This window comes from Azospirillum sp. TSH100 (assembly GCF_004923295.1).
Classification (GTDB): Bacteria; Pseudomonadota; Alphaproteobacteria; order Azospirillales; family Azospirillaceae; genus Azospirillum.
Genome location: NZ_CP039639.1, coordinates 172,501 through 228,895, shown reverse-complemented (window position 1 = coordinate 228,895; position 56,395 = coordinate 172,501). Strand labels below are relative to the sequence as shown.

Genomic DNA, 56,395 nt, shown 5'->3' with positions numbered 1-56,395 from the left:
CCCTGACCTTTCCGCGTTCCATCGCCGCGACCAGTTCGCGCTCCAGCGTCTCGGCCCGGTGCGCTGCGGTGTGCGCCGCCAGGATCCGCCGCCGCGCCTGCTCGCCGATCTCGCCCTCCGCCGCCGGGCGCTTCAGCACCTCCAGCACCTCGTCTGCGCTTTCCGCCAGGATGATCTCGCGCCCCGGCTCCAGCAGGGTGTCGATGCCATCCCAGATGTCGGAGATGATCGGCGTGGCGCAGGCCGCCGCCTCGAACAGGCGGACGCTGGGGCTGTAGCCGGCGCGGATCATATCCTCCCGCGTCACGTTCAGAGTGAAGCGGCTCGCAGCGTAGAAGGCGGGGTGGTCGGCCGGCGGCACATGGTGCAGCCGCTCGACATTCGCCGGCCAGGCGATGTCGTCCGGATATTGCGGCCCGGCGACGACGAAGCGCAGCTCCGGCGCGCGGCGCGCCGGCTCCAGCAGCAGGCGGTCGAGCGTCGGCTGGCGGTCGATGCTGTAGGTGCCGAGATAGCTGAGATCCCAGCGCTTGGGCACCGGCAGCGGCGCATAGGCCTCCGCATCGACCGAGCAATAGAGCGCGCGGGCCGCCGGCGAGCCGTACCTCTCCATCAGCCGGTCGAGCGTCGGCCCGCCGGTGAAGGAGAAATACACATCGAAGCCGGGGATGACCTCGGGGGCGAGATACTCGTAATCGCCACGCTCCAGCTTCGCCAGCGTCACCGGCGTGTCGATGTCGTAAAAGGCCACCACCCCCCGCGCCGTCTCCTGCGCCCAGCGCCCGACCGCGACCCCTTCCGGCACGTAGGAGCCGACCAGCACCGCATCCGCCGCGGCGACGGCGGCGGTGAAGCGCTTCAGATCCTCAAGGTCGGTGTAGAAGGCCAACTCGCACCAGCCCGGGTTTGGCAGGTCCCGGTGGTTCGCGTACCAGGGGACGTCCCGCTCCAGGAACAGGATGTCATGCCCACGCGCGGCGAAGGATTTCAGCAGCGCCCTGAAGGTGGTGGCATGCCCATTCCCCCAGGAGGAGGACAGGCTGAGTCCCAAAACGACCAGCTTCATGCCGCGCTCCGTTCCCGGCGGGCGGCCAGGGCACCACGCAAAAGCTGGTCCACCTCGACCGCCCGGCGGGCATAGGTGTGGCCGGCCAGGATGCGCCGCCGCGCCGCTTCGCCGATGGCGCGGGAGCGGTCCGGCGTCAGTGCCTGCAGATGCTCAGTCACGTCCTGGCCGTCGCGGGCCACCAGCACCTCCTCGTCCGGGGCCAGGAACAGCTCCACCCCCTCCCAGGCGTCGGTGATCAGGCAGGCGCCGGCACCGGCCGCCTCGAACACGCGGGTGGCGGGGGAGAAGCCGACCTCCGCCATGCTGTCGCGGGCAATGTTCAGCACCGCCTTGGCCGACGTGTTGAAGGCATTGTGGTCGGCGGTGCCGACATGGCCGATGTGGGTGACGTTGCCCGGCAGCCCCTTGGTCTCCCAGCCGCTGCCACCGATGATGTAGCGCGCCTGCGGGGTGCGCGCCGCCGGTTCCAGGAAGAAGCGCTCCACCCGCGCCTCGCGGTCGGGCAGCCGGTTGCCGAGGAAATTCAGGTCGGCGCGGAAGCGGTCCTGCGGTGACACCGGATGGTGGGTGGACGGGTCCAGCGCGTTGTAGACCGGCCGGCAGACCCGCGCGCCCATCGCCTCATAGGCCGACACCACCGGCGGCCCGCCGCCATAGGTCAGCACGAAGTCTAGTTCCGGCAGGCGGCGGCGCAGCACATGGTCGGGCGCCTGTCGCAGTTCCGCCAGCGTCGCCGGGGCGTCCACGTCCCAATAGAGGCGCAGGGCCTGTGGGGCGGCGGCATCCATCACCCCGTCCAGAAGTTCGTCGTCGAAGACGCCGACGCCATTCGCCTTCACCACCACGTCGGCCTTCGCGGCTTCCGCGGTCACCGTACGGCAGGCCTCGGGCGTCGCGTCATAGACGACGACCCTGGCATAGTCCGGCGGCTCGATGTCGCGGTGCTTCTGGCGGTCGAAGGCGTCGGGCTCATAGAAGGTGATGTCCCAGCCATGCTTGGCCAGCTCGCTCAGCATGCCGCGGTAATAGGTGGCGGCGCCATTCCAGTAGGAGGACAGCAGGCTGGACCCGTAAAAGGCCATCTTCATCAGGCGGACTCCTCAAGAACCGGTGCTTTTTCGCTGCCGCGCAGGCTGCCGACAATGGACAGAAGCTCATCGACGCGGTGGGCGCAGGTGTGGCGGGCGCGGATCGTCTCCAACCCATTGCGGACCAGTTCGGTGCGCAACTCCTTGTCTTGATCGATTGCGCGCAGATGGTGGGCCATCTCCGTGCCATCGCGGGCGAACAGGAAATCCTGGCCGGGACGGAACAGCCCCTCCGCATCGCTCCACGGCGCGCTGACCAGCGGGATGCCACAGGCCAGCGCCTCGAACACGCGGATGGTCGGGATGCCCGGCAGCAGATCGACATAGAAGCGGCGCGGCACATGGACGGTGACGCGGTGGCGGGCGAAGATCTCCGGCGCCCGTGCGTTCGGCAGCCAGCCCTTGTAGGCGATGCCATAACGCTTCAGCGTCGCCAGGGCGTCCGCCGGATAGCGCACGCCGTAGATCTCCAGCGGCAGCCCTGCGTCCCGGGCCGGCGCGAAAAGGAAGCGTTCAAGCTCCTCCGTCCGCTCCCCGTCGCCCCAATTGCCGATCCACACCGCGCCCGTGCGCGGAGTTTCCTCGGCCGGCGGGTGGAACAGCCGGATGTCGGCGGCCTCGTGCCAGACGAAGACGCGGCCTTCCCAGCCCCAGCGGCGATAAACCGCCGCCAGTGCCTCGCCGAAGGCCAGCACCCCGTCATAGCCGGACAGGTCGAAGGCGTTGATCGCCTTAGGATCGCTGACCGCGCGGTGATGGGTGTCGTGGAACAGCAGGGTGAAGCGCCCGCCGCGCTTGCGGGCATCGCCCACCGCCGCGACCAGCGCCCGGTCGTTCCATTCATGGACGATCACCAGATCGGCACCATCGCAAGCCGCCTCGACATCGAAGCCCTTCGGCATCGTCCGCGACGACAGCTCCGGATAGGCACTGCGGTAGGCGTCCAGCCCGGCCTCGCCATGGTCGGCCAGCAGGTTCTGCACGCTCCAGGCGCCTTCCGGTTCCAGCACCTGCACGTCATGGCCGCGGGCGATCAGGTCGCGCAGTACCCCACGCAGGAAATGGGCGTTGCCATGATTCCAGCAGGAGGCCAGCGAATGGGTGAAATAGACGATCCTCATGCGATCACCCCTCATGCGATCACCTCCGAACGCACCGGGTGCGTCACCGACCGGTAGACGTCGAGCATTCCGGCGGTGAGCCGGTCCATGTCGTAGCGGCTGGAGCGGCGACAGGCGGCGGTGCCGAGCCTGCGCGCCTCCAGCGGGTCGTCGAGCAGCCGGCGCAGCGTCCCGGCCAGCGCACCGGCATCACCCGGATCGGCGAAGATGGCGGCGCCGTCCCATAACTCGCGGAAGCTGGCGATGTCCGACAGCACCAGCCCGCAGCCGGCCTGCGCCGCCTCCAGCACCGTCAGCCCGAACGGCTCGTACAAGGGCAATGAGGCAAAGACCGGCGCCCGCGCCATCCAGTCCGCGACCGACGCGCCGTCCAGCCGCCCGAGCGCCCGGGCATGGGCCAAGCCGACACGGTGCCCGGTCGGGCTTTCCAGCGGTCCGGCGGCGAACACCGGCACGTCCAGAAGCTTCGCCGCAGCGTCCAGCAATTCGACATTCTTGCCCGAATCCCACAGCCGCCCGGCGGTGAAGACGAAGCGCTCCCGCCCCATCGCAGCCCGCCGCGGCCCGGCCTTGCGGGCATAGCGCCCGTTGCGCACCACCACCGGCGATGCCACGTCATACAGATCCGCGGTCGCCGCGGCGAAGGCGGCACTCGGCGCCACCAGCACGTCGCAGGCCCGATAGCCACGGCGCAGCAGCTCGGTCCGCCAGCGGAAATCCTCCGGCATCCCGCCGCCGCGCACCGCCACCCACCAGCTCGCCATGCAGGAATGGCAGACGCCCACGACCGGCATGGTGAAGCCGGCGTCGGCGGCCAGCGCCGGACTGTTCAGATGCACCACATCGGGACCGAGCCTTGCCGCCAGATCGCCCAGCGCCTCCGCCGTGCGGCGCACCGCCGCCTCGTCGGGAGCGGTCCAGTCGAGCGAAAGGCCGGTGTCGATCAGCTCCAGCCCTTCCACCGCGGCGGCGGCGGTAACCTGATCGGGGTGGGGCGACGGTCCCAGCACCGCCAGCGTCACCCGCGTCCCCTGCCCCGCCAGTTCGCGGGCCAGATCCAGCGCATAGGTCCACACCCCGCCGACGCTGTCGGCCGTCATCAGCACATAAGGTGGTTCTGCAGGCGGCGGCTTTTTCTGGGCACTCGTCAGCGGCAGGAGCATGCCGCCTCCAACTCCGTCAGAGGCAAGGGCTCGTCCTCCTGGATATCGCTCAGCCGTGCGAACTGGCCGAGATAATGCTCGTGCGCCCGCTCCCACGCCCGGTCGTCCGGCTCGCCCCACAGGCGGCGGTAGTCGGGTGAGGCAGGATACGGATAGAGCGGTACCGGGTCGTTGGCCCACACCCCGGCAGCCAGCAGCTTCTCGCGCCACGCCTTGACCATCCCAGCATCGTCGCCGGCCACGGCGATCAGGTTGGCCTGGACGAAGGGCACGCTGCGCCGGGCATGGATCAGCCGGCCGGCCAGATCGTCGGTGCTCATCCGGCATTTCTTGTCGAGCGAGGCTCGGCCTTCCTCGGTCAGGCTTTCCACCCCGGCTTCGATCGACACGCAGCCGGCGGCGCCCAGCAGATCGAGCATCTCCGGCTTCCACAGATCGATGCGCGTCTGCACACCGAACTCGACCGGCCGGTCCACCAGCGCTTCCAGCAGGTCACGCCGGGGCAGGAAGATCTCGTCGATGAAATAGACGTAGCGCACGCCGGCCGCGATCAGCCCATCGATCTCCTCCAGGATGATCGCGGTGTCGCGCCGCCGGTACTGGTCACGGAAGTCGATCTTGGCGCAGAAGCTGCAACTGTAGGGGCAGCCGCGCGACGCCTCGACCTCCGCCCCCGGCCCGGCCGGCTCGGTGCCGTAGCGGTGGTGGTGGTGCGGATGGCGATGCAGCCAGTCCACCGGCCAGGACAGCGCCGGCAGATCGGTGAAGCGCGCGGCATGGGGACCGCCGGTGACCACCAGACCGCCCTCGCGATAGAAGGCCAGCGCGGGAGTCTCGTCCAGCGCCGTGCCTTCTGCCAGCCTGGCGACGATTTCTTCGCACTCGCCGCGCACCACCAGATCGACGCCGAGCTTGCTCAGAGTCGGCGCCGGGGTTGTGGAGCCGTGAGGCCCGACCGCGACGGTACGCCCGCCCCGGCCGTCCAGCGCCGCCAGGAACTCCTTCGGCACCCGCAGCTCCGGCTGGGCGCAGCGCCAGAACAGATAGGTCGGCGCCGTGGTCAGTACGGTCATCCCGACGGCGAAGGCGGCGACCCGCTCCGCCATTTCCGCGTTCGACAGCCCGTCCAGCGCGCCGTCCAGCAGCAGCACCTCATGCCCGGCCCGCTCCAGCAACGCTTTGCTGTATCCCAGCTCCAGCGGCAGATGCGCCTCGCGGCATCCGAAATAGATGCTGTGGTCGAAGCTCCAGGCCGGATTGACCAGCGCAACCCTCATCAGGCCGCCTCCACCGATGGTGACGGCGCGGGCACCGGCACGCCGCCCTTCTCCGCCCGCAACCACTCCGCCAGGAGGGCCACACCGCGCTTCCAGTCGGTCGGCTCGGCAAGCCCCAGCGCCTGACGCGCCGCACGGGTGTCCGACACGTAATAGCGCTGGTCGCCGGCCCGCCAGTCGCCGTGGCTGACCTCCACCTTGCGGCCCATCAGGTATTCAATGTGCGCGATCAGCTGGCGCAGGCTGATGGCGTTGGCCGCCCCGCCGCCGAGGTTGAAGGCGCGGCCCTTCACCTGCTCGATCCGTTCCCAGGCGGAGACATAGGCCTGCACCGCATCGGCGGCGAACAGCACGTCGCGCACCTGCCGGCCGTCGCCGTAGAGGGTGATCGGCTCGCCGTTCAGGGCGCGGATCAGGAAATGGGCGACCCAGCCCTGATCCTCGGTTCCCATCTGGCGCGGGCCATAGATGCAGCTCATCCGCAGCACGGCGGTCGGCAGGTCGAAGCTGCGGGCGTAATCCAGCACATACTGGTCCGCCGCCCCCTTCGAGCAGCCATAGGGGGTGTGGAAATCGAGCGGCCGGGCTTCCGACACGCCATGCGCCCGGATCGCCGGATCGACCGGCGCGTAGGCGTCGTCCACCAGCTCCAGATCGACGTCGCCGAGGTCGCCATAGACCTTGTTGGTGCTGGCGAAGATCACCGGCGTGCGCCGGCCCCGATGGTGGTTGTGATGGCGCACCGCCTCCAGCAGGGAGAGCGTGCCGCGGATGTTCACCTCGAAATCGTCGATGGGATCGACCATGCTGGTGGTCACCGCGACCTGGGCGGCCAGATGGAACACCGCCTTGGCGTCCTTGGCGGCATCCGCCAGCGCCTGCTCGTCGCGCAGGTCGGCGGTGACGGAACTGATGCGCGACGGGTGGCGGGATTGCAGCCAGCGCAGATTGCGCTCCACCCCCGGACGGCGCAGCGCATCGTAGATCAGCACGTCATGCCCCTCCGACGCCAGCCGGTCGGCAAGGTTCGATCCGATGAATCCGGCGCCACCGGTGACCAGAACAGGAGTCTTCGCGCCGCTCATGCCACCAGACCCCGCTCTTCCAGTTCGCGGCGGGCATCGGCGACGCGGTCCTGCGCCTCCTGCCGGGCGACCCACTCGGCCAGTTCGGCCAGCCCTTCCGAGAAGCTTTCCTGCCGTTCGTAACCCAGCACGGTGCGGGCCTTGGTCAGGTCGGGGATGTTGTGGCGGATGTCGCCGGCCCGCGCCTTGCCGGTGATCTCCGGCGCCAGGTCCGCCCGGCCCATCGAGGCGGCCTGCATCAGTGCCACCTCATCCACCGTGCGTTCCTCGCCGGAGCCGATGTTGAAGACCTCGCCATTGGCCGCCGGGTTGTCGAGCGCCAGCAGGAAGGCGCGGGCGACGTCGCGGACATGGACGAAATCACGGCGCTGCTGGCCGTCCTCGAAGATCATCGGGCGCTGGCCGTTGGCGATGCGCGAAGCGAAGATCGCCAGCACGCCGGTATAGGGATTCGACAGCGCCTGTCCCGGCCCATAGGCGTTCCACAGGCGAAGGGCCGAGCCCTCCATCCCATATTGCGCGGTCAGCGTCAGGGTCAGCCGCTCCTGCACATATTTGCCGATGGCGTAGACCGACTTCAGCGCCGGGCGCTTGCTTTCAGGGGTGCGCACCGGCACCAGCGGTCGGCCCTGCCGGTCGAGCGGATCCCAGCTGCCGTCGGGATTGCGGGGGCCGCGGACGACATCCTCCATCAGCGTGCCGTCGGCGGTCCGGTAAAGCCCCTCGCCATAGATGCTCATCGACGACGCGACGACGACCCGGCGCACCGGCTTCTCGATCAGGCGCTGGAACAGCACGGCGGTGCCGTACTCGTTCACCGAGGTGTAGCGGTCGACCGCATACATGCTCTGGCCGACGCCGACCTCCGCGGCGAGGTGGATCACCGAATCGACCCCCTCCAGCGCACGGGCGACCATCTCGTCGTCGCGCACGTCGCCGGCCAGCAACTCCACATCCGCATCCAGTTCTTCGGGACGCTGCCGCGCCGGGTGCACCTGTTCGATCAGGCTGTCCAAAATCCGGACGCGGTCGCCACGGGCAAGCAGGGCCTTGGCGACGTGGCGGCCGATGAAGCCGGCACCACCGGTGACGAGAACGGTCTCTCCCACAAGTCCCTCCGAGGAGTTTGAAGATTTTGACGTTGACGTGCGGAAGACATGCGACTGCGCCGTCGCGGCCATCCGAAGCCGCGAACTGCCCACTCATCTCCGCAAGCTGCCCAGAGCACCCTCGTGCGGTTTTATTCTTGAATCGAATCACAACCAAACGGAACGGTTACGATAAATACACCGTCGACGTTAACACCGCCATTGATAATTTCGCACCTTGCCCAAAAGGTAAGTACCTTAAGACAGATCTTCCGATGAATCACTTTAACGTCTACAAATATAACTGCTCGGTTAATCGACGTGCATTTATGGATGGGAGATCTCGGTGACTGGGAAAAAGCTCCGGGTAGCGATCGCTGGCGTCGGGAATTGCGCATCATCTTTTGTGCAGGGTATATGCTATTACGCCGGCGCTAAAGCCAATGAACCACCCCCTGGGCTTATGACAGTCGATCTCGGCGGCTATCACGTAGGGGACATCGAAATTTCGGCTGCCTTCGATGTTGCCGCATCGAAAGTGGGGACCGACGTCGGGGAAGCTATTTTTGCTCCTCCCAACAATACTTTTCGCTTTGCAAAGCCGCCGAGCTTCGGCGTGCGGGTAGAGCGCGGCCCGACCCTGGATGGCATCGGCAAATACCTCGCCGGCGACATCGCCGAATCGGAGCGACGCCCGGTGAATGTGGCGGAAACCCTGCGCCGCACCGGCACCGACATCCTGGTGTCCTACCTGCCGGTCGGCTCGCAGCAGGCCACCGAATTCTACGCCGAACAGGCGCTGGAGGCCGGCTGCGCCTTCGTCAACTGCATCCCGGTCTTCATCGCCTCCAACCCGGTCTGGGCGCAGCGCTTCGCCGAACGCGGACTGCCGATCATCGGCGACGACATCAAGAGCCAGGTCGGCGCCACCATCGTCCACCGCATGCTGGCCAACCTGTTCCGCGAGCGCGGCGTGCGGCTCGACCGCACCTACCAGCTGAATTTTGGCGGCAACACCGACTTCAAGAACATGCTTGAGCGCGAGCGGCTGGAATCGAAGAAGATCTCCAAGACCCAGGCCGTCACCAGCCAGCTCGACGTGCCGCTCGACCCCGACGACGTCCATGTCGGCCCCAGCGATCATGTGCCGTGGCTGACCGACCGCAAATGGGCGCATATCCGGCTGGAAGGCACCACCTTCGGCGGCGTGCCGCTGAATGTGGAGCTGAAGCTGGAGGTCTGGGACAGCCCGAATTCGGCCGGCATCGTCATCGACGCGGTGCGCTGCGCCAAGCTGGCGCTCGACCGCGGCATCGCCGGCCCGCTGGTCGGCCCGTCCAGCTATTTCATGAAGTCGCCGCCGGAGCAGTTCACCGACCACGAGGCACGGGACCGCACGCTGCGCTTCATCGCCGGCGACCCTCTCGGGACAAAGCCGCCCCGCCTGATGTGAGCGGTGGCATGGAAACCATCTTCATCCTGATCCGCCACGGCTCGCACGACCGGCTCGGCTCGGTCCTGTGCGGCCGTATGGCCGGCGTGACGCTGAGCGCCCAGGGCCGGGCGGAGGCAGAGGCTTTGGCCGACCACCTGTCGTCCCAGCGCCTGACGGCGGTTCTGTCCAGCCCGCTGGAGCGCGCCATCGAGACCGCCACCCCCATCGCCGAGCGGCAGGGCCTGGCCCCGGCCATCGAGCCGGCGCTGAACGAACTCGACCTCGGCGCCTGGAGCGGCAAGCGGTTCGACGAGCTGCATGGCGACCCCGCCTGGGACCTGTGGAACCGGGCACGCAGCCATGGCCGCCCCACTCCGGGGGAAACCCCCGGCGAGTCGATGGCGGAGGCGCAGGTCCGCATCGCCGCCTTGCTCGACCGGCTGCGCCGCGCCCATCCCGGCGGAACGCTGGCCCTGGTCAGCCATGGCGACATCATCAAGGCGGCGCTGGCCCACGCCCTGGGCCTGCCGCTGGATTTCCATGGGCGATTCGACATCGGCCCGGCCTCCCGCAGCGTCCTGATCGCCGGCGATTGGGGGCTGAAGGTCCACAGCATCAACGAGGGTGCGGCATGACGAGCCTGACGGCCGACCAGATCCGCGACCGGGTGGCAGAACTCGGCGACTGGTTCCACAACATCGACCTCAACGGCGTGCGCACGGCGCCCGACCATTTCCTCAACGACTATCCCAACGTCAAATGGAAGCGGTTCGAGCATGCGGTGCCGAAGGATCTGACCGGCCGCACCGTTCTCGACATCGGCTGCAACGGCGGCTTCTACTCCATCGAGATGAAGCGCCGCGGTGCAGACCGGGTGGTCGCCATCGACTTCGACGACCGCTATCTGGCCCAGGCCAAATTCGCCGCCGAGGTGACCGGCCAGGACATCGAGTTCCACAGGATGTCGGTCTATGACGTCGCCAAGCTCGGCGAGAGCTTCGACGTCGTGCTGTTCATGGGCGTGCTCTACCACCTGCGCCACCCGCTGCTGGCGCTCGACCTGATCCACGACCATGTCGCCGGGGATCTGATGATTTTCCAGTCGATGCAGCGCGGCTCGGCCGAGGTGGCGCCGGTGCGCGCCGATTACGACTTCTTCGAGCAGGACCATTTCGACGATCCCGGCTATCCGAAGCTGCATTTCATCGAACACGAATACGCCCGCGACTGGACCAACTGGTGGGCGCCCAATGCCGCCTGCGCCGAGGCCATGCTGCGCAGTGCCGGCTTCGCCATCGCCGAGCATCCGGAACGCGAGGTCTATGTCTGCCGCCGGGTCGACCGCCCGACCGGGGCCGGGGCCGTCTATCCCGCCAAGCCGAAAGAAGACGCCGTGACGAAAGGGACCGAGGGATGATCGAAGCCGCCAAGATCTGGAACGAGCCCAACAACAAGTCGCACTGGGATCCCAACCTCGACCCCGAATGGGACCTGTTCGCCCGCATGACCCTCCTGGCCGGACAGGCGATCCGGGCGGAGAATTCCACCATCACCCGCGTGCTGGGCGGCATGTCGCCCATCGACCCGTCCTTCATCCGCCGGCTGGAGGAGCGCGGCGTGCTGGACGAGATCGACGTGGTGGCCGTCCACGGCTTCCCGCTCGACTGGAATCTCTGGCAGATCCACGAGTGGCCGAACAAGATCGACGAGATCCGCGCCGTGACGGACAAGCCGATCTGGGTGACGGAGGCCGGCGTGTCCTCCTTCGGCGCCGAGGAGGTGCAGGCCTGGGGCGTCACGCGCACCGCCGAGCTGCTGATCGGCAAGGTGCCGCGCATCCACTGGTACAGCCTGTACGACCTGCCCAGCCATTGGGAGGCCACCACCCGCCACAAGGAGGCGGAGGGATCATCCTACTACCGTCATTTCCACATGGGGCTGCTGCGCGCCGACGGCACGCCGAAGCCGGCGGTGGAGGCCTTCGCCCCCTATGCCGGCCGGATGGGCATCTGCCAGTGGTTCCATTACGAGGACCACCGGCTGGATGAGGCGGTGGCGTGGCTGAAGCGGTTGGGCGTGCGCCATCTTCGCACCGGCCTGTCCTGGGCCGACAGCTTCCGTCCCAACGCGCTGGACTGGTTCGACCGCCAGATGGAGGCGCTGGCCGATTTCGAGGTGACCGTCACCTTCTGCTTCACCCCCGAACATCGCGGCGTCGAACCCCACCACACCAGCCCGCCCCAGGTGGCCGAGGAGTTCGCCGAGTTCTGTGCCGCGATGATCCGCCGCTACGGCACCACGCGGACGGCCGGTTCGGCGGCGTCGATGGCGGCGGTGGGGTAAGGCCGCGCGCAGAACCGGCAAAAGCGGTTCGGAACGAGCAATCACGCCAACGGGCATCTCCCTAGGATCGGTGCAGCCCAGCGCCCTTACGGAGATGCCCCATGACGGTCCGCCTTCGTGCGGCAGCGGTCGCCCTGTTGCTGTGGATCGGCCCGGCACATGCGGCCCAATCGCCAAATCAGCCGCCGCCGCTGACCAACACCCGCTTCGACGAGGATTACCGCTACCTGCTGTCACCCGAGGCCGGGTCCGGCGCTTATTGGGAACGGTTCAAGGCCATCCCGGTCACTCCGGACGGCTTCGCCTCGCTCTCCACCGGGCTGGAGCTGCGGCTGCGCGGCGAGGCGGTCCGCAACAGCGGCTGGGGCCAGGACGAGCCGCGCAACGACGCCTATGGCCTGTGGCGCGCCCTGCCCTATGCCGACCTGCGCGTGGGTGAGAGCCTGCGCCTGTTCGGCCAGCTGATCATGGCCGACACGGTGGGCAAACTGGACCCGCTGGCCCCGCCCGATTCCGACCGCATCGACCTGATGCAGGGCTTCGCCGACCTGAATGCCCCGCTGGGCGAGGCCCAGGGCACGCTGCGGGTGGGCCGCCAGATGCTGGCCTACGGTTCGGAACGGCTGATCTCCATCCGCTACGGCGCCAACGTGCCGCGCTCCTTCGACGCGGTGAAGGGCATCGTCACCGCCGGTCCCTGGCGGGTCGACGCCTTCTACGGCCGGCCGATCCAGCCGACGCCGGATCTGCTCGACGACGGCCGCGACGCCAAGCGCACCGCCTGGGCGCTCTACGCCACCCGCCCGCTCGATCTGGGTTGGGGCGGCAGCGCCGGGCTGGACGCCTATTACATCGGTTACCGCAACCGCCGCGCCAGCTTCGAAGCCGGACGGGGCAACGAGCTGCGTCACACCGTCGGCCTGCGCAGCTTCGGCAAGGCCGCCGGCTGGGACTGGAACTGGGAGGCGATGGGCCAGTTCGGACGCTTCGGCAGCGGGTCGATCCGGGCATGGTCGCTCGCCACCGACAGCGGCTACCGCTTCACCGACCTGCCGCTGCAGCCGCGCCTCGGCCTGAAGGCCAACATCGCCAGCGGCGACAGCAACCCGCGCGACGACCGGCTGGAGACCTTCAACCCGCTGTTCCCGCGTGCGAAATACTTCGGCGAACTGACGCCCATCGGCCCCTTCAACCTGATGAACCTGCACCCGTCGGTGGACTTCGCCCTGTCCGACGAGTTCAGCCTGTCAGCCTCCGCCATCGCCTTCTGGCGCGAGAGCCTGGACGACGGCGTGTACAATCTGACCGGCGGTCTGCTGCGCTCCGGTGCGGCGTCAAAAGCACGCTATGTCGGCACCCAGGGCGAGCTGGTGCTGTCCTACAGCTCCGGCCGGTCCTTCGAGGGGCTGATCTCCTATTCCCTGTTCCGCCCCGGCCCCTTCCTGAACGACAGCGGCCCGGCCAAGACCATCCACTTCGCCGGGATGGAGGGGGTTTTCAAATTCTGAACCCCGCCTCCGCCCCCCATTCCATCACCCCCTGTAGTGCCGGCCGAAGCGGTTGTTCAGGAAGGCGTCCAGCGGCACCTGCTCCTGCCGGATGAAGCCGGCCTGCGGAATGGACCCTTCGCGCAGCAGATCCAGCACGGCGCAGATGCCGGCGGCGGTGGTGACCTGGATGGCGCTCCAGGTGCGGCCGGCGATGGGCTTGCTGTAGATCTTGGTGGCGAAGGTCTCCTGCCGCAGTTCGCCGTCCTGCATGCCGGTGGCGGTCGCCAGCACCAGAACCACGTCCTGCAGGGTCAGCGGCACCGCGGTCTCCAGCACATCCTTCAGCAGGTGGCGCCGCTCGCCCAGCCGCAGGTCGCGGATCAGCAGGCGGACGATGTCGCGGTGGCCGGGATAGCGCACGGTTTTGTAATCGAGGTTCCGCACCTTGCCGGCCAGCGTCTCGCACAGCGAGCCCAGCCCGCCCGAGGTGTTGAACGCCTCGTAATCGACGCCGTCCAGCGCGAAGCGCTCGTCGCCCTCCAGCGGCATCACCTCGTGCGGACGGCCGTCGACGATGGCCTCGCACGGGTTGCAGTATTCGTTGATGAGCCCGTCGGTGCTCCAGGTCAGATTGTATTTCAGGGCGTTGGTCGGGTATTGCGGCAGGGCGCCCACCCTAAGGTGCAGGTTGTGCAGCTCGTCGAAGCGCCGGGCGAGGTCATGACCGACGATGGAGATGAAGCCCGGCGCCAGACCGCATTGCGGGATCAGCGCGGTGTTGGCGGTCTCCGCCAGCATCTTCACCTTGCGGGTGGCGGCGACATCCTCGGTCAGGTCCAGGTAATGGGCGCCGGCCGCGACGGCGGCGCTGGCGATGGCCGGGGTCAGGGTGAAGGGGCAGGCGCTCAGCACCGCATGCTGGCCCGCCATGGCGGCACGCAGAGACGCCGGGTCCTCGACGTCGACGCGCATCACCCGCAGCCCGGCATGTTCGGCGCGGTACAGCAGCGCCTCGTCCCGGTCACCGATGGTGACGGCGAAATCGTCGGTCTCGGACAGCAGCGTGCCGATCATCGACCCGATCTTGCCCGCCCCCAGAACCAGAACCTTCATCGTTGCCATCTCTCCCGCTCCTCTGTTCAGCCCTGTGTGTTGGCGATTTGGCTCGCACACAAAAGGTGTCGGTTGAAACGGCCGGGCAGAACCGGGCAAAGCGCCGGCCACGCCGGAGTTTCCCGGCGGATCGACGGAAATCCCGTTGAAATGACGGGCACGCTTTATCCCTCGCGTGGCGTCGACACCGGCGCTAAGGTCGCAGCCGGTTTCCCCAATTCCGGCCCACCGCCATGACCACCCGCCAACTGACCGCCCCGCACGCCGTCCTGCTGGAAGAGCCGCAAAACGGCATCCCCCAGACCAGCGAAATGATCCGCGGCGAACGCTTCCGCATTCTGGAGGAGCGTGATGGCTGGCTGCGGGCGGAGAATGGTTTCGACGGCCATGTCGGCTGGCTGCCGCCGGGCACCGCGCACCGGGAGCCTGTCGCCGCCACCCACCGCGTGCGGGCCCTGCGTGCCGACCTGCACCCCGGCCCGACACATCGGGCGCCGCCGGTGGCCACGCTCAGCTTCGGGTCGTCGGTGACGCTGGACGGCCGGGCCGAGAATGGCTGGGTCGGCACCGACGATGGGCTGTGGCTGTTCGCGGGCTGGCTGGAGCCGGTGGATACGGCCCCCGCGACCGACCACATCGCCACCGCCCTGCGCTTTCTGGAGACGCCCTATGTCTGGGGCGGGCGCAGCAGCTTCGGCATCGACTGTTCCGGGCTGGTGCTGACCGCCATGGCCGCGGCCGGCGTGGTCTCCCACCACAGCAGCGGCATGCAGCGCAAGGACGGGCGGCTGGGAGAATGGCTGTCCGAAGATGGACGCGGCGTCGAGTATCGGCGCGGCGACATCGTCTTCTTTCCCGGCCATGTCGGGCTGATGGTGGACGGGGCGAACCTGCTGCACGCCACCGTCTTCACCATGTCAGTCGTGGTCGAACCCTTGAGCGAAGTCGCCAAACGCGCAGAGATCAACGGCGTCCGCCGTCCCGGCCAGGGCGTCCGCCGCCCCAACGTTACGCGGGCGTAGCGCTTCCCCCACCAGCAGCAGGGTCGGCCCCTTGCCGGCGGCCACGCCCTGCTCGGCCATCTCGCCGAGCGTCGTCCAATAGCGCCGCTCGTCGGGCCGGCAGCCATTCTCCACCGCCAGCACCGGCGTGTCGCTGGGCAGCCCGGCCGCGGTCAGCCCCTGGCCGACCGCGCGGGCCTGTTCGCGCCCCATATAGATCGCCAACGTGCCCTGCGGGTCGGCCAGCCGCGCCCAGTCGGGCTCGAACCGCTCGCCGTCGCGGCCATGGGCGGTGACGAAGGTGACGGCGCGCGACACCCCGCGCTTGGTCAGCGACAGCCCCGCCGAGGCGGCACAGCCGAGCGCCGCCGTGATGCCGGGGATGACGCGCACCGCAATGCCAAGGCTGTCGAGATGCTCGATCTCCTCACCGGCGCGGCCGAACACCATCGGGTCGCCGCCCTTCAGGCGGACGACGCGCTTGCCACGTTGCGCATGGAAGGCGATCAGCGCGTTGATCTCCCCCTGCGGCAGCGAATGCCGGCCGGAGCGTTTACCGACGCAGATGCGCTCCGCCTTCGGATGAGCCAGGTCGAGGATGCCGTCGCCGACCAGCGCGTCGTAGAGCACGACCTCGGCGGCGGCGAGCGCCTTGACGGCGGCGACGGTGAGCAGGTCGGGATCGCCGGGACCGGCGCCGACGAGGGTGACCTGCCCGCACTCTTTTGGCCGAGCGGAACCAGATCCCCTCTCCCCCCCGGGGAGAGGGTTAGGGTGAGGGGGACGCGTGGCGGCCCTTTCCCAAGGAACAGGGGGAAGGGACAAAGCACCGCCGCCAACGCCCGCAAACCGCGGCACCAAGAGGCGCACCAAAGCCGCGAGACCATCAAGCCACTTCGCGCTGGTGAGCATGACGAAGCACCTCCTTGAGTTCGGGCACGCAGGAACCACAATTCGTGCCGGCTTTCAATGCCGCGCCGATCTCCGCCACGCTGGTCAGCCGGCGGTCGCGGATGGCACCGACCAGCCGGTTGACGCCGACGCTGAAGCAGGCGCAGACGATCCGCCCTTCATCCGCGGCAGCACCCGGCGCCCGCCCGGCGAGCAGCCCGGCCCGCGCGCCGTCGTCCAGCCCGTCGGCCTCCAACAGTCCGGCGAGCCAGCCGCGCGGCGGCAGACGCCCATCGGCGGCGACGAACAGGCAGGCCTCCAGCCGGTCCCCGTCCATCCAGGCCATCCGCAGACCGCCGCGCGCATGGTCGCGGAACTCCACCACTGCTTCGGCGGGGTCGAGGCCGGGCAGCCACTCCGCCACCGCCGGGATCGCCCCCGTTCCCGCCATCTCCACCAGATGGCCGCCCGCCACCGCACGGCGGGCCCAATAGCCGCCACGGACAGGCTCCACCGGCCGGCGGGTCAGCAGGAAGGCGGTCCAATGCGGCCGCCAGGGCTCCACCGTCGCCGGCATCCGCTTCAGGTCCGGCTGGCCGGAGACCGGGTCCACCGCCTCGTCGTCGATCAGCCGGCCGATGACGCAGCCGCCGGTGAAGCGGTCGGTCCAATGCATCGGCAGGAAGATGGTGCCTTCGCCTTGGGCATCGGTGACGCGCACCCGCGCCAGCGCTTCACCTGCCGAAGTGGCAATACGGGCGAGTCCGCCATCGGTCAGCCCGCGCGCCGCCGCGTCCGCCGGATGGATGTCCAACCGGGGCTCCGGCACATGGGCCGACAGCCGCGCCGACAGGCCGGTGCGGGTCATCGTGTGCCACTGGTCGCGCAATCGCCCGGTGTTCAGCAGCAGCGCCCCGTCCGGCACCTCGCGCGGCAGCGGCTTCGCCGAGACCGGCAGCATCCGGGCGCGCCCGTCGGCGGTGAAGAAGCGGCCGTCGCCGAACAGCCGCTTCTGCGGCTCGCTGCCTGCGCGCCAGGGCCAGGGGAAGGGCACCAGCGCGTCATACCCAACCTCATCCAGCCCGCCCAGCGCCCCGATGTCGAAGGCGCGCGAGCCGCCATTCTCGAAGGCGGACAGCGCCGCATGCTCGCGGAACACCGCGGCGGCGCTCTCATACGGAAAAGCCTCGGCGAAATCCATCCGCCGCGCGATCTGCGTCACGATCCACCAGTCCGCCCGTGCCTCCCCTTCCCCGTCCCTGAAGGCGCGCTGGCGCGAGATGGTGCGATCGGAGTTGGTGACGGTGCCGTCCTTTTCGCTCCAGCCCTTGGCCGGCAGGCGGATATGGGCGAAGCGGCCGGTGTCGGTGTCGCGGATGCAGTCGGAGACCACCACCGTCTCGCAGCGTTCCAGCGCCCGGCGCACCCGGCCGGCGTCCGGCATGCTGACCGCGGGATTGGTCGCCATGATCCACACCGCCCTGACCGTGCCGGCCTCGATGGCACGGAACAGGTCCACCGCCTTCAGCCCCGGCTTGTCCGCCATGCGTGGCGCCTGCCAGAAGCGACCGACCCGGTCCACCTCTTCCGCCGAGAAGCCCATATGCGCGGCCAACTGGTTCGCCAGCCCACCGACCTCTCGCCCGCCCATGGCGTTGGGCTGCCCGGTGACGGAGAAGGGACCGCAGCCCGGCCGGCCGATGCGCCCGGTCAGGAAATGGACGTTCAGGATGGTGTTGACGGTGTCGCTGCCCTGGGAGGACTGGTTGACCCCCTGGGAATAGACCGTCACCACCCGCCCGGTCGCCGCGAATTCGGCGTAGAAGGCGGCGACCTCCGCCTCCTCCAGCCCGCAGCGGCGGGCGACCGTCGCGATGTCCGGCGCGTCGGCGCGGGCGGCGGCCAGCGCCTCCTCAGTCCCTTCGGCATGAGAGTCGACGAAGCCTTCGTCGCGATGGCCGTACTCATCCAGATAGGCCAGCAGGCCATTGAACAGCAGCGCGTCGGTGCCGGCCTTCAGCGCCAGATGGCGGTCGGCGGCATCGACGCAGTCGGTCCGCCGCGGATCGACGACAACGATCCGCGTGCCGCGTTCAGCCCGGGCCGCCAGCAGCCGCTGGTTCAGCACCGGGTGGCACCAGGCGAGGTTCGACCCCACCAGCACCACCAGATCGGCGCAGTCGAAATCCTCGTAAGCCCCCGGCACCGCGTCGGCGCCCAGGCCCCGCTTGTGTCCGACCACCGACGAGGCCATGCAGAGCCGCGAGTTGGTGTCGATGTTCGCCGAACCGATGAAGCCCTTCATCAGCTTGTTGGCGACGTAGTAATCCTCGGTCAGCAGCTGGCCGGAGACGTAGAAGGCCACCGAGTCTGGCCCATGCTTGGCGATGGTGTCGGAAAAGCGCCGGGCCACCGCGTCCAGCGCCGCGTCCCACGACACGCGCCGATAGCCATCTTCCGGATTGCCGATTTCCGGATGGAGCAGCCGCCCGTCCGCCACCAGCGTGTCGGCCAGCGCCGATCCCTTGGAGCAGAGCCGTCCCCGGTTCGCCGGGTGGTCGGCATCGCCGCGCACGGTCACGGCACCATCGGCTGCCACCGTCGCGATCACCCCGCACCCGACCCCGCAATAGGGACAGGTGGTCTTCACCTCCCGTTTCGGCCCGGAAGACGGCCCCCCGCTTGGGTCAGGCCCGTCAAACATGGCCGCAGGCCTTGCGGCAGCCGCCGCGCGACAGCTTGGCCTCGCCGAGCGCGATGGCGACGCTGCGCCCCTCCACCCGCACCGGAACATGGCCGGTGCGGCCCTCGTCGGGGGCGACGGCCTCGCCGGTCGCAAGCTCGATCACCCAGTTGTGCAGCGGGCAGGTGACGCGGCGGCCATGGACGATGCCTTGGGAGAGCGGCCCCTGCTTGTGCGGGCAGGCATCCTCCAGCGCGAAAACCTCGTCGGCGGCCGTGCGGAACAGGGCGATGTCGCCGTCGGGGGTACGGACGACGCGGGAGCCCAGCACGGGGATGTCGTCGATGCTGCCGACCTGGGTCCAGACAGTCTCAGAGATGGCGGTTTCCATGATGATGCTGTCCATGATCGGTTACCCCACTTCGGCGAGCAGATTGAATTCGTGACGGTCGACACCCTTGGCGGCGCGTTCCGCCCAAGGGTCGTCCTGCGAGAAGGTCTGCGAGAACAGGAAGCGCGCGTTCAACGCCCGGCGCCGCTCCGGATCCTCGACCAGCGCCGCTTTGATGTGGTCGAGACCGACCCGCTCGACCCACGGCGCGGTGCGCTCCAGATAGCGGGCCTCCTCGCGGTAGAGCTGCATGAAGGCGCCGGTGTATTCCAGCACCTCCTCCTCCGTCGCCACCCGGACCAGCAGGTCGCAGGCGCGGACATGCAGGCCGCCGTTGCCGCCGACATGCAGCTCGTATCCGCTGTCGATGCAGACGACGCCCAGGTCCTTGATGGTGGCTTCGGCGCAGTTGCGCGGGCAGCCGGATACCGCCAGCTTGACCTTGTGCGGGGTCCAGGTGCCCCAGGTCATCCGCTCCAGCTTGACGCCCAGCCCGGTCGAGTCCTGCGTGCCGAAACGGCACCATTCCGAGCCGACGCAGGTCTTCACCGTGCGCAGCCCCTTTGCATAGGCATGGCCGGACACCATCCCGGCGGCGTTCAGATCGGCCCAGACCGCCGGCAGATCCTCTTTCTTCACGCCGAACAGGTCGATGCGCTGGCCGCCGGTGACCTTCACGGTCGGAATGTTGAACTTGTCGACCACGTCGGCGATGGCGCGCAGTTCCGCCGCATTGGTCAGGCCGCCCCACATGCGCGGGACGACCGAATAGGTGCCGTCCTTCTGGATGTTGGCGTGGGCGCGTTCGTTGATGAAGCGCGACTGGTAGTCGTCCCGGTACTCGCCCGGCCACGCGCAGAGCAGGTAATAGTTCAGCGCCGGCCGGCAGGAGGCGCAGCCGTCGGGCGTCGTCCATTCCATGGCCTGGAACACCTCGGCCATGGTCTTCAGCCCGCGGTCGACGATGGCCGCCCGCACCTCGTCATGGGTGTGGTGGGTGCATTTGCACATCGGCTTGACCTTCGGCGCGGCGGTGAAGCCGTCGCCCAGCGTCACCGCCAACAGACGCTCCACCGTGCCGGAGCAGCCGCCGCAGGAAGCCGACGCCTTGGTGTGCGCCTTCACCTCGTCCAGGCTGGTCAGGCCCTTCTCGGTGATCGCCTTGACGATGGTGCCCTTGCAGACGCCGTTGCAGCCGCAGATCTCGGCGCTGTCGGGCAGGGCGGCGATGGCCGCGTTCGGGTCGCCGGCGTCGGCGCTGCCGAAGCCCTGTCCGAAGATCATGGTGTCGCGCTCGGCCGAGACGTCGGCGCCGTCCTTCAGCAGCGAGAAGTACCAGGCACCGTCCTTGGTATCGCCATACAGCACGGCCCCCAGCAGCTTGCCGTCCTTCAGCACCAGACGCTTGTAGACGCCGCGCGCTGCGTCGCGGAACACGATGTCCTCGGTTCCCTCGCCGCCCGAGAAATCGCCGGCGGAGAACACGTCGACGCCGGTGACCTTCAGCTTGGTCGAGGTGACGGAGCCGGTGTAGGCCGCACCCTCGCCGCCCGCGAGGTCGTGGGCCAGCACCTTCGCCATCTCGAACAGCGGGGCGACGAGGCCCCAGGTGACGCCGCGATGCTCGACGCATTCGCCGACCGCGTAGATCGACGGGTCGCTGGTGCGCATCTGGTCGTCGACGCGGATGCCGCGCCCGCAGTCCAGCCCGGCCGCCTTGCCCAGCGCCATGTTGGGACGGATGCCCACGGCCATGACGACGATGTCGGCCGGCAGTTCGCGCCCGTCCTTCAGCCGCACCGCACTGACCCATTCGTCGCCGACGATTTCCGCCGTGTCGGCGCCGGTCAGCACCTCGATGCCGCGGCGCTCCAGCTCGCGTTGCAGCAGCATGCCGGCCGACGGGTCGAGCTGGCGTTCCATCAGCGTCGGCATCAGGTGGACGACGGTGACGTCCATCCCCTTGACCCGCAGCCCGTTCGCCGCTTCCAGACCCAGCAGGCCGCCGCCGATCACCACGGCGCGGCCGCCCTTCGCCGCCGCCGCCAGCATGGCGTCCACGTCGGCAAGGTCGCGGAAGCCGATGACGCCCGGCAGGGTCGAACCCGGCACAGGGATGATGAAGGGCATCGAGCCGGTGGCGATCAGCAGCCGGTCATAGGGAACGACACGGCCGGACTGCGAGATCACCGTCTTGCCCTCGCGGTCGATGCCCTCCACCGGCTCGCTGGTCAGGAGCGTGATGCCGTTGGCGTCGTACCACTCGCGGCTGTTCAGCACGATCTGGTCGAAGGTCTTCTCCCCCGCCAGCACCGGCGACAGCATGATGCGGTTGTAGTTCGGATGCGGCTCGGCCCCGAAGACGGTGATGTCGAAGCGGCCGGGCGCCTTGGCCAGCAGCTCTTCCACCGTCTTCATGCCGGCCATGCCGTTGCCGACCACCACCAGCCGCTCCCTGGCCGGGCCGGCGTTGCGCAGTTCGGCCTCGTTAAGTTCGACGGCGGGCCCGTTGTTCGATGAGAGATGCATGTCCATGGCGCGTCTGCCTCGTCTATCGTGTCCGGCCTGCTGCAAAGTCAGGCACGGGGCCAAAAAGAAAGGCGTCCGAACGGGCCGCACTCCGGCCCCGCGACTGGATCGCGAAGGCGGGTGCACACCTGTTCGGACGCCGTTGTCCGGGCGGTTCGTCGTCGAACCAGAGCCAAATCCGCGCGTCGTCGCGTGGGCTTCGGCGGTGTCGCGGGCACTGGCGACGTTGCTGGCGCCCGCTGTTGTCTCGCCACTCCCTTCGCAATCCGCGTGCCAATCACTCCGGCCATGGATCGGCGCCGGAAAACTCCAGCGATTCCGCGGGGTCCCGCCCAGATTCGCACCCAAGACCTAGGTGCCTATTTTCCAATCATTCTTAGGTACTGCACAAAGGATGACCACGCAGGCTTGTGTGCGCCGCAAAAATCGGCAGGCACCGCAGCAATCCCGTCAGGCGGCTCATACCTTCCGCCGGGTCATAACCAGCAAAACCAACCGCTTCGGCCGAATTTCCAGCAAAAGCCATCCTTTGGCATGAGGCTTGCGAAGAGGGAGGCCAGAGACGCGCCAACGACGGTGCGTGCATCCCAAGCGTCCAATGATGGGCCAGCCCCGGCAGTGTTGCCGACCCCGGTATCGACAGGCCTTCCAACAAGGCTTTTCCGGTCGATCCCGCTGGACGCGTTCGACGGTCACGGTGCCCCACCACCACATGCCCGAAAAACAGCCAGCCCGGGACTTGCCCAGAAAAACGTCACCGGTGTCGCGCACCCGACCGCTGGTCCGGATTTCAGAGATGGAGCAACCGACGTGGCCCATACCTCCCGCACCACCTCCCGCACTCTGCGCCACCTTCTCGCGTCCGCCGCTGCGGTCGTCGCGCTGACCGCAGGCGTCTCTGCCCATGCTGCCGCGCTCGACGTCGAGAAGGACCAGCTGAAGCTCGGCTTCATCAAGCTGACCGACATGGCACCGCTCGCCATCGCCGTGGAGAAGGGCTTCTTCGAGGATGAAGGCCTTTCCGTCACGCTGGAGCCGCAGGCGAACTGGAAGGTCCTGCTCGACCGCGTGATCTCCGGCGAACTGGACGGCGCCCACATGCTGGCCGGCCAACCGCTTGGCGCCACCATCGGCTTCGGCACCAAGGCGCACATCGTCACCGCCTTCTCGATGGACCTGAACGGCAACGGCATCACGCTGTCGAACGACGTCTGGCAGAAGATGAAGGCCAACGTGCCGAAGGGTGCGGACGGCAAGCCGGTCCACCCGATCAAGGCCGACGCACTGAAGCCGGTGATCGCCCAGTACAAGGCCGAGGGCAAGCCCTTCAACATGGGCATGGTCTTCCCGGTCTCGACCCACAATTACGAGCTGCGCTACTGGCTGGCGTCGGGCGGGATCAACCCCGGCTTCTACAGCCCGACCGACGTATCGGGCCAGATCGGCGCAGACGCACTGCTGTCCGTCACCCCACCGCCGCAGATGCCGGCGACGCTGGAGGCAGGCACCATCTACGGCTACAGCGTCGGCGAGCCGTGGAACCAGCAGGCGGTGGTCAAGGGCATCGGCGTGCCGGTGATCACCGATACCGAGATCTGGAAGAACAACCCCGAGAAGGTCTTCGGCGTCACCGACGACTGGGCCAGGAAGAATCCCAAGACCCACCTGGCCGTCGTCAAGGCGCTGATCCGCGCCACCCAGTGGCTGGACGAGAACAACAACGCCAACCGCGCCGAAGCGGTGAAGATCCTGGCCAAGCCCGAATATGTCGGCGCCGATGCCAAGGTGATCGCCAACTCCATGACCGGCACCTTCGAGTATGAGAAGGGCGACAAGCGCGACGTTCCCGACTTCAACGTCTTCTTCCGCTACAACGCCAACTATCCCTTCTATTCCGACGCCGTCTGGTACCTGACCCAGATGCGCCGCTGGGGCCAGATCGCCGAGGCCAAGCCCGACAGCTGGTACGACCAGACCGCGCGCAGCGTCTACAAGCCGGAGATCTTCCTGCAGGCGGCCAAGCTGCTGGTCGAGGAAGGCAAGGCCAAGGACGCCGACTTCCCGTGGAAGAGCGACGGCTACAAGCCGGTCGACAACGGCTTCATCGACGGCATCCCGTACGACGGCCACAAGCCGAACGACTACCTCGCCAAGCAGCCCATCGGTCTGAAGGGCGACCAGAAGATCGAGGGCGGTCAGGTGGTGGGCGGGTAAGCGCCCCCACGTTCCCCCACCACCGACAGCCAGGAATTTCCGCCATGACCAGCCTGACCGACACCGCCTCCGACCTAGCCCGCGCCCAGCGCAAGGCCCGTCGCGCCCACGCCCTCAACCGCGTCGCCTCCGTCCTGACCACCGTCGGCCTCGGCTGGCTGGCGCCGCTGCTGCGGCTCGCCGCCGGCGAGAACCCGCGCCAGCAGGGCATCGAGCTGTGGCGCCAGATGGGCATCCCGCTGACCGCCATCCTGCTGTTCCTCGCCGCCTGGGGCTGGGCCGCCCCGCAGGTCCAGACCAGCCTCGGCGCCATCCCCGGCCCGGCCCAGGTGTGGGAGCAGGCGACCAACCTCTACGCCGACCACAAGGCCGAACGCGCCAAGGAAGCCGCCTTCTACGAGCGGCAAAGCAAGCGCAACGCCGAGATCCTGGCGAAGGACCCGAAGGCGGAGGTGAAGACCCGCCCCTATGCCGGCAAGCCGACCTATATCGACCAGATCGTCACCAGCCTGAAGACCGTCTTCACCGGCTTCCTGCTCGGCGCCCTGGTGGCGGTTCCGCTGGGTGTCGCCAGCGGCCTGTCGCCGACGGTCAACGCCGCCATCAACCCGCTGATCCAGATCTTCAAGCCGGTGTCGCCGCTGGCCTGGCTGCCGCTGGTCACCATGGTGGTCAGCGCCACCGTGTCGGGCAGCGACCCGCTGTTCGAGAAGTCCTTCCTGACCTCCGCCATCACCGTCACGCTGTGCTCGCTGTGGCCGACCCTCATCAACACGGCGGTCGGCGTCTCCTCGATCGACCGCGACCTGATGAATGTCGGCAAGGTGCTTCAGCTGTCCGGCTTCACCATGGTGCGCCGCCTCGTGCTGCCGTCCGCCCTGCCCTACATCTTCACCGGCCTGCGGCTGTCGCTGGGCGTGGGCTGGATGGTGCTGATCGCGGCGGAAATGCTGGCCCAGAACCCCGGCCTCGGCAAGTTCGTGTGGGATGAGTTCCAGAACGGCTCCTCCAACTCGCTGGCCAAGATCATGGTGGCGGTCTTCACCATCGGCCTGATCGGCTTCCTGCTCGACCGCGTGATGCTGGCGCTCCAGTCCGCCGTCAGCCACAGCCCCGCCCGCTAAGCCCTTCCGAGACGGAGACGACGACCATGGCGATCCTGGACCTGAAGGGTGTGTCGAAGTCCTATGGCGGCACCACCATCCTGCGCGACATCGACCTGTCGATCGAAGAGGGCGAGTTCGTCGCCATCGTCGGCTTCTCCGGCTCCGGCAAGTCGACGCTGATCAACCTGATCGCCGGGCTGGCGATGCCCGATGCCGGCGAGGTGCTTTACCGAGGCAAGCCGGTCACCGGCCCCGGCCCGGAGCGCGGTCTGGTCTTCCAGTCCTATTCGCTGATGCCCTGGCTCAGCGTGAAGGAGAATGTCGCCCTGGCGGTGGATGCCGTCCACAAGGCCAAGCCCTCGTCGGAGCGCGGCGTGCTGACCCGCCGGGCGGTGGAGACGGTGGGTCTCGGCCACGCCACCGACCGCCGGCCGAAGGAGCTGTCGGGCGGCATGCGCCAGCGCGTCGGCTTTGCCCGCGCGCTCGCCATGAGCCCGGAGATGCTGCTGCTGGACGAACCGCTGTCGGCGCTCGACGCCCTGACCCGCGCCAAGCTTCAGGACGAGATCGAGGCGATCTGGCGCAAGGACCGCAAGACCGTCATCCTCATCACCAACGATGTGGACGAGGCGATCCTGCTGGCCGACCGCATCATCCCGCTGACCCCCGGCCCCAACGCCACGCTCGGCCCGGCCTTCACCGTCGATCTGCCGCGCCCGCGCGACCGCACCGCCGTCAACCATGACGAGGATTTCAAGCGCCTGCGCGCCGAGGTCACCGCCTACCTGATGGAGGTCGGCGTCGCCCGCGGCACCGGCGGCGATGACGGCCTCGTCCTGCCCGACGTGAAGCCGACCACCGCCTCGCCCCCGCCCAAGGCCTACATCGAGGCGATGGGCGGGCGCGGGATGGAGGACCGCTATCTAGAATTCACCCGCCTGACCAAGACCTTCGCCACGCCGAAGGGTCCGCTGACCGTGGTGGACGGCTTCGACCTGAAGATGCGCAAGGGCGAGTTCGTCTCGCTGATCGGCCATTCCGGCTGCGGCAAGTCCACCGTGCTGTCGATGGTCGCCGGCCTCGCCGACGTCACCAGCGGCGGCATCGTGCTGGACGGCAAGGAGGTGGACGGCGCCGGTCCCGACCGCGCCGTGGTGTTCCAGGCCCCCAGCCTGTTCCCCTGGCTGACCGCCTACGAGAACGTCATGCTCGGCGTCGACCGCGTCTTCCCCCATGCGAGCAAGGGCGAGCGCGCCGACATCGCCCGCTATTACCTCGCCCGTGTGGGCTTGGGCGACAGCATGGACCGGAAGGCGTCGGAGCTGTCCAACGGCATGAAGCAGCGGGTCGGCATCGCCCGCGCCTTCGCCCTGTCGCCCAAGCTGCTGCTGCTCGACGAGCCCTTCGGCATGCTCGACAGCCTGACCCGCTGGGAGTTGCAGGAGGTGCTGATGGAGGTGTGGGCGCGCACCAAGGTCACCGCGGTCTGCGTCACCCACGACGTGGACGAGGCGCTGCTGCTGGCCGACCGGGTGGTGATGATGACCAATGGCCCGAACGCCAAGATCGGCCACATCCTGAATGTCGACATCCCCCACCCGCGCACCCGGCAGGCCCTGCTGGAGCACCCGCGCTATTACGAATACCGGGAAGAGCTGCTGAACTTCCTCGAAGGCGGCCATGCCGGAGCGCCGAAAAAGGCGGCCTGACCGGGTTCCCACTCCCCGGAAAGCCCACCGAAGACCCATCGACAAGCTGGTCCCGCAGGGCCAGCTTGTTGTCCTTCGGGACGACAGACGGGAGTGAGGGAGATGAAGCGCGTGACCCTGCCGGACGGCACCGAGGTCCCGGCCCTCGGCCAGGGCACCTGGATGATGGCGGAGGGGCGCGGCGACCGCGCCGCCGAGATCGCCGCACTGCGGACCGGCATCGACCGGGGCATGACCCTGATCGACACGGCGGAGATGTATGGCGACGGCGCCTCGGAAGAGCTGGTGGGGGAAGCCATCGCCGGCCGGCGCGACGGCCTGTTCATCGTCACCAAGGTTCTGCCCAGCAACGCGTCGCGCATCGGCACGGTGAAGGCCTGCGAACGCAGCCTGAAGCGGCTCAAGATCGACCGCATCGACCTCTACCTGCTGCACTGGCGCGGCGGCGTGCCGCTGGAGGAGACGGTCGAGGCGTTCGAGACGCTGCGCGCCGCCGGCAAGATCGCCCGCTGGGGCGTCTCGAACTTCGACGTCGACGATCTGGAGGAGTTGGCGGAGACAACCGACCTGCACGGCTGCGCCGCCAATCAGGTGCTCTACAACCCCGAACACCGCGGCATCGAATACGACCTGCTTCCGTTCCAGCACACCGCACGGATGCCGGTGATGGCCTATTCCCCCATCGGCCAGGGCGGCCGCCTGCTGCGCTCGCCCGCCCTGCTGGCGGTGGCGAAGCGCCATGACGCCACCCCGGCGCAGGTGGCGATCGCCTGGGCGCTCCGCCAGCAGGGGGTGATCGCGATTCCCAAGGCGGGCACCACGGCACACGCCATCGAGAATGCCGACGCCGTCAAACTGACCCTGACCGCCGAGGACATCGCGGAGATCGACAAGGCCTTCCCCCCGCCCAGGCGCAAGCAACCGCTTGCAATGATCTGAGGGAGACGAACGCCCCAATCATAGCGCCCATCACAGCGCCACGTCGGACGACAGAGGCTCGTCCAACCCGAGCCAGGCATCGGCCAGCGGACCAACGGTCAAAGCGCCCTCGATCCGGCAGTCGGCCAGGGCGGCACGGAAGCTCTCGTGCAGGTCGGCCAGGGCGGCGGACGGCAGGCCCATCGCCAGACGCAGGGTCACGTCCAGCCGGCGGCCGGCCAGCGTCGCCATCAGCTGGACCGGACCCAACCGCTGCGGCCGGGCCTGGAGCACCAGCGTGACGCGGTCGGACAGGCCGTCCTCGATCCCGACCGCACAGAGCAGGCTGTCGTCGCCGTCCAGCAGGGGCACGCGCGACAGCCGCCACTGCCGTCCGTCCACCGGCTGGAACCGCGAAGCCAGCGCCCGATCGCAGTCGTCGATCAGCAGCCCGTCGTCCAGATCCGCCAGCCGGGCTGCGGCGTCCGCCCCGAGCCAGCCGCGGCAGCCACCGGCGGTCGCCGCCAGGAACAGGGCGAGCGCCGCTCCGAAAGTCGAATCGCAGCGCGGCAGGCAGCCGCGCGCCAGCGCCGCGTCGGTCGGCGACAGCGAGTCCAGCAGGTCGAGCAGGTGCCGCACCAGCGATCCGGCCTCGTCCCCGTCATCCGGGACTCGGGCGGCGGGTAACGGCATCGCGGCGAAGTGACCCGCCAGACGGTCCGGTGGCGGCACGGGACGGGGGACGAGGTCGCGCCCCGCCATTCAAACGACCTCCATTCGGCAACCCTCCGCTCAATAAACGACGGTGTCGGCGTCGTCGGACTGCGGGATGATGATGGTGCCGTCCTCCGCCATCGCCTTGGCGACACGGACGATCTCGGCCTGGGCGTCGTTGACGTCGCGCATGCGCAGGGGGCCCATGTTCTCGATCTCGTCCAGCAGGATCAGGCGGGCGCGTTCCGACAGCACCGACAGGAAATGGTCGCGCTGGGGTGCCGGCGCGCCCTTCAGCGCGATGGCGAGCTGGCCGGTGTCGCAGCGGCGGATCACCGCCTGCAACGAGACGCGGTCCAGCCGCATCAGATCCTCGAAGGTGAACATCAGCTGCTTGATGCGCTGGGTCGGCTCCGGCATCACCGTTTCCAGATCGTCGAAGATCTCGGTCAGCGTCTCGCGGTCGATGCGGTTGAAGATGTCGGCCATCCGCTCCAGCGAATCATTGCCATGGGTGCGGGCGTAATTGGCCATGAACTCGTTGTGCAGGATCGATTCGATGTCCAGCAGCACCTCGCGCTGCACCGATTCGATCTGGATCATGCGCTCGATCACCTCGGTGCGGATGGTGGGCGGCAGCAGAACCAGCACCTTGGCGGCATGGTCCGCCCGCATCTTGGACAGGATGACCGCCGCGGTCTGGGGATATTCGCCGGCCAGATAGCTGGCGAGCACCCCCTCATTCACGTTGGACATCTTCTCCCACATGGTGCGGCCGGCCGGGCCGCGGATCTCGCCCATGATCTCGGTCACGCGGTCGGCGGGCAGGAAGCGGTTCAGCATCCGCTCCGTGCTGTCGTAGGAGCCGACGACCGACCCGGCATTGGCGAAGCGTTCGGTGAAGATGCGCATCAGCGTCTCCACCAGATTGGAGGTCACATTGCCAAGCGTCGCCATCGCCCGGCTGACGAGGCGGATCTCGTCCTCGTCCAGCCGTTCCATCAGCCGCGAGCCGCGCTCCTCGCCCAGCGCCAGAAAGATGACGGCGCTTTTTTCGATGCCGGTCAGGCTCTTGTAGTTCTCACGGATCTTGATCGGCGATCCCATGGCGTCACCTCAGAAGGAGTAATCGGCGGAGGGGGCGGAGGGCAGGGTGGTACCGGAGGCGTCGGCCGGCAGCAGGGCTAGAGCGCGGTCGTGTCGGAAGGCGACCGCCATCACCGCACCGGCCACCAGCAGCAGCGGATGCGGGATCAGCGGGTTGGGGTCGAGAGCGGCCAGCAGGCCGGCGACCGAGCCGTCCTCGGGCACCGCAACTCCGCGGCGGCGGGCCTGTGCCAGCAGGCTGTCGGCCAAGCTGGCGGAAGGGCCGGGGTGGGGGCTTGCCGGTTCTTCTTCCATCGGCTCACACTCCGTAGGAGCGGATCAGGCTGCCGGCGATCAGGAACCAGCCGTCGGTCAGCACGAAGAAGATGATCTTGAAGGGCAGCGCGATCATCACCGGCGGCAGCATCATCATGCCCATCGCCATCAGGATCGCCGCCACCACCATGTCGATCACCAGGAAGGGCAGGAACAGCAGGAAGCCGATCTCGAAGGCGCGGCGCAGCTCCGACAGCAGGAAGGCCGGCATCAGCAACCGCAGGTCGACGCTCTCCGCCGTCACCGGACGCTCGTCCTTTGCCGGTTCCGTGCTCTCGCCGGCCGGCTTCGGCTTGGCGGTGAAGGCGGCGAAGGCGGCCAGATCGCGTTCGCGGACATGGGAAGCCATGAAGCCGCGGAACGGTTCGATCATGCGCTCCAGCCCCTGTTCCTGGGTGACCTGCTCGTTCAGCAGCGGGCGCAGGCCGTCCTGCCAGGCGCTGTCGATCACCGGCCCCATGATGTGGAAGGTCAGGAACATGGCGAGGCTGACCAGCACCATGTTCGGCGGCGATTGCTGCAAGCCCAGCGCGGAGCGCAGCAGCGACAGCACGACGATGATGCGGGTGAAGCAGGTGACCATGATCAGCAGGCCCGGCGCGACGCTGAGCACCGTCAGCAGCACGATGCCCTGGACGATCCGCCCCGATAGGCTGGCCCCGTCCGCCAGCGAGCCCAGCGCCCCGAGATTGAGGTCGAGCGGCGCCGCCGCGGCCGGACCGGCGGCGAGGATCAGGGCGAGGAGGAGAAGTGGACGCATGCGGAGGCTTTCGGGGTGCCCCCTCTCCCCCCTGGGGAGAGGGTCGGGGTGAAGGGGATGCACAATGTGGATAGGCAAGGATGCGAGGTGCCGCTCCGCCGACTAAGGCACGCTATGCGTCCCCCTCAATCGATCTCCAGCTCGGTACGCACGATCTCGGTCAGGGTGACACCCAGCCGCTGGTCCTCGACGATCACCACCTCGCCGCGGGCGACGAGGCGGTGGTTGACCAGCACCTCGACCGGTTCGTCCACCTTGCGCTCAAGCTCCAGTACGGCGCCGCGGCCGAGCTTCAGCAGTTGCGCCACCAGCATGCTGGTGCGGCCGAGCACGACCTGCACGTCGACCGGCACGTTGTAGATGGCGTTCATCGGCCCGTCGTAGGGCTTGTCGCCGCTCCTGTCCGGGGCCTTCTCCGCCTGCTTGGGATCGTCGTCGAGGATGTCGAGGTTCAAGGGGGGCATGAGGGTTCTCGCTTCGGATCGTTAAGGGTCGGGCGACAGCGCCGGCTGCAAGGCGGCAACGGCACGGTCGGTGAGGTCGGCGACGGCGGCCTCGATGGATGCCTGGATGGTGGCGGGATCGCGGCGGACGGAGCCGGCGCCCCAATTCGCCTCCAGGGCACCGATGGGCAGCGCCGGGTCGCCCTGAATGTCGAGCCGGCCCCGGAAGACGCCCTGTCCGGCCAGCCGCTCTTCCAGCGGACGGCAGAGCGACGGGTGCAGACGCAGCGTCAGCATCGGGGCCTGCCCGGCGGCACGCAGGGCGTCGGCGGCGAGCCGCTCGACTTCGGCGCGGGCGACCTGATCGAGCAGGCGCGGTGCCATGCGGCGGACCAGCGCCAGCAGCACGAAGGCGCCCTCGGCCTCCAGCCGCTCCATCAGGGCGGCATGATCGGCGTCGAGCGCCGCCATCCGCTGCGCCAACTGGTCGAGGGTGGCGGACAGCTCGGCCTCGATGCGGCGGGCGGCGGACAGCTCGCCCTCGCGGCGGCCTTGGACCAGCCCCTCGGCCAGTGTGGTTTCTCGGATCCTGCCCAGCGCCGCGCGATGCTCGCGTTCGGACAGGGTCGGCAGGTCGAGGGGATCGACGGCCTCCGCCGCCTCCGGTTCCGCCACCGCGGCGGGGGCGCCGAAGCTGTGGTCGAAGCGGTAGCGCGGATAGGCGGCCATCACGCCACCTCCTCATAGAGCCAGGAGCGCAGGATATCGATGGCCTCGTCCGGATACTGGTCGACCAGCTCGCCCAGCCGGCGGATCGAGGATGCGCGGACGCGGCCCTCCACCGTGCGCAGCTCGATCAGCTGGTCCATCGTCTCTTCGATGCCCAGCTGCGGCACCATCGGCGCGGCGGCCAGGGTGGCCTCTCCCTCCGCGCCGTCGGGCAGCGCCGCACCGGCGGCGGCGGTGCCGGCGGCGGCCGGGCCGGTCAGCTGCGGCATGGCGCCGCCGGCCGGAGCGGCCAGCGCCGGGGCGGGCGCCTCGGCCACCATGGGTTCCGGCGCCGGGAAGACGCGGCGGATCAGCGGACGCAGGCCGACCAGGATCACCAGGGCCGACAGCACCAGCAGGATCACCCACTGGATCAGCGTCATGATGTTGCGGGTCAGCGTCTCGGCGATCTCGTCGCCCAGCGGGCGCGGCGCAAGATCGGGGGCCAGATCGACGAATTCCAGATTGTCCACCGTCACCCGGTCGCCGCGCGCCTCGCTGAAGCCCATGGCGGAGCGGACCAGCTCGCCCAGGCGCTGAAGCTCCTCCGCCGTGCGCGGCTCGTACTGGCGGGTGCCGTCGGCGGCGGTCCTCCAGGTGCCGTTGACCAGCACGGCGACGCTGAGGCGGCGGACGTCGCCCGGCTCGATCACCGTTTCGCGGCTGACGTTGGAGATCTCGTAATTGACCGTCTCCTCCTGCCGCTTGCTGTCGTTGGAGGATTGCGGTCCCTGCGACTGGGCGCGCACGTCGCGCTGCGGCAGGTTCTGTTCGGCGGTGACCGGCGGCTCGCCGTTGCTGTCCTGGCTGCGGTCCTGCTCCTGCACCGTCTGGGTGGAGCGGACGACCTGGCTGTTGGGGTCGAAGGTCTGGCTGCGCACCACCTCGCGCTTGGTCTCCACCTCGGCGGCGACCTGGACGCGGACATTGCCGGCGCCGAGACGGGCGGTCAGCATCTGCTCCACCGCGCGGGCGACGCGGGTTTCCGCCGCGACGCGCAGCCCGTCGGTGCGGGCCGAAGCCAGACCCGGCCCGTCATCCTCGGTCAGCAGAAGCTCGCCGGAGGAATCCATCACCGTCACGGCGCTGGGCTTCAGGTTGGGCACGGCGGCGGAGACGAGGTGGCGGATCGACAGCGCCTGCTTGCGGTCCATCGACCCCCGGCCGCGCATGCGCACCACCACCGACGCGGTCGGCTTGGGCGCGCTGCGCGAGAACTCCTCGCGCTCCGGCAGGACGATGTGGACGCGGGCGGCCTCGACGCCGGACAGCGTCTCGATGGTGCGTCCGAGTTCGCCCTCCATGGCGCGCAGGCGGTTGATGCGCTGCATGAAGCTGGTGATGCCGAGCGGCTTGTCGGTGTCGAACAGCTCGTAACCGACGCCGCCGTGCGCGGGCAGGCCCTTCTCCGCCAACGCCATGCGGACACGGGAGACGTCGGCCTGCGGCACGCTGATCGTGGTGCCGTCGAAACCGGCATTCACCGGCACGCCCATCTCCTGCACCGCCTTGGCGATGCGGCCGGCCTCCGCCGGTTCCAGCCCGCTGTAAAGGGCGGTCATGTGCGGCTGCGACAGCAGCAGCGCCATGCCGGCGACGGCCAGGACAATGCCGAGCCCGGTGCCCGCCAGCACGAGCAGCCGACCGCGACCCAAGGACCGCAAGGTGTCGATCAGACTGTCCACGGTTCCCCGCACCTTTAAAGTTTCTGAAAATCGGCGGGCCTAGTCTTCGCCCTGCGCACCCCGTCACGCTAACGGTGCGACTTTTAAGCGGAGTAAAAAACGGCACTGCCACCGAAGACAAAGCCCCTAAAACTTTAAAGAAACCCCGGTTGACTAAAATTTTCGGCAATCGCCGGTGGGATGGAGCGATGATTACACGGCTAGGCCTAGTGAAAGCAGGGGCAGGAACGGCAACGGCACGGGACGAAGTCCTGAACCGGCTGCGTGGATCGGGACGGCTTCTGGTGATCGCCCTGCCGGTCGCCCGGCTGCTGGCCGGCGTCGCGGCGCTGGTCGCGGTGGCGGCGGCCGGGCTCGGCGGCTATTGGCTGGCGGCCGGCACGCCGGCGGTGGAACGGTTGTGGATGCCTTCGGCGGAGACCGCTCCGGCCGATGGCGTGGTCGACATGCCGGAACTGGTCGTCAATCTCCGCCGCGACACGCCGTCCCGCTTCCTGAAGATCGGCCTGTCGCTGACCGTCCCCCCCGCGACCGCCAGCGGGTCGAGCAGGCGATGCCGCAGCTGACCGACAGCTTGCAGGAGTTCCTGCGCAACCTCGACCAGGATGACCTGGAGGGGTCGGCAGGGCTGCACCGTCTGCGCAGCGAGATCAAGCGTCGCTTCAACCTGATCCTGTCCGACCCCGCCGGCCGGCGCGACGTCGTCACCGACGTCCTGCTGCGCAGCCTGCTCACGCAATAGCGACCTTCCAGAGGCACCGGATGACCGACACCCCCACCCCGCCCGCCCCGTCCATGCCCCCATCCACCCTCGTTGCCGAGGAGGATGCGGACTGGTCCGACGCCGCGTGGGAACTGGCCGCGGCCCAGCAGACCGCCCCGCCAACTCCGCCTGCCGCCGAAGAAGCGGAGGCGATGCAGCAGGCGCTGGCCGGCCTGACCGGCGAGGCGAAAACGCTGAGCCAGGAAGAGATCGACCGGTTGCTGAACTTCGCCGCACCGGAAGGCGGCGGCCCGGCGATGAGCGCCATCCAGCGGCTGGTCAGCTCGACCACGGTCAACAAGGACCGGCTGCCGATGCTGGACGTGGTGTTCGACCGCATGGTGCGGATGCTGAACACCTCGCTGCGCCAGTTCGCCTCGACCAACGTCGAGGCGTCGCTGTCGAAGATCGAATGGCTGCGCTACACCGACTTCCAGGACGCCATCGAGCTGCCGGCGCTGATCGGCGTCGCCCGCGCCGAGCCGTGGGACAACCAGATGCTGGTGACCATCGACAGCGCGCTGATCTACTGCATGATGGACGTGCTGCTGGGCGGGCGGCGGTCCAGGCCGGGGCGGATCGACGGGCGGGCCTACACCTCGATCGAACGCAAGATGACCGAGCGGATGATGAAGGTGGTGCTCCAGGATCTGGGGCAGTCCTTCGACCCGCTGGCGCAGGTCGATTTCGTCTTCGACCGGCTGGAGGTGAACCCGCAGTTCGCCACCATCACGCGCGCCACCAACGCCATCATCCGCGTGCGCATCGCCGTGGAGGTGGAACGCCGCACCGGCCACATCGACATCGTCATCCCCTATGCCACGCTGGAGCCGATCCGCGGCAAGCTGGTGCAGATGTTCATGGGGGAGAAGTTCGGCCATGACACGGTGTGGGAAAGCCACCTGAAGAACGAGCTGATGCGCTCCAAGCTGGAGCTGGTCGCCGTGCTGGCGGAGACCAAGGTGCCGCTGGGCGAGGTTCTCGCTTGGCAGAAGGGCCAGTCGCTGAAGCTGCGCATCAGCCCGGATCAGACCGTCCTGGTCTTCAGCAAGACCATCCCGCTGTTCGCCGGCCACATGGGACAGCGCAACGACAACATCGCGGTGAAGATCGACACCGATCTCGACACCAAGCAGGAGCTGATCGATGGTCTCCTTTCTCATTGATGCGGCCCTGGCGGTGATGCTGGTCACGGCGACCGCCTATCTGGTCATCGTCAACAAGCGGCTGAAGCTGCTGCGCACCGGCCAGTCCGAGATCAACGCCCTGGTGTCGACCTTCTCCAAGTCGATCGACGACACCGACGCCTCGATGAAGCGCATGGTCGTGTCGGCGACGGAGATCGCCGCCCGCCTGTCCGACGAGCTGGACCGCGCCAAGGGCATGAAGGAGGACATGACGCTGATCCTCGGGTCCTGCGAGCGGACCACCGCCCGCATGGAAGAGTCGGTCCAGCATGCCCGCGCCCTGCTGCGCCGCCTCGATGAAGGCGCCATGCGGGCGACCCGCAACCGGACACGGCCGGACGCGGCCGACGATGCCAGGACCGTGGCGAAGCCACTGGATGCGGAATCGGCAGCGTCCTCTCCGCTGCTGTCGGCGCTGAAAATGGCTGAAGCCGACAAGGGTGAGTTCCAGGCGCTGGAAACGGCCCTGCGCGCAGTGGCCGGACAGAAGGTGGCCGAACAGAAGGCTGAGGGACAGCCGGCGGAAACCGCCGCACCCGTCCCGTCCGCCCCGCCCGCTGGGTCCTCCTCCGGCCCGGCGAAGGCCGCCGCCAGCGCCTTCTATGCCCGGCTGCGCACCGTCGGATCGGAGGTGTCGGCATGATCCCGCGCATCCTGCCCATCACCCTGGTCGCCGTGCTGATGGTGCTGCCGCTGAAGCTCGGCGCCCTGGTCGACGGCTTCCCGGTCATCGCCCAGCAGTTCGACCGCGAGTTCGGCGGCCATGAACGGCCCTGGGCGACCGATCTGAAGGCTGCCGACGGCAAGGAGGCAGCCTCCGCCCCGGCACCGGTTCCGCTGCCGGTCTCCACCCCGGTGGCCTCCCCCGTGGCGGAGGTGCCGCCGCCGGTGGCCCTGGCACCGCCCAACTGCACGGACCCACTGCTGCGCGCCGCCATCGACGAGCAGAAGGCCGACACGTCCGGCCGCCAGAACCGCCTGCGCGAGGCCGAAGCGGTGCTGGCAGCCACCGAGGCGCGGGTCGGGACGCAGATCCAGCGGTTGAACGGGGTGAAGCGCGAGGTCGAGGCGCTGATGACCCAACGCTCCAATCTGGCGCAGGAGGATTTGAAGCGGATGGTCGCGATCTATGAGGCAATGAAGCCGCGCGACGCCGCCCGCATCCTGACCGACATGGAAACGGATATGGTCGTCGATGTGCTGGACCGCATTTCCGAGCGGCGCGCCGCCCCGATCCTGGCCGAGATGGCCGACGCCAAGGCGCGCGAGGTGACGCGGTTGATCCTTCAGCGCCGCGCCCTGCCCGGCGACCGCAAGGCCGCACCGGCGATGATCGGCGCTTCGGTGCCCGTCACCGCCATGCCGCGCCCCACCCTGACGAATTGAGCGCCATGACCAGCATGCCCGACGCCGTTGCGGCCCCGCAGCGCCCGGCCCCGACCCAACGTGGCGGTTCGTCCGGCGACGACGCGCGCGACGAGGATTTCGCCAGTCTGGTGGATGAAGTCGCGGAGGAGGAACCCGACGATGCAAGCCGCTCCGACCGGCTGCGCAAGGGCAAGGACCCAAAGCCGGACGATCCCGTCGCCGCACGCGGCGCAATCACCCAGGCAGTGGTGCAGGCCAGCGGAACCGATGGCCCACTGATGCCCTGGATGGTGGCCGCAGCTCCCGTGGTTCCCCAGACGATGCCAACATCCGGACCGAGGGCGGAGACAGTGGCGCCCCCCGAAGCGACGACGGGTTCCACCGCTCCCAAAGCCGGACAAGCCGCCGCCATCGGCCAGCAGCTGGCCGGGCCGGCTGCAGCGACGACTGCACCGGCGGCCGCTCCGCAGCCGGCAGCGGAACCGTCATTGGCCGATGGACCGGTCAAGCAAGGCGGACCGGGACACCTGGCGCCGGCCGAAACGGCGGCACAGGACAACGCCGGGCAGCCAGCGGATGCTCCGGCGCCGCTCCAGACCGTGCAGGTCGCGCAGGCCGCCTTGCCGGCCCCCGGATCCGCGATGCCGGTCGCCACCGCGGAGGCGCCCCCCTCTCCGGATGGGCGTGAGAACCGGCGTGACGAGAGTAACGATCCCCGCACCGCGGTCCACGCCACACGCGGCGCCGGCCGTCAGGGGGCAGTTGCCGACAAGGCCGACCCACCGACCGCTGCCGCCGCAACACTGAAAGCGGGCCAACCAGTCCCCGAAGCCGCTTCCGCCCCTGCCGGCCGGTCCCCAGCCCCGCCCTTCACCGCTCCGCCCGGCACGGGAAGTGGCGAGACGGCGGCCACCGGTTTCGAGGCGGTGCCGACCCTGCCTGCCCAGGCGGCAACGCATTATGCCGCCGCCGCCGCGTCCGGCCGGGCCGCAACCGCGCACAGCCCGGCGATGACGCAACTGGCGGCCCCTCTGGTCCGCGTGGCCGAGTCCGGCGGCGGCGAGTTCCATATCGACCTCGCCCCGGCGGAACTTGGCCGCATCCGCGTCGTCGCCGATGTCAGCGACGGCAAGGTCGCGCTGACCGTCCAGGCCGAACAGGCCGACACGCTGGCCCTGCTGCGGCGCGACCTGACCCAGCTGGAACGGGCACTCGGCGATGCCGGCCTGTCGCTCGACGGGTCCAACCTTCAGTTCTCGCTTCAGGGCGACGGGCAGTCGCGTGGCTTCGCCGCTCCCGACCAGGGCGGCAGTTCCGGCGGCTGGCGCGTCCAGGCCGAGGCCATCCCCGAACCCGTTGCCGAATCCGTTACCAACCGGCCGCTGCGCCCGATCGACGGGCTGGTCGACGTCACCGTCTGAACAGGAAAGACAGTCCCGCCATGACCACCACGCCCAGCACCGGCCTGATGACCGCCGCAAAGACGAACGCGGCGGCCACGACAGACCAGACCAAGACCGACCAGACAATGACCGGCGAGCCCAAGAAGGCCACGGTCGATTACGAATCCTTCCTGAAGCTGCTGACCGCCCAGCTGCGCAACCAGGATCCGCTGGCACCGATGGATGCCACCCAGTTCATGACCCAGCTGGCGCAGCTGTCGACGGTGGAGCAGTCGATGCGCTCCAACGACACGCTGGGCAAGGTGCTGGACACGCTGAAGAGCAGCGGCATGCGCATGGACATGGCCCTGCTCGGCCGCAAGGTGGAAGTGGCGTCGGACCAGCTGGCGCTGGCCGGCGGCAAGGCGGAAGCCGCCTACACCGTCGACGGCACGCCGGCTTCCGTGAAGCTGGAGGTGCTGAATGGCGCCGGCAGCGTCGTCTACAGCACCCCCGGTTCGCTGAAGACCGGCCGGCAGCTCTTCGACTGGACCGGCAAGACCGCCAGTGGCGGCACCGCGCCCGATGGCGTCTATACGCTGCGGGTGACGGCGAAGGACAAGGACGGCAAGGCGCTGAAGAGCGCCACCGTCGTCAGCGACACGGTGGCCGAGGTGCGCAGCGTCGACGGCGCCAGCAAGTTCGTGCTGAAGAACGGCGCCACGGTGGATTCGAGCGCGGTGCTGTCGGCGTCGTAAGGTGAACAGATCCTCTCCCGCCCCGGGAGAGGGCTTCTTTACAGCCGCGTGTTGTCCTGACGCAGCAGGCGGTCGATCAGCACCGCACGGACCGGCTGGGCATTGTCCCGGCCGCCAAGGGAGACGCCGAGAGAGCCGTTGGCGCCGGCCAGCAGCGCGGTGGCGACGCCCTGCGGATCGACCGCCGGACCGTTGAAGCGGCCATGACCGGCAAGGTCGAACAGCGCCTCCAGCATGGCGCTGCGGGCATGCGGCAGGCGGCGGCGGACCAGGAGCGCGTCATCGGCACTGGATGCCTCCAACGTGATCTGGGTCAGGATGAAGGCGATGGTCCGCCCGCGATCCAGCATCGGCACCACCAGCTGGCCGGCCTCCACGTAATAGGGACCGCCGGCGACCGTCTCGGCGGCAGCGGCGGGGGCCGCATCCTGCGGGGCCTCGATGCGGCCGAAGCCGTAGCCGCCGCCGAAGGCGAGGGCAGCGGCCACGGCGAAGAGCAGGACAGCTTTCATGGCGCGGGTTCCCGAACAGGCCGGATCATCGGAAGGGCCTGACCATCAGAAGGGCAGAATCACGTCCAGCACCTGCTGGCCGTAGCGCGGCTGCTGAACGTCGGTGATCTGGCCGCGACCGCCATAGGTGATGCGCGCCTCGGCGATCTTGTCGTATTCGATGGTGTTGGCGTTGCTGATGTCTTCCGGCCGGATGACGCCGGCGATGCGCATCTCGCGCAGCTCGTAGTTCACCCGCACCTCCTGCCGGCCGGCGATGACGAAATTGCCGTTGGGCAGCACCTGGGTCACCACGGCGGCGACCCGCATGGCGATGCGTTCGTTGCGCTGGATGGTGCCGTTGCCGGCCGAGCTGCTGGTGCTGTCCAGATTGACCAGATTCGACGGATCCACCGCGTCGGGCAGCACTGCCGGCAGGCGGCTTTCCAGACCGAAGAAGTTGGGCAGCCCCTCCTTTTCGCTGTTGGTGCGGCCGCGCTGGGTGCTGTTGCGCATCTGCGCCTGGTCGGAAATGTCGATGACCACGGTCAGCAGGTCGCCCACCAGCTTCGCGCGGGGATCGCGGAAGAAGTCGCGCGACCCGGTGCGCCACAACGAGCTTGGGATCTGCTCGGCCGTCGAGGGCTGCGGCATCGGCAGCGAGATCACGCGGGCCTCCGGCTGCAAGGCCGGGTTTGAGATCTCCGACAGGGTGGGAGCGCTGCCGATGTCGGCCAGCCGGGCGCAGCCGCTCGTGCCAAGCGACAGCAGCAGGATGGGGACGAGCGCGGTGCGCATGACGGAAGCTCCCTTGATAAAAGGATTTAGGGCTTTGCTGCCTGCGGAATCCGCGGGCCGCTGACCGACACGGTCTCGGACCCGGTGACGGTGCCGGTGACCACGGTGCTGCTGGCGATGTTCATGACGCGGACGGTGTCGCCGACTCCGCCCTCCTGCAACGCCCGCCCGCGTGCGGCCAGCATCAGCGCGCCATCCTCGTAAACGAGAGTCACCGGCCGGTTGCGCTGGACGACGATGGGGGCGCCGACCGATCCGACCTGGACCAGCCGCCCGGCGGAGATCTGCCGCCGAGGCGACTGGCCGATCAGCGCGTCGGCCGAGGCGATGAAGCCCGCCCCGGCGCGGTCGAGCGACAGGCGGATGGTGGTCAGATCGGACGGCTCGATGATCTCGCCCGGCCGGATGCGGCGGACCGGCACCGGCATCGTCACCTCGACGTCGGCCCGGCCGCTAAGCTCGACGGCATGGCCGTTGCTGAGGATGCGGGCGGTGAAGATGCCGGTGCGGGGGTCGAGCCCGATGTCGCGCACGGCATCAACCGGCCCGTCGAAGGGACGGCCCAGCGTCAGCGCCACCTGGGCGTCCGGCGGGATTGAAGGGCCGAGGGAGGCCAGAAGCTCCTCCGCCAGCCGCGTCTCGACGGGACCGGTGGCGGGACCGGCGGCAGCCGGAAAGGGAAGCGCCAGCATGGTCCCGAGCAGGAGAACGGACAGCGGCCGGCGGAGGGTTCGCTGCACGGTCGTCACCGCATGTTGGTCATGGTGGAGGCCATCTGGTCGCCGGCCTCGATCACCTTGGCGTTCATCTCGTAGGCCCGCTGGGCGGAGATCAGCTCGGTGATCTCCTGCACGACGTTGACGTTGGAAGATTCCAGATATTTCTGGCGGATGGTGCCGAAGCCGGCCTGACCGGCCAGCCCCTCCTGCGGTTCGCCGGATGCCGGGGTGGCGCGGAACAGATTGTCGCCCAGCGCCTCCAGACCGCTGTCGTTGACGAACACCGTCATCGCCAGCTGGCCCTGGTTGACCGGCTGGGTCTTGCCGTCGACATAGGCCAGCACCTCGCCGGAGCGGTTGATCACCACCTCGCGCGTGCCCTGCGGCACGGTGATGCCGGGGGCGACGGTGAAGCCGTCGGCGGTGACGATGGTGCCCTCCGGCGACAGCTTGAAACTGCCGGCGCGGGTATAGACGGTCTCGCCGCCGGGCTGGGTCACGTTGAAATAGCCGCGCCCCTCGATCGCCAGATCCAGTTCGTTGCCGGTGGAGGTCAGGTTGCCGGTGGTGTTGATGCGGTTGACCGAGGTCGGCCGCACGCCCAGCCCCACCTCGACACCGGTCGGCACGATGGTGCCGCTGTCGGTCGACTGGCTGCCCTGGCGCTTTTCCGCCTGGTACATCAGGTCCTGGAATTCGGCGCGCGAGCGCTTGAAGGCCGTGGTGTTGATGTTGGCGATGTTGTTGGAGATGACCTCGACGTTCATCTGCTGGGCCATCATGCCGGTGGACGCGATGCTGAGCACGCGCATGGACGGACTCTCCCTGTTTGGAGCTTTTACGAGGATTTGCCGAGGCGGTTGATGGCGGAGCGCAGAAGATCCTGCCCGTCGTCCACCATCTTGGTCACCGCCTGATAATCGCGGGTCAGGTCCATCATCCGGCCGATCTCGACGATGCCCTGCACGTTGGAGCGCTCGACCTTGCCTTCCACCAGACGGGTGTCGGGGGCGGGGAGCGCCTCCATGCCCTGGGCCGGCTCGAACAGCAGGTCGCCGGTCTGCTTCAGCGCCTGGGGATTGGCGAAGCGCGACACGGCGATGCGGGAGACCACGGCGCCATCGGCCGACAGCAGCCCGTCGGACCCGATGGTGATCCTGGACGCATCGGACGGGATGACGATGGGCCGGCGGCCGTCATCCAGTACGGGATAGCCGTTGGGGCCGACCAGCGTGCCGTCGGCATCGCGGCGCAGCCGTCCGTCGCGGGTGTAGCGCACGCCGTCCGGCGTCTGCACCGACAGGAACCCGTCGCCGTCCAGCGCCACGTCATAGGGATTGCCAGTCTCGGTGAAGGCGCCGGCGCGCAGGTCGGTGTAGGTGGAGCGGTCGATGGTAAAGGCGATGCGGTCGGTCGGCTTGCGCCCGCCGGCCTCCATCGCCGCTTCGAACAGGGTGCGCTCACCACGGAAGCCGACCGTATTCATATTGGCGACGTTGTTGGCAACGACGTCCAGCTGCCGCCGCAGCGCCATCTGGCGCGACAGTCCGATGTAAAGCTGGTTCTCCATCGCCGAACACTCCGGTTTTGAACTCTGCCTTAATCTGGACGAGGCAGTTTAAAGCCGGGTTTCAACCTGGGCCGTTCCGGCGGATGCCTTACCGGACTTGGCGCGGCTTTGGCAATCATTTCGATAAAATGCGAGACGACTGTGATGAAACGGCGCCCGAATACCGCAGTGACGCTTGGTTCGACGCTGGTTCTTGCCCTGCTGTCGCTGCCGGGGCCGGCACAGGCCGCCGTCCGCGCACAGCTGGGCGACCATGGCGACTATTCCCGGCTGGTGCTGTCGGTGCCGAAGGGGGTGGAGCCGGTGGCGGTCGTCGACGGCTGCGTCCTGCGCGTCAGCGTGCCCGAACCGGTGCGCTGGCCGCTGGCCAGCCTGCGCGACAGCTTCTCGCGCCGGCTGGCGGACTTCGTGACGGCGGACGGCGGGCGCAGCCTGACCGCGACGGTGCCCTGCGGCGCGCGGGTGGCGAGCTTCATGGAACGGCAGAACCTGATCGTCGATGTCGGCGGGCCGCCGGTTCCGGGGGTCAAGCCGGGGGGACGGGGGATGGGGCGGTGGAAGGGACGCCGGATGCGGTGGTCGCCGCTGCGCCGCCGAAGGCTGGCGCCATCGGTGTCGCCGAAGTCGTTGAAGCGCTGAACCCTATCGGCACTGCCAACGCGGCAGTTATGGATTCCCCAATCCCGGCAGTGTTCCCTCTCCCCGGGGGGGAGAGGGAGAACGCGCCCCTCCCAGTTGTTGCCAGCTTGGAAGGCGAAGTCCGCGACAGCATCCAACAGACCCTGCGCCAGCTGGAGCGCATGCCGGAACGCACCCCCAAGCCAGTCCCGCAGGCCGCCGAACCGCCCAAGCCACCGGCTCCGCCGCCCATCGGGGCGATGGATCTCGCCGGCTGGGCCGGTGACGACTTCAACCGCACGCGCGAGGCGCTGCAAGCCGCCCTCGACAAGGCACAGGGCCGCGCGCGGGTCGAGGCGCAGATCGCGCTGGTCCGCTTCCTGCTCGCCCGCGCCATGGACGAGGAAGGGCGGGCGGCGCTGGAAACGGCGGCCAGCCTGTCGCCAGCCCCCGACCAGCGCTATGCCCTGCGCATCCTGGGCGACGCCTTCCGCACGCTCGATCGCGAGGACGCGCCCGACGACAACCTGTTCGTCCAGCTGCCGGCCGGGACCATGGCCGACCACCATGTCTGGCGCAGCGTCGCCCTCGCACCGAGTCGCTGGGCGGCGGCGAAGGAGGGGTTGCCCATCGCGCTGCGCCGGCTGCTCGACTATCCGGCCGACCTGCGCAGCCGGCTGCTGACCACGCTCGCCGCCGCAGCGGACGAAGCGGGGGACAGCGCGGCGCTGAACCTGATCGTGCTGGAGATGATCACCGTCGATTCGAAGGGCATGGCCGATGGCCGGCTCGACTATTTCCGCGGCCGGCTGGCGGAGTTGAAGGCGACGCCGGACGCGGCGCTGGAACGCTATGACGCCGCGGCGGCCTTGCGCCGCGGTCCCTTCGCCCGCCGGGCGGAGGTGCGCGCCATCGAACTGCGCCGCGGCCTGGGACGGCTGGACGAGGACGGCGCCATCAAGGCGCTGGAGGCCCTGCGCTTCGCCTGGCGCGGCGACGACATCGAGACCGATGCGCTGGCGGCACTCGGCGGCGCCTATGCCCGCAGCGGCCGGACCGAGGCGGCGCTGGACATCTTCGGTCTGCTGGGGCGGCGCTTCGGCGCCACCGCGCGCGGACGCGACGCGCTGGCGGCCGGACGGACCCTGCTGTCCGCCGTGCTCGACCGGCTGGAGCAGTCTCCGCCGGGCGGACTCTATGCGCTGGCCTTGCAGGCCCGGCACGGGCGGCTGGTCACTCTGGCCGACGGGGCGGACGGCGGGCTGCGCCTGCGCCTCGCCACCCTGCTGTTGCGCGACGGCTATGGGCTGGAGGCGACCCGCATCCTGCACGCGCTGACCGAAGGGGCGAGCGGTCCGCGCCGGGCGGAGCTTGGCGCCACGCTCGCCCGCGCCCTGATCGACGGTGGGCGCGAGGGAGAGGCGCTGGATGTGCTCGCCCGCACCGGCGGGTCCGGGCTGGAACCGGCCCTGGCCGAACGCCGCGCCCTGCTGCGCGCAGATGCGTTGCTCGGCGATGGCGACACGGTGCGGGCGCTCGACGCCCTGCGCGGCCTGACCGGGGCGGAGGCGGCGCGGCTGCGGGCGCAGGGGCTGTTCGCCGCCGGTGAATGGCAGGCGGCGCGTAGCGCCTTTGCCGAACTGGCCGCCACCGGGGCGGAACCGACGGCCGACGACCTCGCCTTGCAGGGGCTGTCGGCCTATCTGGCCGGCGATGCCGAAGGCCTGCGCACGTTCGGCGAGGCGCAACGCGCGCGGCTGGCCGGCACCCGCTGGGCCGGACTGGTCGATGCGCTGGCGCCGCCGCCGGCCGACGGGCCGCTGCGCGCGGAAGCGGTCGAGCGCGACCTTGCCACGGCGACCGCGCTCGACCGGCTGGCGCGCGGGTGGCGGGGGAAGCCCTGACCTCGGGTCCTGATCCGTAAAGCCGCTTTAAACGGCCGGCGGTAGCGTCGGCGGAAGTTGCCCCCCTTTCGCGACGGCCTTTGCACATCCGGAGAAGAAAACATGCGCTTGATGTTCGGGTTGATCGCGGTGTTCGCCAGCGTCCTCGGCGGCTTCTATGCCATGGGCGGGCGGATGGCGGTGCTGTGGCAGCCGGTGGAGATCGTCATCATCATCGGCGCCGGCATCGGCGGCTTCGCCATCGCCAACAGCCCGGCGGTGCTGCGCGAGACGCTGCGCGCCGTCGGCGCCATCGCCCGCGGCCGGGCGACGCCCAAGAACGACTATCTCGACATGATCGCGCTGGTCTATGGCCTGCTGCGCGTCGCCAAATCCAAGGGCATGTCGCAGATCGAGGCGGACATCGACAAGCCGGCCGAGAGCCCACTGTTCACACAGTATCCCAACGTTTTGCGCTATGACCGCTGCATCACCTTCCTGTGCGATTACCTGCGCCTGGTCGCTCTCGGTCAGGACAACCCGCACGATCTGGAATCGCTGATGGCGGAGGAGCTGGACACGCTGGGCCGCGAGCTGAACCAGGTGCCCAAGGCGTTGCAGAACCTCGCCGACGCGCTGCCGGCGCTGGGCATCGTCGCCGCGGTGCTGGGCGTCATCAACGCCATGGGCGCCATCAGCGAGGCGCCGGAGGTGCTGGGCCGGATGATCGGCGGAGCGCTGACCGGCACCTTCCTCGGCGTGCTGCTGTCCTACGGCATGGTGGGCCCGATCGCCAGCGCCGCCCGCCAGCGCCGCGAATCGGAACTGAACATGTATTTCTGCATCAAGGCGGCGCTCTGCGCCTATCTCCGCGGCAGCCCACCGCAGGTCTGCGCCGAATATGCCCGCAAGGTGCTGTACACCGACATCCAGCCCAGTCTGGCCGAGGTGGAGGTCGCCACCGCGCTGTCGTCGCAGGCCAAGGGCCGCGACAGCCGTCAGGCGGCGTGACCGGCCATGCCGCGCAAGACCGCCCTCCCCCCGATCATCGTCAAGCGCCACCTCGGCGGCCATCTGGGCGGCCATGACGAGGAAGAGCACAACGGCACCTGGAAGCTGGCCTACGCCGACTTCGTGACGGCGATGATGACCTTCTTCCTGGTGATGTGGCTGATGAACATCACCACCACCGAACAACGCAAGGGGATCGCCGACTATTTCAACCCGGTCGCGGTGTCGCAGAGCAATTCCGGCGCCGACGGCATGCTGGCCGGCCGTTCGGTCGACAAGATGGGGTCGCTGACCACCCCGAACGCCGCCGGCGATCAGGCGAGCCCGGTCGCCTCCCCGCCCGTCGTCGCCTCGGTCGGCGACAGCGACCGCCAGCCGGCCGGTCGCAAGGATCCGATGCCCCATCCGCCCGGGGGCAATGTTCAGCCGGTGGATCTGCTGCGCCCCGCAACGGAGAGCGCGCCACCGACACCTGCGGCCGCAGCGCCAGCCCCCCAGGCCACCCGTGCGGAGCTGGAGGCGTTGCTCGACCGCCAGTCATCCGAACTGACGGAGAAGGTGGCGCTGGAGTCGCTGGAACGGGATCTCCGCCAGCGCATCGCCGCATCACCGGACCTGAACGCCCTGCAGGGCAGCCTTGTGATCCAGCAGATGCCGGAGGGCTTGCGTGTCCAGCTGACCGATCAGGCCCGCTTCTCGATGTTCAAGGTCGGGTCGGCCCAGATGAACGACCAGGGCCGCCGGCTGATGCGGATGGTGGCGTCGGCGCTGGCGTCGGTGCCGAATCCGATCGGCATCACCGGACACACGGATGCGCTGGGCTATGCGCCGGATGCAAAGTACGGCAATTGGGAACTGTCGAGCGACCGCGCCAACGCCGCCCGCCGCGAACTGATCGCCAGCGGCATTCCCGGCGCCCGCATCGTCCGGGTGGAGGGGCGTGCCGATCTGGACCATTTCGGGGCCAGCGATCCGCTCGATCCCAGCAACCGGCGGATCAGCATCACCTTGCTGCGGCGGTAGGGGTGAGGGTTTGGACATCAAAGCCTACACCCTTCAAAGAAAAACCCGGAACATTTTAACAAAACACATCCGCTTTTCCTTTAAAGCGCCTTTAAAACCCCTTCGCTACCGTTAACCCCGCCAGTCATCCGCGGAGAATCCCGGAACGCACAACTTCCCTTCCGTTCGACGGTTGACCAGAGGATTCCAAGGATGAGCCTGTACAGCGCCATGCGTTCCGGTGTCAGCGGCATGTCCGCGCAAAGCTCGCGCCTTGCCGCCATTTCGGACAACATCAGCAATTCCCAGACGGTCGGCTACAAACGCGCCACCGTGGATTTCTCGACCCTGGTCACCGCGCCCGGCAGCCGCAGCACCTACACCGCCAGCGGCGTGCAGTCCGCCACCCATTATCAGGTGCAGCAGGACGGCACGATCATGGGCACCGGTTCCGCCACCGACATGGCGATCAGCGGCAACGGCTTCTTCGTCGTCGGCAACAAGGCGTCAGGCACGCCGGAATATTCGCTGACCCGCGCCGGCAGCTTCCTGCCCGACGAAACCGGTTTTCTGCGCAACAATGCCGGCCAGTATCTGGAAGCCTGGAAGCTGAACCCCGACGGCACCATGCCGAACGTCAGCAAGTCACGCTTCGACGATCTGCAGTCCGTCAATGTCGGCAATCTCGTCTATGGCGGCAGCAAAACCACGCAGATGGATTTCTCCGGCAACCTGCCGGCCCAGGCCGCCAGCGGCGACACCTTCACCAGCAGCCCGACCTTCTATGACGGGCTGGGCAATCCGCTGGACCTGTCGCTGACCTGGACCAAGACCGCCACCCCCAACGAGTGGACGCTGACCGCCACCGGCCCCACCGGCTACACCGTGGCCGGCGCCCCGGCGACGCTGACCTTCGCGGCCACCGGCCCCTATGCCGGAAAGCCGGTGGACGGCGCCGGCCTGCCGCTGAACCCGATGCCGAGCCTCACCATCAACTCGCCGGCCACGCCGACCGCCGACAGCTTCACCATGTCGCTCGGCAACGTCACGCAACTGAACGGCGATTACGTGCCAACGGTGACCGGCGACGGCGCAAAGGTCGGGCAGGTCACCTCGGTCAACATCGACGACAGCGGCAAGCTGTGGGTGATGTACGACAACGGCGCCCGCCAGGCGCTGTACCAGATCCCGATCGCCACCGTCACCAACCCGGACGGTCTGGTCGCCCAGGACGGCAACACCTTCACGCTGGGGGCGGACACCGGAACCCTGACGCTGGGTGCGGGCAAGCAGGGCAGCGCCGGCAGCGTCGTCGGCAGCGCGCTGGAGCAGTCGAACGTCGACATCGCGACCGAACTGGTCTCGCTGATCGAGACGCAGCGCGCCTATTCGTCGAACGCCACCCTGGTGCGCACCACCGACGAGTTGGTCGAAGAGACCACCCGCCTGAAGCGTTGAGCCCAGCACAGACGGAGTCCCGGCCATGAGCGTCCAACTCGCCCTCACCGCCGCCCTGTCCGGCCTGCGCACGACGCAGCAGCAGGCGGCGATGGTGTCCCACAACCTCGCCAACGCCACCACTGCCGGCTATGTGCGCCGCGACCTCGACCTGACGGCGGTCAACACCGCCGGCCGCGGCGCCGGGGTGCGGGTGGACGCCGTCGCGCGCAAGGTGGACGAACTGCTGATCCGCGACGCGCGGTTCGAGACCAGCCGCTTCAGCGGACAGGAGGCGCGGGCCTCGGCGCTCGCCGACTATGCGCTGGTGCTGGGGCAGCCGCAGGACGAGAAGTCGGTCTCCACCCAGCTGTCGAAGCTGCAACAGGCCTTCGCCCGCCTGCACGACATGCCCAGCGACGACGCGGCGCGCAGCGCCGTGGTGTCGCAGGCAGCAGCGCTGGCCGGCGGCCTGAACCGCGCCGCCGAAGCCGCGCAGACCGTGCAGGACGATGCCAGGGACCGGCTCCAGACCTCCGTCGACGCGGTGAACACCTCGCTCCAGCGCATCAGCGACCTGAACGGAAAGATCGCGACGCTGGAAACGCGCGGCGGCGATGCCGGCGACCTGCGTGACCAGCGCGACCGCCTGCTCGATCAGGTGTCGCAGGAGATCGGCATCCGCACCTACAGCCGCGAGGACGGCCAGATGGTGGTGATGACCCGCAACGGCCAGACCCTGCTCGACCACCCGCTGACGCCGGGCGAACAGCCGCTGACCCTGCTGGGGGACGAGGTGATGGCCAACGGCGTCTCCCTGTCGGCCAAGCCGGACAGCGAAATCCAGAGCGGCCGCATCATGGGCTATGTCCAGACCATCAAGCAGGACATGCCCCGCGCCATGGCCCAGCTGGACGAGCTGGCCGCCGGTCTGGTCCAGGCCTTCCAGGGGGCGGAGACCGATCCGACCAAGCCCGGCCTGTTCACCGATGCCGGGGCGGCCTATGGCACCACTGCCGGGCTGGCCTCGCGCATCGCCGTCAACGACGTGGTGCGGACGGAAAGCTGGCGGGTGCAGAGCGGCGTGCAGGCGGCGGCTCCGCTGAAGCCGGGCGACCAGACACAGATCGACAGGTTCCAGGCCGTCTTCACCGGAACGCGCAGCTTCACCGCCACCGACATGCCGGCCACCGCGACGCTCGGCGGCTACGCCACCGCCATGGTGTCGGCGCAGCAGGGCTACCGCACCGGTGCGGAGTCGGAGATGAACGCGCGCAAGATCAGCGCCGACACGCTGGAGACGGCCCGCATCAACCGCGACGGCGTCAACATCGACGACGAGATGCAGAAGCTGCAGCTGATCGAGCAGAGCTACGGCGCCAGTGCCCAGGTGGTGCAGGTGGCCGGCCGCATGATCGACATCCTGTTGCAGATCAAGGGATAAGCACCATGCTGTACAATGCCCTGTCCACGCTGGGGATGAGCCGGACGCTGCAAAGCACGATGACCCGGCAGCAGATGGAGCTGACCCGGGCGAACGAGGAGGTGTCGACCGGCGTCCATGCCGACGTCGCCGCCACCATCGGCGCCAGCACCGGCCGCGACATCGCGCTGCGCAACCTGTTCGACCGCACCGACGAGTATGTGAAGACCACCGACCTGCTCGATGGCCGGATGAAGATGATGGACAGCGCGATGACCAGCATCCTCACCTCCGGCACCGATCTGCTGGCCGCCGCCGCCACCGGGCTGGGGCAGCAGTCGCCGACGGGCAGTTCGCTGCAAATCCGGGCGCGCGGCGTGCTGGATCAGGTGGTCGGGCTGCTGAACGCCTCGGCCGGAAACAGCTATCTGTTTGCCGGCACCGCCCTGGACCAGCCGCCGATGCGCAACGTCGACGGCGACAAGTCGGGCCTGCGGTCGCCGATGCAGATCATCCGGGACGCCATCCAGTCGGCGACCGGCGGCAGCGCCATGCCGACCACGGCGGCGGAGACCGCGGCGGTGGTCGCCCGGCTGGACGACCTGTTCGCCGTGCGCGACCCGGCGACGCCCGCCCCGGCCCCGTTGACCGACACCTTCGAGGGCGGCCTCTACACCGGCACCACGGCGATGCAGCCCGGCGGCACCGCGTCGCCGCGCGTCAGCGGCCAGCCGGCGGACGCCACCACCGTCGCCTATGGCGTGCAGGCCAACGACCCGATGGTGCGGGAGATGCTGGAGGGCATCTACATGCTGGCGGCGGTCGACACCTCGACGATGAACGTCGACGCCTATCCCGACTACATCAGGACGGCGGTGGACAAGCTGTCCGGCGGACTCGGCAAGCTGCGGGAAGCGACGGCGCAGCTCGGCATCCAGCGCGCCCAGGTCGCAACGCTGGCCGAACAGCACAAGACGCAGAAGTCGGTGCTCAGCCTGCAGATCGACAATCTGGAAGGCGTCGACCCCTACGAGGCCAGCACACGGATCACCCAGCTGCAGGCGCAGATCGACGCCACCGCCAGCGCCACCGCGCGCATCGCCAAGCTGCACCTGACCAACTACCTCTAGGCCGCATCACCATGAGCCCCGGCATCCAGGTCCCCGTTCCGCGCCGGCCGCGGCCCGCCATATGCCGTGCCGCAGTCCGCCGTTCCATGGCCCTGGCTGCCGGACTTCTGCTGGCGCTCGGCATGCTGTCGGCCGGCCCGTCGGCGGCGCAGACGCGGGTCAAGGATCTGGTCACCTTCGACGGGGTCCGCCGCAACCAGCTGGTCGGCTACGGTCTGGTGGTCGGTCTGAACGGCACCGGCGATCGCCTCATCAACACCCCCTTCACCGAACAGAGCCTGAAGGGAATGATGGAGCGGCTGGGCATCAACACCCGTGGCGAGACGCTGCGCACCCGCAACGCCGCGGCGGTGATGGTGACGGCCAGCCTGCCGCCCTTCCCGCGCCAGGGCACCACTGTCGACGTGACGGTTTCGGCGCTGGGCGACGCCACCAGTCTGCTGGGCGGCACGCTGGTGGTGACGCCGTTGCTGGGCGCCGATGGCGAGGCCTATGCCGTGGCACAGGGGCCGCTGTCGGTCAGCGGCTTCACCGCCGGCGGGGCGGCGGCGACGGTGACCAAGGGCGTGCCGACCACCGCCCGCATCGCAAATGGCGCCACGGTGGAGCGCGAGCTGAAATTCGCGCTGAACGACGTCGGCGCGGTGCGTATGGCCCTGCGCAATCCCGACTTCACCACGGCGATCCGCATCGCCGACGCGGTGAACGGCCGGCTCGGGTCCGGCAACGCCCGGGTGGTCGATCTGACCACGGTGGATGTTCGGATCACCGGATCCTATGTCGGCAATGTTTCCCGCCTGATCGGCGAGATCGAGCAGCTTGCGGTCCGCCCCGACGCCATTGCCCGCGTGGTGGTGGACGAGCGCAGCGGCACCATCGTCATCGGCGATGATGTGCGGGTCAGCCGCGTCGCCATCACCCAGGGCAACCTGACCGTCCGCGTGGTGGAGACGCCGCAGGTGTCGCAGCCGCAGCCCTTCAGCAACGGCTCCACCGTCGTGGTGCCGCGCACCGACGTGCAGGTTCAGGAGGGCAACGGCCGCCAGTTCGTGACCGTCGGCGGCAATGTCAGCCTGCAGCAGCTGGTCAACGGGCTGAACGCGTTGGGGGTGGGGCCGCGCGATATGGTCGCCATCCTCCAGGCCATCAAGGCCGCCGGCGCCCTTCACGCCGATCTGGAAATCATCTGACCCCCGGAAACCAGGATGGACAGACGACGATGGACATCGCCGCAACGACCCTCCGCAGCACAACCTCAACCGCATCTTCGACGCCGGCAATCCCCACCCCGGCCGCTGCCGACAAGGTGGCGACGGAGTTCGAGGCGATGCTGGTCGGCCAGCTGATGGAAAGCATGTTCGCGGGCATGCGCGAAAGCCCACTGTTCGGCGGCGGTGGTCCGGCGGAAAAGCCTTGGCGCAGCATGCTGTTGCAGGAATATGGCAAGGCCGTTGCCGAATCCGGCACGCTCGGCATCGGAAAGATGACCCATGACGAGATCGCCCGCCTCTATGCCGCCCAGGGAACGGCATCGGAAACTGCTCGGTCGGAGCCGCAGTCATGAGCGTCACTCTCAAGGACCTGATCCACGAATTCGCCCCGACAGCCGGCCGGACCAGGAGCAGGCCGAGGGGCTGGCCGCGCCCGATCCCGGTTATGACGGCGCCACCGCCCTGCTGGTGCGCGACTTTCTCGACGCGGTGGAGGCGCTGTCTGGCGTGTTGGAGGAGGAGTCCGCCTGTATTGCCGCCGGCATGCTCGACCGGCTGGAGGTCTTTGCACACCGCAAGGCGGCGATGGCCGAACAGCTGGAAAGCGCCGTTCTGCGCGCCCGCGACGAGGGGATCCGTCTGCCCGACGATCTGCGCACCATGACGCTGGAGCGGATCGACCGGCTGGAACGGGCGGTGTCGGTGAACGCCTCCGGCCTCGTTGCCCTGCGTAAGGCGGTACTGACGATCAACCGCAACCTGCTGATTGCGCTGGAGAAGGCATCGAGCGACGGCACCTATGCCCGCGACGGGCAGGCGCGGCGGCCGGTGGAACTCTCGGCGTCCGGCCTGAACGCGACGCTGTAACGCTTACCCGCGCTCCTTGACGCTGGCCAGCTCGCCGGCCTGCTCCAGCTTGATGATGCAGGCGACCAGCGCCCGCTGGAAGCCTCGGGCGTCGGCGGGCAGGGACACACCTGCGCCGGTCGGCCAGAACTCGACGAAGGCGAAGCTGCCCTCCTCCCCCGCGCCCGGCCATTCGAAGGCGACGCCCAGCCCGATCTCCTTCGTCGTCCGCCGGTGGTCGGTGACAAGGATCTGCGCTTCCCAATGCATGCCGCCGGCACCCTTGTCGGCCCGCTGCTGGCTCCAGCTCCGCAGATAGTCGCGGAAGGTCTCCGACTGGCGGTCGAGCCGCACATAGCTCGACCGGTCGGTCACCGTCTGCGCCAGTCGGGTGGTGTAGCGGGCCTTGGCAAGGGCGCGCGTCACCTCGGCGCACAACTCCTCGATCAGCGCGAGGCTGCGCCGCACCGTATCGGACAGCGCGGTGGCAAGCGCAGGACCGGTCAGTGCCGCTGCGGCGTGGTCCTTGCGGTAGATGTCGAAAAGATCGTCCGGTTCACCCATCGCCGCCCCCTTGCCGCCGTCATCCGACGGCCTCCGCCCCCTCTTATCCTTCGGCAGGGCGGCAGCTTGCAACCGGTTCGAGGCATAAGCCGTCCAATCCGCTCAGATGGAGTTCACGGACAGCGTATAGCTTCCGAACGTCGAGTCTTTCGACAAAACCCGGAAATTGAACACCGCGGTTTCCGGGGCAGTGAAAATCATCTTGGCGTCCAATCCGGTTCCGCCATTGTCATCGGATGCCACCATGGTGAAGGTGAGGGTGCCGCCGGATGTGATCCCCGAACCAGGGGGGCCGATCGGTGTTCCACCCACTCGGGTCAGATAGCCACCCTCGACATACGGATCTGCAAGCGTCCCTCCCCCGCTGGACTTGCCCCGCGCTTCGACCAGATATTTCTGGCCAGCCTGCATTCCGATGCCTGAATAGCTTGCGCCATTCTGATCGAAGAACCCCACGGTCTGGAAGTGGATCTCTTCGACCGGTGTCGGCGGGCGGCTTGGAGTCACATCGGGCGGACGGCTTTCGGTCGACGGTGTCTCCACCGTCTTGACCGTGGTCGCCCGATTTTCCCGCCAGCCTGTCGTGACATAATGCTGTAAGGCGGCATTCGCATCGGCCTTGAACGCGGCTGAAAGATCCTTGTTGGCTGTCAGATAGGCCGAAGCTTCGAACGACGTCAGCGAACGGTTTTCATTCGCCCCGAAATTGATGTAGTGCTGTGCGGCGGTTTGTGTGGTGAAACCGGCAGCCAGAAGATCGCGATTCGATGCCAGATATTCGGCGGCATTGAAGCTGATGCTGCGGTTCTCTTTCCATCCGCTCGTGATGTAATGTCGGAGAGCCGCCGACATATCGGTTTTGAACGCGTTGCGCAGATCGGCATTGGATGCAAGGTAGGCGGCACTGTCGAAGGTCGTCGGCCGCCCTTCCTTCTGACCGAAGGCCAGATAATGCTGCTCTGCGTCGGAGAGCGAGAAGCCGGCCTTGAGAAGGTCAGAGTTTCCAGCCAGATAGCTGCCGGTATCGAAATTGGCTAAACCCATGACACACCCAAAGATTGGACAACACCTGGAAGTTGCTTGATGCGTTCAAAAAATACAAGGCTGGTGCATTAAATTTCAAATCGCTTTGTCAGGTTGCGGCATTGAGCCGCCATCGTATCATCATGGACGATGAGCACCGGGCGAAACGCCAAACGCCCCGGCTTTTTGGGCCGGGGCGTTTTGGATAGCGGGTGACGATGCAAGGATGAGCTTTGTGTTGAGCGTCTCTTGAGGCTGAGTGACCTGGCGGCGACCTACTCTCCCACGTCTTAAGACGCAGTACCATTGGCGCGGAGGCTTTTCACGGCCGAGTTCGGGATGGGATCGGGTGTTTGACACCTCGCCATGACCACCAGGTCACCCAGGCTCAAGACCGACGCTGTTTTTCCGAAGCTTGTAGCTTGTTCAGTGCAAGTGAGGGAGGAGTATCGAACTGCGGCGCGTGCTGTCAAGCTGCTGTTTTGTGAGCAGGCTTGCTGCTGCGCATGGCGCGGTTTGTGGGGTCGAGATCAAGCCGATCGAGCGATTAGTAAGGCTTAGCTTCAGACATTGCTGCCCGTCCACATGCCTCCTATCGACGTGATGGTCTGTCACGGCTCTCAAGGGAGCTCTGGTTTAGAGGTGGGTTTCCCGCTTAGATGCTTTCAGCGGTTATCCCGTCCATACTTAGCTACCCGGCCATGCCACTGGCGTGACAACCGGTGCACCAGAGGTATGTCCATCCCGGTCCTCTCGTACTAGGGACAGATCCTCGCAAAACTCCGACACCCACGGCAGATAGGGACCGAACTGTCTCACGACGTTCTAAACCCAGCTCACGTACCACTTTAATCGGCGAACAGCCGAACCCTTGGGACCTGCTCCAGCCCCAGGATGTGATGAGCCGACATCGAGGTGCCAAACGACTCCGTCGATATGGACTCTTGGGAGTCATCAGCCTGTTATCCCCGGCGTACCTTTTATCCGTTGAGCGATGGCCCGTCCACGTGGAGCCACCGGATCACTATGGCCGACTTTCGTCTCTGCTCGACTTGTCAGTCTTGCAGTCAGGCGGGCTTATGCCATTGCACTCGACGAGCGATTTCCGACCGCTCTGAGCCCACCATCGCGCGCCTCCGTTACACTTTGGGAGGCGACCGCCCCAGTCAAACTACCCGCCATGCAGGGTCCCGGACCCGGATAACGGGCCACGGTTAGATGCCAGAGACTTCAAGGGTGGTATTTCAAGGTTGGCTCCACACGAGCTGGCGCCCATGCTTCCAAGCCTCCCACCTATCCTACACATGAAGTCCCTAGCACCACTGCAAAGCTGTAGTAAAGGTGCACGGGGTCTTTCCGTCTGACCGCGGGAACTCCGCATCTTCACGGAGAGTTCAATTTCGCTGAGTTGGTGTTGGAGACAGCGGGGAAGTCGTTACGCCATTCGTGCAGGTCGGAACTTACCCGACAAGGAATTTCGCTACCTTAGGACCGTTATAGTTACGGCCGCCGTTTACCGGGGCTTCAATTCAAGGCTTGCACCTCTCCTCTTAACCTTCCGGCACCGGGCAGGCGTCAGACCCTATACGTCGCCTTGTGTGGCTTCGCAGAGCCCTGTGTTTTTAGTAAACAGTCGCTACCCCCTGGTCTGTGCCCCCCGCCTGGACTTGCGTCCAAACGGGGCCCTCTTCTTCCGAAGTTACGA

Annotated in this window: 53 protein-coding genes and 2 rRNA genes (2 of these 55 running past the window's edge); 27 read left to right on the top strand and 28 right to left on the bottom strand. The window is 68.2% G+C overall.

The features are described 5' to 3' along the window. The 7 genes in view from E6C72_RS29025 to E6C72_RS28995 are tightly spaced (each overlapping or abutting the next) and all read right to left on the bottom strand, a layout consistent with a single transcriptional unit that may run on beyond the window. Nucleotides 1-1,066 carry the 5' portion of a glycosyltransferase gene (locus E6C72_RS29025; protein ID WP_109865035.1) on the bottom strand. The gene continues 11 nt to the left of window position 1, outside the view, so the window shows 1,066 of its 1,077 coding nt (coding positions 1-1,066); its start codon is at nt 1,064-1,066; its stop codon lies off the left edge, out of view. Continuing rightward, nucleotides 1,063-2,157 carry a glycosyltransferase gene (locus E6C72_RS29020; protein WP_109865034.1) on the bottom strand — a complete coding sequence of 365 codons (1,095 nt, stop codon included), beginning with the start codon at nt 2,155-2,157 and terminating at the stop codon, nt 1,063-1,065. The genes E6C72_RS29025 and E6C72_RS29020 overlap by 4 nt, the downstream gene beginning before the upstream one ends. Further along, nucleotides 2,157-3,293, bottom strand: coding sequence for a glycosyltransferase (locus E6C72_RS29015; RefSeq protein WP_247882189.1), 1,137 nt, complete (start codon nt 3,291-3,293; stop codon nt 2,157-2,159). The genes E6C72_RS29020 and E6C72_RS29015 overlap by 1 nt, the downstream gene beginning before the upstream one ends. After that, nucleotides 3,290-4,441: a glycosyltransferase family 4 protein gene (locus E6C72_RS29010; RefSeq protein ID WP_109865032.1), complete on the bottom strand. Its 1,152-nt coding sequence runs from the start codon at nt 4,439-4,441 to the stop codon at nt 3,290-3,292. The genes E6C72_RS29015 and E6C72_RS29010 overlap by 4 nt, the downstream gene beginning before the upstream one ends. Continuing rightward, nucleotides 4,426-5,718, bottom strand: coding sequence for a TIGR04295 family B12-binding domain-containing radical SAM protein (locus E6C72_RS29005; protein WP_109865083.1), 1,293 nt, complete (start codon nt 5,716-5,718; stop codon nt 4,426-4,428). Before E6C72_RS29005 ends, E6C72_RS29010 begins: the two co-directional genes overlap by 16 nt. Next, a complete protein-coding gene (locus E6C72_RS29000) occupies nt 5,718-6,803 on the bottom strand; it encodes an SDR family NAD(P)-dependent oxidoreductase (protein ID WP_109865031.1) in 1,086 nt (361 codons plus the stop codon). Before E6C72_RS29000 ends, E6C72_RS29005 begins: the two co-directional genes overlap by 1 nt. Then, nucleotides 6,800-7,912: an NAD(P)-dependent oxidoreductase gene (locus E6C72_RS28995; RefSeq protein ID WP_199228982.1), complete on the bottom strand. Its 1,113-nt coding sequence runs from the start codon at nt 7,910-7,912 to the stop codon at nt 6,800-6,802. Before E6C72_RS28995 ends, E6C72_RS29000 begins: the two co-directional genes overlap by 4 nt. A gap of 442 nt (nt 7,913-8,354) precedes the next feature. Here E6C72_RS28995 and E6C72_RS28990 point away from each other — a divergent pair, with 442 nt between their 5' ends. The 5 genes from E6C72_RS28990 to E6C72_RS28970 all read left to right on the top strand — a co-directional run bounded on the left by E6C72_RS28990 (nt 8,355) and on the right by E6C72_RS28970 (nt 13,177). Next, nucleotides 8,355-9,344, top strand: coding sequence for a myo-inositol-1-phosphate synthase (locus tag E6C72_RS28990; protein WP_348981194.1), 990 nt, complete (start codon nt 8,355-8,357; stop codon nt 9,342-9,344). Nucleotides 9,345-9,352: 8 nt separating this feature from the next. After that, nucleotides 9,353-9,961, top strand: a complete 609-nt coding sequence (locus E6C72_RS28985; RefSeq protein ID WP_109865028.1) for a histidine phosphatase family protein — start codon at nt 9,353-9,355, stop codon at nt 9,959-9,961. Then, entirely contained in the window at nt 9,958-10,743 is a 786-nt protein-coding gene (locus tag E6C72_RS28980; protein WP_109865027.1) for a TIGR04290 family methyltransferase, read from the top strand. Before E6C72_RS28985 ends, E6C72_RS28980 begins: the two co-directional genes overlap by 4 nt. Beyond that, nucleotides 10,740-11,669: a beta-xylosidase gene (locus E6C72_RS28975; protein WP_109865026.1), complete on the top strand. Its 930-nt coding sequence runs from the start codon at nt 10,740-10,742 to the stop codon at nt 11,667-11,669. Before E6C72_RS28980 ends, E6C72_RS28975 begins: the two co-directional genes overlap by 4 nt. A gap of 101 nt (nt 11,670-11,770) precedes the next feature. Then, the gene (locus E6C72_RS28970; RefSeq protein WP_109865025.1) at nt 11,771-13,177 is read left to right on the top strand and encodes an alginate export family protein; all 1,407 of its coding nucleotides are present in this window, start codon (nt 11,771-11,773) and stop codon (nt 13,175-13,177) included. 24 nt (nt 13,178-13,201) lie between these two features. Here the strand turns inward: E6C72_RS28970 and E6C72_RS28965 are convergent, their stop codons facing one another. After that, nucleotides 13,202-14,281, bottom strand: coding sequence for a saccharopine dehydrogenase family protein (locus tag E6C72_RS28965; protein WP_109865024.1), 1,080 nt, complete (start codon nt 14,279-14,281; stop codon nt 13,202-13,204). Between the two features lie 224 nt (nt 14,282-14,505). Between E6C72_RS28965 and E6C72_RS28960 the strand changes: the two genes are divergently transcribed. Further along, nucleotides 14,506-15,294 (top strand): NlpC/P60 family protein, encoded by a 789-nt coding sequence (locus E6C72_RS28960; protein ID WP_109865023.1) that lies wholly within the window; start codon nt 14,506-14,508, stop codon nt 15,292-15,294. On the opposite strand, the gene cobA is transcribed toward E6C72_RS28960, so the two are convergent. The 4 genes from cobA to nirB are packed head-to-tail and all read right to left on the bottom strand — an operon-like array spanning nt 15,190 to nt 21,767. After that, complete coding sequence (gene cobA / locus E6C72_RS28955) at nt 15,190-16,185, bottom strand: uroporphyrinogen-III C-methyltransferase (RefSeq protein ID WP_256379137.1); 996 nt, start codon at nt 16,183-16,185, stop codon at nt 15,190-15,192. The two genes, E6C72_RS28960 and cobA, sit on opposite strands and share 105 nt — an antisense overlap. Continuing rightward, nucleotides 16,160-18,814 carry a molybdopterin-dependent oxidoreductase gene (locus E6C72_RS28950; protein ID WP_371298591.1) on the bottom strand — a complete coding sequence of 885 codons (2,655 nt, stop codon included), beginning with the start codon at nt 18,812-18,814 and terminating at the stop codon, nt 16,160-16,162. Before E6C72_RS28950 ends, cobA begins: the two co-directional genes overlap by 26 nt. A gap of 46 nt (nt 18,815-18,860) precedes the next feature. Further along, on the bottom strand, nt 18,861-19,238 hold the full coding sequence (gene nirD, locus E6C72_RS28945; RefSeq protein WP_371298600.1) for a nitrite reductase small subunit NirD: 378 nt from the start codon (nt 19,236-19,238) through the stop codon (nt 18,861-18,863). A 21-nt stretch (nt 19,239-19,259) separates the two neighbouring features. Further along, a complete protein-coding gene (nirB, locus tag E6C72_RS28940) occupies nt 19,260-21,767 on the bottom strand; it encodes a nitrite reductase large subunit NirB (RefSeq protein ID WP_169055328.1) in 2,508 nt (835 codons plus the stop codon). Nucleotides 21,768-22,577: 810 nt separating this feature from the next. Between nirB and E6C72_RS28935 the strand changes: the two genes are divergently transcribed. From E6C72_RS28935 to E6C72_RS28920, 4 genes are all read left to right on the top strand, one after another. Further along, complete coding sequence (locus E6C72_RS28935; protein ID WP_199228980.1) at nt 22,578-23,981, top strand: CmpA/NrtA family ABC transporter substrate-binding protein; 1,404 nt, start codon at nt 22,578-22,580, stop codon at nt 23,979-23,981. A 44-nt stretch (nt 23,982-24,025) separates the two neighbouring features. Then, nucleotides 24,026-25,105 carry an ABC transporter permease gene (locus E6C72_RS28930; protein WP_109865019.1) on the top strand — a complete coding sequence of 360 codons (1,080 nt, stop codon included), beginning with the start codon at nt 24,026-24,028 and terminating at the stop codon, nt 25,103-25,105. A gap of 26 nt (nt 25,106-25,131) precedes the next feature. Continuing rightward, the gene (locus E6C72_RS28925; RefSeq protein ID WP_109865018.1) at nt 25,132-26,796 is read left to right on the top strand and encodes an ABC transporter ATP-binding protein; all 1,665 of its coding nucleotides are present in this window, start codon (nt 25,132-25,134) and stop codon (nt 26,794-26,796) included. Between the two features lie 102 nt (nt 26,797-26,898). Further along, nucleotides 26,899-27,735 (top strand): aldo/keto reductase, encoded by an 837-nt coding sequence (locus tag E6C72_RS28920; RefSeq protein WP_109865017.1) that lies wholly within the window; start codon nt 26,899-26,901, stop codon nt 27,733-27,735. A 30-nt stretch (nt 27,736-27,765) separates the two neighbouring features. Here the strand turns inward: E6C72_RS28920 and E6C72_RS28915 are convergent, their stop codons facing one another. The 7 genes from E6C72_RS28915 to fliF form a co-directional block, all read right to left on the bottom strand. After that, nucleotides 27,766-28,476, bottom strand: coding sequence for a hypothetical protein (locus E6C72_RS28915; protein ID WP_109865016.1), 711 nt, complete (start codon nt 28,474-28,476; stop codon nt 27,766-27,768). A gap of 30 nt (nt 28,477-28,506) precedes the next feature. After that, the gene (locus E6C72_RS28910; protein ID WP_109865015.1) at nt 28,507-29,535 is read right to left on the bottom strand and encodes a flagellar motor switch protein FliG; all 1,029 of its coding nucleotides are present in this window, start codon (nt 29,533-29,535) and stop codon (nt 28,507-28,509) included. A 9-nt stretch (nt 29,536-29,544) separates the two neighbouring features. Continuing rightward, nucleotides 29,545-29,829, bottom strand: a complete 285-nt coding sequence (locus tag E6C72_RS28905; protein WP_109865014.1) for a hypothetical protein — start codon at nt 29,827-29,829, stop codon at nt 29,545-29,547. A gap of 4 nt (nt 29,830-29,833) precedes the next feature. Then, a complete protein-coding gene (gene fliP / locus E6C72_RS28900) occupies nt 29,834-30,610 on the bottom strand; it encodes a flagellar type III secretion system pore protein FliP (protein WP_109865013.1) in 777 nt (258 codons plus the stop codon). Nucleotides 30,611-30,735: 125 nt separating this feature from the next. After that, the gene (gene fliN, locus E6C72_RS28895) at nt 30,736-31,074 is read right to left on the bottom strand and encodes a flagellar motor switch protein FliN (protein WP_109865012.1); all 339 of its coding nucleotides are present in this window, start codon (nt 31,072-31,074) and stop codon (nt 30,736-30,738) included. A 21-nt stretch (nt 31,075-31,095) separates the two neighbouring features. Then, entirely contained in the window at nt 31,096-31,782 is a 687-nt protein-coding gene (locus E6C72_RS28890) for a flagellar assembly protein FliH (RefSeq protein WP_109865011.1), read from the bottom strand. Continuing rightward, on the bottom strand, nt 31,782-33,506 hold the full coding sequence (gene fliF / locus E6C72_RS28885) for a flagellar basal-body MS-ring/collar protein FliF (RefSeq protein WP_247876113.1): 1,725 nt from the start codon (nt 33,504-33,506) through the stop codon (nt 31,782-31,784). Before fliF ends, E6C72_RS28890 begins: the two co-directional genes overlap by 1 nt. A gap of 284 nt (nt 33,507-33,790) precedes the next feature. Here fliF and E6C72_RS32470 point away from each other — a divergent pair, with 284 nt between their 5' ends. The 7 genes from E6C72_RS32470 to E6C72_RS28855 are packed head-to-tail and all read left to right on the top strand — an operon-like array spanning nt 33,791 to nt 38,964. Then, nucleotides 33,791-34,072, top strand: a complete 282-nt coding sequence (locus tag E6C72_RS32470; RefSeq protein WP_247882188.1) for a flagellar basal body-associated FliL family protein — start codon at nt 33,791-33,793, stop codon at nt 34,070-34,072. Then, entirely contained in the window at nt 34,060-34,248 is a 189-nt protein-coding gene (locus E6C72_RS32465; protein WP_247882187.1) for a flagellar basal body-associated FliL family protein, read from the top strand. Before E6C72_RS32470 ends, E6C72_RS32465 begins: the two co-directional genes overlap by 13 nt. A 20-nt stretch (nt 34,249-34,268) precedes the next feature. Then, entirely contained in the window at nt 34,269-35,435 is a 1,167-nt protein-coding gene (fliM, locus tag E6C72_RS28875; RefSeq protein WP_109443852.1) for a flagellar motor switch protein FliM, read from the top strand. Beyond that, a complete protein-coding gene (locus tag E6C72_RS28870; protein ID WP_109443851.1) occupies nt 35,416-36,099 on the top strand; it encodes a DUF6468 domain-containing protein in 684 nt (227 codons plus the stop codon). Before fliM ends, E6C72_RS28870 begins: the two co-directional genes overlap by 20 nt. Further along, nucleotides 36,096-36,842: a MotE family protein gene (locus tag E6C72_RS28865; RefSeq protein ID WP_109443850.1), complete on the top strand. Its 747-nt coding sequence runs from the start codon at nt 36,096-36,098 to the stop codon at nt 36,840-36,842. Before E6C72_RS28870 ends, E6C72_RS28865 begins: the two co-directional genes overlap by 4 nt. A 5-nt stretch (nt 36,843-36,847) precedes the next feature. Continuing rightward, nucleotides 36,848-38,245 carry a flagellar hook-length control protein FliK gene (locus tag E6C72_RS28860; protein WP_109443849.1) on the top strand — a complete coding sequence of 466 codons (1,398 nt, stop codon included), beginning with the start codon at nt 36,848-36,850 and terminating at the stop codon, nt 38,243-38,245. Between the two features lie 20 nt (nt 38,246-38,265). Continuing rightward, entirely contained in the window at nt 38,266-38,964 is a 699-nt protein-coding gene (locus E6C72_RS28855; RefSeq protein WP_109443848.1) for a flagellar hook assembly protein FlgD, read from the top strand. 38 nt (nt 38,965-39,002) lie between these two features. Here E6C72_RS28855 and E6C72_RS28850 read toward each other — a convergent pair whose 3' ends face one another. From E6C72_RS28850 to flgF, 5 genes are read right to left on the bottom strand one after another with little or no spacing between them, the layout of a single operon-like run. Continuing rightward, entirely contained in the window at nt 39,003-39,476 is a 474-nt protein-coding gene (locus tag E6C72_RS28850) for a hypothetical protein (protein ID WP_109443847.1), read from the bottom strand. 45 nt (nt 39,477-39,521) lie between these two features. Then, nucleotides 39,522-40,253, bottom strand: a complete 732-nt coding sequence (flgH, locus tag E6C72_RS28845; protein ID WP_109443846.1) for a flagellar basal body L-ring protein FlgH — start codon at nt 40,251-40,253, stop codon at nt 39,522-39,524. A 26-nt stretch (nt 40,254-40,279) separates the two neighbouring features. Continuing rightward, nucleotides 40,280-40,993: a flagellar basal body P-ring formation chaperone FlgA gene (gene flgA, locus E6C72_RS28840; RefSeq protein WP_247876038.1), complete on the bottom strand. Its 714-nt coding sequence runs from the start codon at nt 40,991-40,993 to the stop codon at nt 40,280-40,282. A gap of 5 nt (nt 40,994-40,998) precedes the next feature. Continuing rightward, entirely contained in the window at nt 40,999-41,784 is a 786-nt protein-coding gene (flgG, locus tag E6C72_RS28835; RefSeq protein ID WP_109443845.1) for a flagellar basal-body rod protein FlgG, read from the bottom strand. 26 nt (nt 41,785-41,810) lie between these two features. Beyond that, nucleotides 41,811-42,542, bottom strand: a complete 732-nt coding sequence (gene flgF, locus E6C72_RS28830; RefSeq protein ID WP_109443844.1) for a flagellar basal-body rod protein FlgF — start codon at nt 42,540-42,542, stop codon at nt 41,811-41,813. A 144-nt stretch (nt 42,543-42,686) separates the two neighbouring features. Here flgF and E6C72_RS32460 point away from each other — a divergent pair, with 144 nt between their 5' ends. The 10 genes from E6C72_RS32460 to E6C72_RS28785 all read left to right on the top strand — a co-directional run bounded on the left by E6C72_RS32460 (nt 42,687) and on the right by E6C72_RS28785 (nt 53,124). Next, nucleotides 42,687-43,181, top strand: coding sequence for a hypothetical protein (locus tag E6C72_RS32460; protein ID WP_247882186.1), 495 nt, complete (start codon nt 42,687-42,689; stop codon nt 43,179-43,181). Between the two features lie 107 nt (nt 43,182-43,288). After that, nucleotides 43,289-45,064 (top strand): hypothetical protein, encoded by a 1,776-nt coding sequence (locus E6C72_RS28825; RefSeq protein WP_247882185.1) that lies wholly within the window; start codon nt 43,289-43,291, stop codon nt 45,062-45,064. 102 nt (nt 45,065-45,166) lie between these two features. Next, the gene (gene motA / locus E6C72_RS28820; RefSeq protein WP_109443842.1) at nt 45,167-46,054 is read left to right on the top strand and encodes a flagellar motor stator protein MotA; all 888 of its coding nucleotides are present in this window, start codon (nt 45,167-45,169) and stop codon (nt 46,052-46,054) included. 6 nt (nt 46,055-46,060) lie between these two features. Then, a complete protein-coding gene (locus E6C72_RS28815; protein WP_109443841.1) occupies nt 46,061-47,077 on the top strand; it encodes a flagellar motor protein MotB in 1,017 nt (338 codons plus the stop codon). Between the two features lie 192 nt (nt 47,078-47,269). Continuing rightward, nucleotides 47,270-48,514 carry a flagellar hook protein FlgE gene (locus E6C72_RS28810; protein WP_109443840.1) on the top strand — a complete coding sequence of 415 codons (1,245 nt, stop codon included), beginning with the start codon at nt 47,270-47,272 and terminating at the stop codon, nt 48,512-48,514. Between the two features lie 25 nt (nt 48,515-48,539). Next, a complete protein-coding gene (gene flgK, locus E6C72_RS28805) occupies nt 48,540-49,937 on the top strand; it encodes a flagellar hook-associated protein FlgK (protein ID WP_109443839.1) in 1,398 nt (465 codons plus the stop codon). A 5-nt stretch (nt 49,938-49,942) separates the two neighbouring features. Beyond that, entirely contained in the window at nt 49,943-51,046 is a 1,104-nt protein-coding gene (locus E6C72_RS28800) for a flagellin (protein WP_109443838.1), read from the top strand. An 11-nt stretch (nt 51,047-51,057) separates the two neighbouring features. Then, on the top strand, nt 51,058-52,236 hold the full coding sequence (locus tag E6C72_RS28795; RefSeq protein ID WP_109443837.1) for a flagellar basal body P-ring protein FlgI: 1,179 nt from the start codon (nt 51,058-51,060) through the stop codon (nt 52,234-52,236). 29 nt (nt 52,237-52,265) lie between these two features. Further along, nucleotides 52,266-52,610, top strand: a complete 345-nt coding sequence (locus tag E6C72_RS28790) for a rod-binding protein (protein ID WP_109443836.1) — start codon at nt 52,266-52,268, stop codon at nt 52,608-52,610. Continuing rightward, nucleotides 52,537-53,124, top strand: a complete 588-nt coding sequence (locus E6C72_RS28785) for a flagellar protein FlgN (RefSeq protein ID WP_247882184.1) — start codon at nt 52,537-52,539, stop codon at nt 53,122-53,124. The genes E6C72_RS28790 and E6C72_RS28785 overlap by 74 nt, the downstream gene beginning before the upstream one ends. 3 nt (nt 53,125-53,127) lie before the next feature. Here E6C72_RS28785 and E6C72_RS28780 read toward each other — a convergent pair whose 3' ends face one another. The 4 genes from E6C72_RS28780 to E6C72_RS28765 all read right to left on the bottom strand — a co-directional run. Continuing rightward, nucleotides 53,128-53,667: a hypothetical protein gene (locus E6C72_RS28780; protein WP_109443834.1), complete on the bottom strand. Its 540-nt coding sequence runs from the start codon at nt 53,665-53,667 to the stop codon at nt 53,128-53,130. Between the two features lie 102 nt (nt 53,668-53,769). Continuing rightward, a complete protein-coding gene (locus E6C72_RS28775; protein ID WP_109443833.1) occupies nt 53,770-54,711 on the bottom strand; it encodes a hypothetical protein in 942 nt (313 codons plus the stop codon). Between the two features lie 241 nt (nt 54,712-54,952). Further along, nucleotides 54,953-55,068 (bottom strand): 5S ribosomal RNA (gene rrf / locus E6C72_RS28770). 148 nt (nt 55,069-55,216) lie between these two features. Beyond that, nucleotides 55,217-56,395, bottom strand: a 23S ribosomal RNA gene (locus E6C72_RS28765) (it continues 1,567 nt past the right edge of the window).

Coding starts and splice junctions, on each gene's coding strand:
- E6C72_RS28800 (WP_109443838.1), top strand. CDS start 49,943: ATGCTGTACAATGCCCTGTCCACGCTGGGGATGAGCCGGACGCTGCAA.
- E6C72_RS28905 (WP_109865014.1), bottom strand. CDS start 29,829: ATGGAAGAAGAACCGGCAAGCCCCCACCCCGGCCCTTCCGCCAGCTTG.
- flgF (WP_109443844.1), bottom strand. CDS start 42,542: ATGGAGAACCAGCTTTACATCGGACTGTCGCGCCAGATGGCGCTGCGG.
- E6C72_RS28990 (WP_348981194.1), top strand. CDS start 8,355: ATGACAGTCGATCTCGGCGGCTATCACGTAGGGGACATCGAAATTTCG.
- E6C72_RS28920 (WP_109865017.1), top strand. CDS start 26,899: ATGAAGCGCGTGACCCTGCCGGACGGCACCGAGGTCCCGGCCCTCGGC.
- motA (WP_109443842.1), top strand. CDS start 45,167: ATGCGCTTGATGTTCGGGTTGATCGCGGTGTTCGCCAGCGTCCTCGGC.
- E6C72_RS28975 (WP_109865026.1), top strand. CDS start 10,740: ATGATCGAAGCCGCCAAGATCTGGAACGAGCCCAACAACAAGTCGCAC.
- nirD (WP_371298600.1), bottom strand. CDS start 19,238: ATGGAAACCGCCATCTCTGAGACTGTCTGGACCCAGGTCGGCAGCATC.
- flgK (WP_109443839.1), top strand. CDS start 48,540: ATGAGCGTCCAACTCGCCCTCACCGCCGCCCTGTCCGGCCTGCGCACG.
- E6C72_RS28930 (WP_109865019.1), top strand. CDS start 24,026: ATGACCAGCCTGACCGACACCGCCTCCGACCTAGCCCGCGCCCAGCGC.
- E6C72_RS29015 (WP_247882189.1), bottom strand. CDS start 3,293: ATGAGGGGTGATCGCATGAGGATCGTCTATTTCACCCATTCGCTGGCC.
- E6C72_RS28965 (WP_109865024.1), bottom strand. CDS start 14,281: ATGGCAACGATGAAGGTTCTGGTTCTGGGGGCGGGCAAGATCGGGTCG.
- E6C72_RS29020 (WP_109865034.1), bottom strand. CDS start 2,157: ATGAAGATGGCCTTTTACGGGTCCAGCCTGCTGTCCTCCTACTGGAAT.
- E6C72_RS28785 (WP_247882184.1), top strand. CDS start 52,537: ATGACGAGATCGCCCGCCTCTATGCCGCCCAGGGAACGGCATCGGAAA.
- E6C72_RS28815 (WP_109443841.1), top strand. CDS start 46,061: ATGCCGCGCAAGACCGCCCTCCCCCCGATCATCGTCAAGCGCCACCTC.
- E6C72_RS29010 (WP_109865032.1), bottom strand. CDS start 4,441: ATGCTCCTGCCGCTGACGAGTGCCCAGAAAAAGCCGCCGCCTGCAGAA.
- E6C72_RS28910 (WP_109865015.1), bottom strand. CDS start 29,535: ATGGGATCGCCGATCAAGATCCGTGAGAACTACAAGAGCCTGACCGGC.
- flgH (WP_109443846.1), bottom strand. CDS start 40,253: ATGCGCACCGCGCTCGTCCCCATCCTGCTGCTGTCGCTTGGCACGAGC.
- E6C72_RS28795 (WP_109443837.1), top strand. CDS start 51,058: ATGAGCCCCGGCATCCAGGTCCCCGTTCCGCGCCGGCCGCGGCCCGCC.
- E6C72_RS28860 (WP_109443849.1), top strand. CDS start 36,848: ATGACCAGCATGCCCGACGCCGTTGCGGCCCCGCAGCGCCCGGCCCCG.
- E6C72_RS28775 (WP_109443833.1), bottom strand. CDS start 54,711: ATGGGTTTAGCCAATTTCGATACCGGCAGCTATCTGGCTGGAAACTCT.
- E6C72_RS28890 (WP_109865011.1), bottom strand. CDS start 31,782: ATGGCCGCCTATCCGCGCTACCGCTTCGACCACAGCTTCGGCGCCCCC.
- E6C72_RS28865 (WP_109443850.1), top strand. CDS start 36,096: ATGATCCCGCGCATCCTGCCCATCACCCTGGTCGCCGTGCTGATGGTG.
- E6C72_RS28915 (WP_109865016.1), bottom strand. CDS start 28,476: ATGGCGGGGCGCGACCTCGTCCCCCGTCCCGTGCCGCCACCGGACCGT.
- E6C72_RS32460 (WP_247882186.1), top strand. CDS start 42,687: ATGAAACGGCGCCCGAATACCGCAGTGACGCTTGGTTCGACGCTGGTT.
- E6C72_RS28810 (WP_109443840.1), top strand. CDS start 47,270: ATGAGCCTGTACAGCGCCATGCGTTCCGGTGTCAGCGGCATGTCCGCG.
- E6C72_RS32465 (WP_247882187.1), top strand. CDS start 34,060: ATGCCGCAGCTGACCGACAGCTTGCAGGAGTTCCTGCGCAACCTCGAC.
- fliN (WP_109865012.1), bottom strand. CDS start 31,074: ATGCCCCCCTTGAACCTCGACATCCTCGACGACGATCCCAAGCAGGCG.
- E6C72_RS29005 (WP_109865083.1), bottom strand. CDS start 5,718: ATGAGGGTTGCGCTGGTCAATCCGGCCTGGAGCTTCGACCACAGCATC.
- E6C72_RS28790 (WP_109443836.1), top strand. CDS start 52,266: ATGGACATCGCCGCAACGACCCTCCGCAGCACAACCTCAACCGCATCT.
- E6C72_RS29000 (WP_109865031.1), bottom strand. CDS start 6,803: ATGAGCGGCGCGAAGACTCCTGTTCTGGTCACCGGTGGCGCCGGATTC.
- E6C72_RS28960 (WP_109865023.1), top strand. CDS start 14,506: ATGACCACCCGCCAACTGACCGCCCCGCACGCCGTCCTGCTGGAAGAG.
- cobA (WP_256379137.1), bottom strand. CDS start 16,185: ATGCTCACCAGCGCGAAGTGGCTTGATGGTCTCGCGGCTTTGGTGCGC.
- flgG (WP_109443845.1), bottom strand. CDS start 41,784: ATGCGCGTGCTCAGCATCGCGTCCACCGGCATGATGGCCCAGCAGATG.
- E6C72_RS28925 (WP_109865018.1), top strand. CDS start 25,132: ATGGCGATCCTGGACCTGAAGGGTGTGTCGAAGTCCTATGGCGGCACC.
- nirB (WP_169055328.1), bottom strand. CDS start 21,767: ATGCATCTCTCATCGAACAACGGGCCCGCCGTCGAACTTAACGAGGCC.
- E6C72_RS28850 (WP_109443847.1), bottom strand. CDS start 39,476: ATGAAAGCTGTCCTGCTCTTCGCCGTGGCCGCTGCCCTCGCCTTCGGC.
- E6C72_RS28780 (WP_109443834.1), bottom strand. CDS start 53,667: ATGGGTGAACCGGACGATCTTTTCGACATCTACCGCAAGGACCACGCC.
- E6C72_RS28980 (WP_109865027.1), top strand. CDS start 9,958: ATGACGAGCCTGACGGCCGACCAGATCCGCGACCGGGTGGCAGAACTC.
- E6C72_RS28985 (WP_109865028.1), top strand. CDS start 9,353: ATGGAAACCATCTTCATCCTGATCCGCCACGGCTCGCACGACCGGCTC.
- E6C72_RS28970 (WP_109865025.1), top strand. CDS start 11,771: ATGACGGTCCGCCTTCGTGCGGCAGCGGTCGCCCTGTTGCTGTGGATC.
- E6C72_RS28855 (WP_109443848.1), top strand. CDS start 38,266: ATGACCACCACGCCCAGCACCGGCCTGATGACCGCCGCAAAGACGAAC.
- fliP (WP_109865013.1), bottom strand. CDS start 30,610: ATGCGTCCACTTCTCCTCCTCGCCCTGATCCTCGCCGCCGGTCCGGCC.
- E6C72_RS28870 (WP_109443851.1), top strand. CDS start 35,416: ATGGTCTCCTTTCTCATTGATGCGGCCCTGGCGGTGATGCTGGTCACG.
- fliM (WP_109443852.1), top strand. CDS start 34,269: ATGACCGACACCCCCACCCCGCCCGCCCCGTCCATGCCCCCATCCACC.